The 54099-nt window shown below is 30.8% G+C and carries 85 protein-coding genes, 12 pseudogenes and 3 CRISPR repeat arrays (2 of these 100 running past the window's edge); of the genes and pseudogenes, 92 read left to right on the plus strand and 5 right to left on the minus strand.

What is annotated here, in order from left to right:
* The 56 genes and pseudogenes from PWK10_RS16245 to thrB form a co-directional block, all read left to right on the plus strand.
* Positions 1-14, plus strand: partial view of a hypothetical protein gene (locus PWK10_RS16245; protein WP_446715392.1) — the 3' end only. It extends 145 nt beyond the left edge of the window; only the last 14 of its 159 coding nucleotides appear in the window; its start codon lies beyond the left edge, outside the window; it ends in the stop codon at positions 12-14.
* Between the two features lie 1326 nt (positions 15-1340).
* Positions 1341-1511 carry a hypothetical protein gene (locus tag PWK10_RS16250; protein ID WP_274766747.1) on the plus strand — a complete coding sequence of 57 codons (171 nt, stop codon included), beginning with the start codon at positions 1341-1343 and terminating at the stop codon, positions 1509-1511.
* 5 nt (positions 1512-1516) lie between these two features.
* Complete coding sequence (locus tag PWK10_RS16255) at positions 1517-1654, plus strand: hypothetical protein (RefSeq protein WP_274766748.1); 138 nt, start codon at positions 1517-1519, stop codon at positions 1652-1654.
* Positions 1654-1905 carry a nucleotide exchange factor GrpE gene (locus PWK10_RS16260; protein WP_274766749.1) on the plus strand — a complete coding sequence of 84 codons (252 nt, stop codon included), beginning with the start codon at positions 1654-1656 and terminating at the stop codon, positions 1903-1905. The genes PWK10_RS16255 and PWK10_RS16260 overlap by 1 nt, the downstream gene beginning before the upstream one ends.
* Positions 1896-2036, plus strand: coding sequence for an Hsp70 family protein (locus tag PWK10_RS16265; protein WP_274766750.1), 141 nt, complete (start codon positions 1896-1898; stop codon positions 2034-2036). Before PWK10_RS16260 ends, PWK10_RS16265 begins: the two co-directional genes overlap by 10 nt.
* 53 nt (positions 2037-2089) lie before the next feature.
* On the plus strand, positions 2090-2581 hold the full coding sequence (locus PWK10_RS16270) for an Hsp70 family protein (RefSeq protein WP_274766751.1): 492 nt from the start codon (positions 2090-2092) through the stop codon (positions 2579-2581).
* Between the two features lie 55 nt (positions 2582-2636).
* Positions 2637-3374: pseudogene (locus PWK10_RS16275) on the plus strand (Hsp70 family protein); the annotation flags it as partial.
* A gap of 106 nt (positions 3375-3480) precedes the next feature.
* The gene (locus PWK10_RS16280) at positions 3481-3612 is read left to right on the plus strand and encodes a hypothetical protein (RefSeq protein WP_274766752.1); all 132 of its coding nucleotides are present in this window, start codon (positions 3481-3483) and stop codon (positions 3610-3612) included.
* 15 nt (positions 3613-3627) lie between these two features.
* Complete coding sequence (locus tag PWK10_RS16285) at positions 3628-3795, plus strand: hypothetical protein (protein ID WP_274766753.1); 168 nt, start codon at positions 3628-3630, stop codon at positions 3793-3795.
* Positions 3796-3913: 118 nt separating this feature from the next.
* Complete coding sequence (locus PWK10_RS16290) at positions 3914-4252, plus strand: hypothetical protein (protein ID WP_274766754.1); 339 nt, start codon at positions 3914-3916, stop codon at positions 4250-4252.
* Between the two features lie 20 nt (positions 4253-4272).
* Positions 4273-4746: a hypothetical protein gene (locus tag PWK10_RS16295; RefSeq protein WP_274766756.1), complete on the plus strand. Its 474-nt coding sequence runs from the start codon at positions 4273-4275 to the stop codon at positions 4744-4746.
* Between the two features lie 294 nt (positions 4747-5040).
* Positions 5041-5850: direct repeats of the CRISPR family, unit length 37 nt; unit sequence GTAGAAATGACCTTGACCTGATTGAAGGGATTATCAC.
* Positions 5851-5953: 103 nt separating this feature from the next.
* Positions 5954-6741: pseudogene (gene cas1, locus PWK10_RS16300) on the plus strand (CRISPR-associated endonuclease Cas1).
* A gap of 106 nt (positions 6742-6847) precedes the next feature.
* Complete coding sequence (cas2, locus tag PWK10_RS16305) at positions 6848-7000, plus strand: CRISPR-associated endonuclease Cas2 (RefSeq protein ID WP_274766757.1); 153 nt, start codon at positions 6848-6850, stop codon at positions 6998-7000.
* A gap of 157 nt (positions 7001-7157) precedes the next feature.
* Positions 7158-7400: a hypothetical protein gene (locus tag PWK10_RS16310; protein ID WP_274766758.1), complete on the plus strand. Its 243-nt coding sequence runs from the start codon at positions 7158-7160 to the stop codon at positions 7398-7400.
* 14 nt (positions 7401-7414) lie between these two features.
* Entirely contained in the window at positions 7415-7978 is a 564-nt protein-coding gene (locus tag PWK10_RS16315) for a reverse transcriptase domain-containing protein (RefSeq protein ID WP_274766759.1), read from the plus strand.
* 26 nt (positions 7979-8004) lie between these two features.
* The gene (locus tag PWK10_RS16320) at positions 8005-8217 is read left to right on the plus strand and encodes a hypothetical protein (RefSeq protein WP_274766760.1); all 213 of its coding nucleotides are present in this window, start codon (positions 8005-8007) and stop codon (positions 8215-8217) included.
* A 154-nt stretch (positions 8218-8371) separates the two neighbouring features.
* Positions 8372-8878 (plus strand): TOTE conflict system archaeo-eukaryotic primase domain-containing protein, encoded by a 507-nt coding sequence (locus PWK10_RS16325; protein ID WP_446715393.1) that lies wholly within the window; start codon positions 8372-8374, stop codon positions 8876-8878.
* Positions 8879-8973: 95 nt separating this feature from the next.
* Entirely contained in the window at positions 8974-9294 is a 321-nt protein-coding gene (locus PWK10_RS16330; protein WP_274766762.1) for a hypothetical protein, read from the plus strand.
* 253 nt (positions 9295-9547) lie between these two features.
* Positions 9548-10351: direct repeats of the CRISPR family, unit length 37 nt; unit sequence GTAGAAATGACCTTGACCTGATTGAAGGGATTATCAC.
* A 508-nt stretch (positions 10352-10859) separates the two neighbouring features.
* A pseudogene (locus tag PWK10_RS20180) lies at positions 10860-10955 on the plus strand (hypothetical protein); the annotation flags it as partial.
* Positions 10956-11021: 66 nt separating this feature from the next.
* Entirely contained in the window at positions 11022-11369 is a 348-nt protein-coding gene (locus PWK10_RS16335) for a hypothetical protein (RefSeq protein ID WP_274766763.1), read from the plus strand.
* A gap of 5 nt (positions 11370-11374) precedes the next feature.
* A complete protein-coding gene (locus tag PWK10_RS16340) occupies positions 11375-11902 on the plus strand; it encodes a hypothetical protein (RefSeq protein ID WP_274766764.1) in 528 nt (175 codons plus the stop codon).
* 162 nt (positions 11903-12064) lie between these two features.
* Entirely contained in the window at positions 12065-12214 is a 150-nt protein-coding gene (locus tag PWK10_RS16345; protein ID WP_274766765.1) for a hypothetical protein, read from the plus strand.
* Positions 12199-12870 carry a hypothetical protein gene (locus PWK10_RS16350; protein ID WP_274766766.1) on the plus strand — a complete coding sequence of 224 codons (672 nt, stop codon included), beginning with the start codon at positions 12199-12201 and terminating at the stop codon, positions 12868-12870. Before PWK10_RS16345 ends, PWK10_RS16350 begins: the two co-directional genes overlap by 16 nt.
* A gap of 181 nt (positions 12871-13051) precedes the next feature.
* Positions 13052-13505: pseudogene (locus tag PWK10_RS16360) on the plus strand (DUF1848 family protein).
* The gene (locus PWK10_RS16365) at positions 13502-13753 is read left to right on the plus strand and encodes a DUF1848 family protein (RefSeq protein WP_446715394.1); all 252 of its coding nucleotides are present in this window, start codon (positions 13502-13504) and stop codon (positions 13751-13753) included. Before PWK10_RS16360 ends, PWK10_RS16365 begins: the two are co-directional and overlap by 4 nt.
* A pseudogene (locus PWK10_RS20185) lies at positions 13744-13914 on the plus strand (hypothetical protein); the annotation flags it as partial. The gene PWK10_RS16365 and the pseudogene PWK10_RS20185, both read left to right, overlap by 10 nt.
* A gap of 85 nt (positions 13915-13999) precedes the next feature.
* On the plus strand, positions 14000-14290 hold the full coding sequence (locus PWK10_RS16370; RefSeq protein WP_274766770.1) for a DUF697 domain-containing protein: 291 nt from the start codon (positions 14000-14002) through the stop codon (positions 14288-14290).
* A 145-nt stretch (positions 14291-14435) separates the two neighbouring features.
* The gene (locus PWK10_RS16375) at positions 14436-14588 is read left to right on the plus strand and encodes a hypothetical protein (RefSeq protein WP_274766771.1); all 153 of its coding nucleotides are present in this window, start codon (positions 14436-14438) and stop codon (positions 14586-14588) included.
* Entirely contained in the window at positions 14576-15124 is a 549-nt protein-coding gene (locus PWK10_RS16380) for a hypothetical protein (protein ID WP_274766772.1), read from the plus strand. Before PWK10_RS16375 ends, PWK10_RS16380 begins: the two co-directional genes overlap by 13 nt.
* Positions 15125-15418: 294 nt before the next feature.
* A complete protein-coding gene (gene csx2, locus PWK10_RS16385; protein WP_446715395.1) occupies positions 15419-16609 on the plus strand; it encodes a TIGR02221 family CRISPR-associated protein in 1191 nt (396 codons plus the stop codon).
* Between the two features lie 263 nt (positions 16610-16872).
* Positions 16873-17565: a CRISPR direct-repeat array (repeat unit 30 nt; unit sequence GTTCTTAGCCTACCTATGAGGGATTGAAAC).
* 22 nt (positions 17566-17587) lie between these two features.
* Positions 17588-18363 (plus strand): annotated as a pseudogene (locus PWK10_RS16390) (ADP-ribosylglycohydrolase family protein).
* Between the two features lie 114 nt (positions 18364-18477).
* A complete protein-coding gene (locus PWK10_RS16395) occupies positions 18478-19020 on the plus strand; it encodes a hypothetical protein (protein WP_274766773.1) in 543 nt (180 codons plus the stop codon).
* Positions 19017-19175, plus strand: coding sequence for a hypothetical protein (locus PWK10_RS16400; protein WP_274766774.1), 159 nt, complete (start codon positions 19017-19019; stop codon positions 19173-19175). The genes PWK10_RS16395 and PWK10_RS16400 overlap by 4 nt, the downstream gene beginning before the upstream one ends.
* 41 nt (positions 19176-19216) lie before the next feature.
* Complete coding sequence (locus PWK10_RS16405) at positions 19217-19591, plus strand: hypothetical protein (RefSeq protein ID WP_274766775.1); 375 nt, start codon at positions 19217-19219, stop codon at positions 19589-19591.
* A gap of 33 nt (positions 19592-19624) precedes the next feature.
* On the plus strand, positions 19625-19795 hold the full coding sequence (locus PWK10_RS16410; protein WP_274766776.1) for a hypothetical protein: 171 nt from the start codon (positions 19625-19627) through the stop codon (positions 19793-19795).
* Between the two features lie 150 nt (positions 19796-19945).
* Positions 19946-20275: a hypothetical protein gene (locus PWK10_RS16415; protein WP_274766777.1), complete on the plus strand. Its 330-nt coding sequence runs from the start codon at positions 19946-19948 to the stop codon at positions 20273-20275.
* Positions 20276-20648: 373 nt separating this feature from the next.
* A pseudogene (locus PWK10_RS20190) lies at positions 20649-20920 on the plus strand (Cas10/Cmr2 second palm domain-containing protein); the annotation flags it as partial.
* A 6-nt stretch (positions 20921-20926) separates the two neighbouring features.
* On the plus strand, positions 20927-21079 hold the full coding sequence (locus tag PWK10_RS16425; protein WP_274766779.1) for a hypothetical protein: 153 nt from the start codon (positions 20927-20929) through the stop codon (positions 21077-21079).
* Between the two features lie 35 nt (positions 21080-21114).
* Complete coding sequence (locus PWK10_RS16430; RefSeq protein ID WP_274766780.1) at positions 21115-21348, plus strand: hypothetical protein; 234 nt, start codon at positions 21115-21117, stop codon at positions 21346-21348.
* Positions 21349-21430: 82 nt separating this feature from the next.
* Complete coding sequence (locus PWK10_RS16435; protein WP_274766781.1) at positions 21431-21865, plus strand: RAMP superfamily CRISPR-associated protein; 435 nt, start codon at positions 21431-21433, stop codon at positions 21863-21865.
* Positions 21866-21878: 13 nt separating this feature from the next.
* Positions 21879-22142, plus strand: coding sequence for a hypothetical protein (locus PWK10_RS16440; protein WP_274766782.1), 264 nt, complete (start codon positions 21879-21881; stop codon positions 22140-22142).
* A 32-nt stretch (positions 22143-22174) separates the two neighbouring features.
* The gene (locus PWK10_RS16445) at positions 22175-22957 is read left to right on the plus strand and encodes a hypothetical protein (protein WP_274766783.1); all 783 of its coding nucleotides are present in this window, start codon (positions 22175-22177) and stop codon (positions 22955-22957) included.
* 78 nt (positions 22958-23035) lie between these two features.
* Positions 23036-23344 (plus strand): hypothetical protein, encoded by a 309-nt coding sequence (locus PWK10_RS16450; RefSeq protein WP_274766784.1) that lies wholly within the window; start codon positions 23036-23038, stop codon positions 23342-23344.
* Between the two features lie 181 nt (positions 23345-23525).
* Positions 23526-24122: a type III CRISPR-associated RAMP protein Csx7 gene (csx7, locus tag PWK10_RS16455; protein ID WP_274768341.1), complete on the plus strand. Its 597-nt coding sequence runs from the start codon at positions 23526-23528 to the stop codon at positions 24120-24122.
* Entirely contained in the window at positions 24115-24906 is a 792-nt protein-coding gene (csx7, locus tag PWK10_RS16460; protein WP_274766785.1) for a type III CRISPR-associated RAMP protein Csx7, read from the plus strand. The genes csx7 (PWK10_RS16455) and csx7 (PWK10_RS16460) overlap by 8 nt, the downstream gene beginning before the upstream one ends.
* On the plus strand, positions 24890-25054 hold the full coding sequence (locus PWK10_RS16465) for a hypothetical protein (RefSeq protein WP_274766786.1): 165 nt from the start codon (positions 24890-24892) through the stop codon (positions 25052-25054). Before csx7 (PWK10_RS16460) ends, PWK10_RS16465 begins: the two co-directional genes overlap by 17 nt.
* Positions 25055-25089: 35 nt before the next feature.
* Positions 25090-25479, plus strand: coding sequence for an RAMP superfamily CRISPR-associated protein (locus PWK10_RS16470; RefSeq protein ID WP_274768342.1), 390 nt, complete (start codon positions 25090-25092; stop codon positions 25477-25479).
* Positions 25401-25757, plus strand: a complete 357-nt coding sequence (locus tag PWK10_RS16475; RefSeq protein WP_274766787.1) for a hypothetical protein — start codon at positions 25401-25403, stop codon at positions 25755-25757. Before PWK10_RS16470 ends, PWK10_RS16475 begins: the two co-directional genes overlap by 79 nt.
* Before the next feature lie 180 nt (positions 25758-25937).
* The gene (locus PWK10_RS16480; protein ID WP_274766788.1) at positions 25938-26132 is read left to right on the plus strand and encodes a hypothetical protein; all 195 of its coding nucleotides are present in this window, start codon (positions 25938-25940) and stop codon (positions 26130-26132) included.
* Between the two features lie 537 nt (positions 26133-26669).
* Positions 26670-27665 carry a hypothetical protein gene (locus tag PWK10_RS16485; RefSeq protein WP_274766789.1) on the plus strand — a complete coding sequence of 332 codons (996 nt, stop codon included), beginning with the start codon at positions 26670-26672 and terminating at the stop codon, positions 27663-27665.
* A 26-nt stretch (positions 27666-27691) separates the two neighbouring features.
* The gene (locus tag PWK10_RS16490; RefSeq protein WP_274766790.1) at positions 27692-27850 is read left to right on the plus strand and encodes a tetratricopeptide repeat protein; all 159 of its coding nucleotides are present in this window, start codon (positions 27692-27694) and stop codon (positions 27848-27850) included.
* A gap of 37 nt (positions 27851-27887) precedes the next feature.
* Positions 27888-28100, plus strand: coding sequence for a hypothetical protein (locus tag PWK10_RS16495; protein ID WP_274766791.1), 213 nt, complete (start codon positions 27888-27890; stop codon positions 28098-28100).
* 5 nt (positions 28101-28105) lie between these two features.
* A complete protein-coding gene (locus tag PWK10_RS16500) occupies positions 28106-28381 on the plus strand; it encodes a hypothetical protein (RefSeq protein WP_274766792.1) in 276 nt (91 codons plus the stop codon).
* 127 nt (positions 28382-28508) lie between these two features.
* Complete coding sequence (locus PWK10_RS16505; protein ID WP_274766793.1) at positions 28509-28922, plus strand: hypothetical protein; 414 nt, start codon at positions 28509-28511, stop codon at positions 28920-28922.
* Positions 28923-29363: 441 nt separating this feature from the next.
* Positions 29364-30843, plus strand: a pseudogene (thrC, locus tag PWK10_RS16510) (threonine synthase).
* A gap of 1 nt (position 30844) precedes the next feature.
* Positions 30845-31726 (plus strand): homoserine kinase, encoded by an 882-nt coding sequence (gene thrB, locus PWK10_RS16515; protein ID WP_274766794.1) that lies wholly within the window; start codon positions 30845-30847, stop codon positions 31724-31726.
* A gap of 85 nt (positions 31727-31811) precedes the next feature.
* Here thrB and PWK10_RS16520 read toward each other — a convergent pair whose 3' ends face one another.
* A complete protein-coding gene (locus tag PWK10_RS16520) occupies positions 31812-32138 on the minus strand; it encodes a hypothetical protein (protein ID WP_274766795.1) in 327 nt (108 codons plus the stop codon).
* A gap of 180 nt (positions 32139-32318) precedes the next feature.
* On the opposite strand from PWK10_RS16520, the gene PWK10_RS16525 reads away from it, so the two are divergent.
* The 17 genes and pseudogenes from PWK10_RS16525 (at position 32319) to PWK10_RS16600 (ending at position 42742) form a co-directional block, all read left to right on the plus strand.
* Complete coding sequence (locus tag PWK10_RS16525) at positions 32319-32921, plus strand: TetR/AcrR family transcriptional regulator (protein ID WP_274766796.1); 603 nt, start codon at positions 32319-32321, stop codon at positions 32919-32921.
* 5 nt (positions 32922-32926) lie between these two features.
* On the plus strand, positions 32927-35035 hold the full coding sequence (locus tag PWK10_RS16530; RefSeq protein WP_274766797.1) for an efflux RND transporter permease subunit: 2109 nt from the start codon (positions 32927-32929) through the stop codon (positions 35033-35035).
* Between the two features lie 2 nt (positions 35036-35037).
* Entirely contained in the window at positions 35038-35172 is a 135-nt protein-coding gene (locus PWK10_RS16535) for a hypothetical protein (RefSeq protein WP_274766798.1), read from the plus strand.
* Positions 35173-35264: 92 nt separating this feature from the next.
* Positions 35265-35393 carry a hypothetical protein gene (locus PWK10_RS16540; RefSeq protein WP_274766799.1) on the plus strand — a complete coding sequence of 43 codons (129 nt, stop codon included), beginning with the start codon at positions 35265-35267 and terminating at the stop codon, positions 35391-35393.
* Between the two features lie 347 nt (positions 35394-35740).
* On the plus strand, positions 35741-36499 hold the full coding sequence (locus PWK10_RS16545; RefSeq protein WP_274766800.1) for a hypothetical protein: 759 nt from the start codon (positions 35741-35743) through the stop codon (positions 36497-36499).
* A gap of 122 nt (positions 36500-36621) precedes the next feature.
* Complete coding sequence (locus PWK10_RS16550; RefSeq protein WP_274766801.1) at positions 36622-37194, plus strand: hypothetical protein; 573 nt, start codon at positions 36622-36624, stop codon at positions 37192-37194.
* A gap of 109 nt (positions 37195-37303) precedes the next feature.
* Positions 37304-37777 carry an ECF transporter S component gene (locus PWK10_RS16555; RefSeq protein ID WP_342455560.1) on the plus strand — a complete coding sequence of 158 codons (474 nt, stop codon included), beginning with the start codon at positions 37304-37306 and terminating at the stop codon, positions 37775-37777.
* A complete protein-coding gene (locus PWK10_RS19040; protein ID WP_342455561.1) occupies positions 37756-37902 on the plus strand; it encodes a hypothetical protein in 147 nt (48 codons plus the stop codon). The genes PWK10_RS16555 and PWK10_RS19040 overlap by 22 nt, the downstream gene beginning before the upstream one ends.
* A 63-nt stretch (positions 37903-37965) precedes the next feature.
* A complete protein-coding gene (locus PWK10_RS16560) occupies positions 37966-38295 on the plus strand; it encodes a CbiQ family ECF transporter T component (RefSeq protein ID WP_274766802.1) in 330 nt (109 codons plus the stop codon).
* 41 nt (positions 38296-38336) lie between these two features.
* Positions 38337-38639 carry an energy-coupling factor transporter transmembrane component T gene (locus PWK10_RS16565; protein WP_274768343.1) on the plus strand — a complete coding sequence of 101 codons (303 nt, stop codon included), beginning with the start codon at positions 38337-38339 and terminating at the stop codon, positions 38637-38639.
* 85 nt (positions 38640-38724) lie between these two features.
* The gene (locus tag PWK10_RS16570; protein WP_274766803.1) at positions 38725-38925 is read left to right on the plus strand and encodes an ATP-binding cassette domain-containing protein; all 201 of its coding nucleotides are present in this window, start codon (positions 38725-38727) and stop codon (positions 38923-38925) included.
* A gap of 41 nt (positions 38926-38966) precedes the next feature.
* On the plus strand, positions 38967-39311 hold the full coding sequence (locus PWK10_RS16575) for an energy-coupling factor ABC transporter ATP-binding protein (RefSeq protein WP_274768344.1): 345 nt from the start codon (positions 38967-38969) through the stop codon (positions 39309-39311).
* 8 nt (positions 39312-39319) lie between these two features.
* Positions 39320-39574, plus strand: a complete 255-nt coding sequence (locus PWK10_RS16580) for a hypothetical protein (protein ID WP_274766804.1) — start codon at positions 39320-39322, stop codon at positions 39572-39574.
* Positions 39558-40352, plus strand: a complete 795-nt coding sequence (locus PWK10_RS16585; protein ID WP_274766806.1) for an energy-coupling factor ABC transporter ATP-binding protein — start codon at positions 39558-39560, stop codon at positions 40350-40352. The genes PWK10_RS16580 and PWK10_RS16585 overlap by 17 nt, the downstream gene beginning before the upstream one ends.
* Before the next feature lie 123 nt (positions 40353-40475).
* Positions 40476-40847, plus strand: a complete 372-nt coding sequence (locus PWK10_RS16590; protein WP_274766807.1) for a hypothetical protein — start codon at positions 40476-40478, stop codon at positions 40845-40847.
* A 351-nt stretch (positions 40848-41198) separates the two neighbouring features.
* On the plus strand, positions 41199-41345 hold the full coding sequence (locus PWK10_RS16595) for a hypothetical protein (protein WP_274766808.1): 147 nt from the start codon (positions 41199-41201) through the stop codon (positions 41343-41345).
* Between the two features lie 24 nt (positions 41346-41369).
* Positions 41370-42742 (plus strand): annotated as a pseudogene (locus PWK10_RS16600) (DNA recombination protein RmuC).
* Positions 42743-42796: 54 nt separating this feature from the next.
* Here PWK10_RS16600 and PWK10_RS16605 read toward each other — a convergent pair.
* Positions 42797-44113: a YjiH family protein gene (locus PWK10_RS16605; protein ID WP_274766809.1), complete on the minus strand. Its 1317-nt coding sequence runs from the start codon at positions 44111-44113 to the stop codon at positions 42797-42799.
* A 134-nt stretch (positions 44114-44247) separates the two neighbouring features.
* On the opposite strand from PWK10_RS16605, the gene PWK10_RS16610 reads away from it, so the two are divergent.
* The 11 genes and pseudogenes from PWK10_RS16610 (at position 44248) to PWK10_RS16655 (ending at position 48075) form a co-directional block, all read left to right on the plus strand.
* The gene (locus tag PWK10_RS16610; RefSeq protein WP_274766810.1) at positions 44248-44466 is read left to right on the plus strand and encodes an EamA family transporter; all 219 of its coding nucleotides are present in this window, start codon (positions 44248-44250) and stop codon (positions 44464-44466) included.
* Positions 44450-44809: a DMT family transporter gene (locus PWK10_RS16615; RefSeq protein WP_274766811.1), complete on the plus strand. Its 360-nt coding sequence runs from the start codon at positions 44450-44452 to the stop codon at positions 44807-44809. The genes PWK10_RS16610 and PWK10_RS16615 overlap by 17 nt, the downstream gene beginning before the upstream one ends.
* 199 nt (positions 44810-45008) lie before the next feature.
* On the plus strand, positions 45009-45125 hold the full coding sequence (locus PWK10_RS20195) for a hypothetical protein (RefSeq protein ID WP_446715396.1): 117 nt from the start codon (positions 45009-45011) through the stop codon (positions 45123-45125).
* 176 nt (positions 45126-45301) lie between these two features.
* A pseudogene (locus tag PWK10_RS16620) lies at positions 45302-45807 on the plus strand (TraX family protein).
* Between the two features lie 4 nt (positions 45808-45811).
* Positions 45812-46084, plus strand: coding sequence for a nucleotidyltransferase domain-containing protein (locus PWK10_RS16625; RefSeq protein ID WP_274766812.1), 273 nt, complete (start codon positions 45812-45814; stop codon positions 46082-46084).
* Positions 46085-46102: 18 nt separating this feature from the next.
* Entirely contained in the window at positions 46103-46384 is a 282-nt protein-coding gene (locus PWK10_RS16630; protein ID WP_274766814.1) for an HI0074 family nucleotidyltransferase substrate-binding subunit, read from the plus strand.
* Positions 46385-46428: 44 nt separating this feature from the next.
* Entirely contained in the window at positions 46429-46587 is a 159-nt protein-coding gene (locus PWK10_RS16635; protein ID WP_274766815.1) for a hypothetical protein, read from the plus strand.
* Positions 46588-46660: 73 nt separating this feature from the next.
* On the plus strand, positions 46661-46903 hold the full coding sequence (locus PWK10_RS16640; protein ID WP_274766816.1) for a hypothetical protein: 243 nt from the start codon (positions 46661-46663) through the stop codon (positions 46901-46903).
* A 113-nt stretch (positions 46904-47016) separates the two neighbouring features.
* On the plus strand, positions 47017-47241 hold the full coding sequence (locus PWK10_RS16645) for a DUF1659 domain-containing protein (protein WP_008907753.1): 225 nt from the start codon (positions 47017-47019) through the stop codon (positions 47239-47241).
* Between the two features lie 42 nt (positions 47242-47283).
* Positions 47284-47439 (plus strand): DUF2922 domain-containing protein, encoded by a 156-nt coding sequence (locus PWK10_RS16650; protein ID WP_274766817.1) that lies wholly within the window; start codon positions 47284-47286, stop codon positions 47437-47439.
* A gap of 288 nt (positions 47440-47727) precedes the next feature.
* Positions 47728-48075 (plus strand): hypothetical protein, encoded by a 348-nt coding sequence (locus tag PWK10_RS16655; RefSeq protein ID WP_274766818.1) that lies wholly within the window; start codon positions 47728-47730, stop codon positions 48073-48075.
* 383 nt (positions 48076-48458) lie between these two features.
* On the opposite strand, the gene PWK10_RS16660 is transcribed toward PWK10_RS16655, so the two are convergent.
* From PWK10_RS16660 to PWK10_RS16670, 3 genes are all read right to left on the minus strand, one after another.
* On the minus strand, positions 48459-48680 hold the full coding sequence (locus PWK10_RS16660; protein ID WP_274766819.1) for a hypothetical protein: 222 nt from the start codon (positions 48678-48680) through the stop codon (positions 48459-48461).
* Positions 48681-49098: 418 nt separating this feature from the next.
* A complete protein-coding gene (locus PWK10_RS16665; protein ID WP_274766820.1) occupies positions 49099-49407 on the minus strand; it encodes an SLC13 family permease in 309 nt (102 codons plus the stop codon).
* Positions 49407-49547, minus strand: a complete 141-nt coding sequence (locus PWK10_RS16670; protein WP_274766821.1) for a hypothetical protein — start codon at positions 49545-49547, stop codon at positions 49407-49409. Before PWK10_RS16670 ends, PWK10_RS16665 begins: the two co-directional genes overlap by 1 nt.
* Positions 49548-49760: 213 nt before the next feature.
* On the opposite strand from PWK10_RS16670, the pseudogene tnpB reads away from it, so the two are divergent.
* The 8 genes and pseudogenes from tnpB to PWK10_RS16715 all read left to right on the plus strand — a co-directional run.
* A pseudogene (tnpB, locus tag PWK10_RS19045) lies at positions 49761-50861 on the plus strand (IS200/IS605 family element RNA-guided endonuclease TnpB).
* A gap of 237 nt (positions 50862-51098) precedes the next feature.
* The gene (locus tag PWK10_RS20200; protein ID WP_446715397.1) at positions 51099-51242 is read left to right on the plus strand and encodes a helix-turn-helix domain-containing protein; all 144 of its coding nucleotides are present in this window, start codon (positions 51099-51101) and stop codon (positions 51240-51242) included.
* 20 nt (positions 51243-51262) lie between these two features.
* Entirely contained in the window at positions 51263-51670 is a 408-nt protein-coding gene (locus PWK10_RS16690; RefSeq protein ID WP_274766824.1) for a hypothetical protein, read from the plus strand.
* Positions 51671-51703: 33 nt separating this feature from the next.
* On the plus strand, positions 51704-52195 hold the full coding sequence (locus PWK10_RS16695) for an HlyD family secretion protein (RefSeq protein WP_274766825.1): 492 nt from the start codon (positions 51704-51706) through the stop codon (positions 52193-52195).
* Positions 52186-52590 carry an HlyD family secretion protein gene (locus PWK10_RS16700; protein ID WP_274766826.1) on the plus strand — a complete coding sequence of 135 codons (405 nt, stop codon included), beginning with the start codon at positions 52186-52188 and terminating at the stop codon, positions 52588-52590. The genes PWK10_RS16695 and PWK10_RS16700 overlap by 10 nt, the downstream gene beginning before the upstream one ends.
* Positions 52587-52766 (plus strand): hypothetical protein, encoded by a 180-nt coding sequence (locus PWK10_RS16705; RefSeq protein WP_274766827.1) that lies wholly within the window; start codon positions 52587-52589, stop codon positions 52764-52766. The genes PWK10_RS16700 and PWK10_RS16705 overlap by 4 nt, the downstream gene beginning before the upstream one ends.
* A 10-nt stretch (positions 52767-52776) precedes the next feature.
* Positions 52777-53612: pseudogene (locus tag PWK10_RS16710) on the plus strand (ABC transporter ATP-binding protein).
* A gap of 32 nt (positions 53613-53644) precedes the next feature.
* A protein-coding gene (locus tag PWK10_RS16715; RefSeq protein WP_274766828.1) for an ABC transporter permease crosses the window boundary here: on the plus strand, positions 53645-54099 show its 5' portion. The gene runs 451 nt beyond the window's last position; 455 of the gene's 906 nt are visible here — the first part of the coding sequence; its start codon is at positions 53645-53647; its stop codon lies beyond the right edge, outside the window.

Raw genomic sequence — 54099 nt, forward strand, 5'->3', positions numbered from 1 at the left:
AAGGGGAAAATTAATCCCCTCTTTTCTTAATAATCATTAAGTTCAAATAAAAAACTAGACTTATACTTTTCACGTAAGCAGGGATTGTTTTTTATTTGATTGCACTCCAACTGATATTTATTATGGTCAAGCCATATTTTAAATATTTTTATTCCATCAATATCATTGTCCCAAAGAGCTCTGAAACAATATTTGCCATTCGACGAACCCTTATATAAATTAGGGTAATTAAATCCATAATTATTATTGTGAAATAACACACCAATTAAAGCGGAGCTATTGTCTTTGCCTTTACTATATGAATTTATTTTTTTACCATTTCTAATATTTGAGAATAAATAAAATGTTTTGCTTCAGGATTTTGAGAGATAAGATTTTGCACTTCTTTAGTTACAAATTTTTTGTTTGTAAATAATCTTCAAGAAGAAATATGCCAAAAGCATTTAATGCTACATATGTGGTGTTATTTATATCTACTTTTTCAAAGAAAAACGAGTTGTTTTCAATAAAATCTTTTTCTTTGTTATTTAGTTCATTTATGTCAACCTGTAAATTATTATTAATTTTTTTATTAATTCTAAATGAGTAAGCAGTGCTTCGATGTCTATTTTTATTGGAATAGGAGGTATTTTCATTAGGACGGTAGCATCTTCATATATGTATCCTGTAGAATAACCAAAAAAGATCCAGCAGCATATCCAAGATATGTAATGAGCTTATATCCTCCTATAGGAGCAAAAAAGTGTCTATTGTGTTGTATTTTAATAATTCGGATGATATTTCTTGCATAAAGTTACCTAATGCTCTATTTAGTTTAATTTTATCATTTACATCTACATAATCGATTTTTATTAGTTTAACATTTGCATCATAAAGCTTTTCAAAAATTTTCTTGTTGATTTCAGCTGCTTTTTACCGCTTATAGTGTCAGTATGTAATATTGTTATATTTGGCTTATCTTGTAATTCGTTTTGCTTTTGAAGTGCATACAAGATTGAAAATTCAGCACTTACTTTGTTAGGGTTATTTTCAATTCCCTTTATAATATTATTTATATTTATCTTTTCAAGTATATGTTTTTTGTTAATTCTGGATACAACTCGTGTATTATGTTATTTTTATTAAATAATGAGATTCCACCTGTCATAATTATATTTTTATATTTTATTTTCATGCTAATCACCTTTTTATTAATGTAATTTTAAACAATATATTACCATAACAAGTAAATATATACAATTATATAAAAATTATATATTAGTGCAAAAATATGAATATAACAAGTTATATAATAAACTTGCATCGCTTTGGTGCAAGTTTATTTTTTAGGAGGTGGGAATTTGAATCTTTTGAATGAAATAAAGAAAATAAAAAATATTGACCTTGAGGGAATCGATGAAGAATTGGAGACTATCGATGAAGAAGTATTAATAGGAATAGAAAACAAAAACATAATTGAAAGGGCTGTAAAAAGAGCCTTCAGGGAATCGAATGGATATCCCAGGAATTAGAGAGCTTGTCTAAAAACATTGAAAAGCTAAAGGAAAATGAAATAAACTTATTAAAAGCCGTTATATATATTTATGACTACATCGATGGAATAATAATGGCCTTAATTAAGAGCGGAAAAATTGATGAAAAAACATATACTTAATGGACAAGGCTGCAGAAATACTTAACAAATTTGAAAGCGAATTGAAAAAGGCAGGGGTGATTGTGGAAAAAAGTGAATATAAAAAGTTTGACACCTATCTGCATGAGATAATTGCAACGGAAAAGAATGATGAATGGGAGGAAGGAACTATTCTTCATGTTATCAAGAAAGGTTTTATTTATAACGGCAAAATTTTAAGAAAAGCAAAGGTTATAACATCAAGTAAAGGAGATGATATAAAATGGCCATAATTGGAATAGATTTAGGAACATCCACCTGCGAAATTGCTTATTTTAAGGATGGTAAGCCGCAAATAATTTTAAACGACAAGGGTGAAAGGATAACCCCTCCTATGTTGGGATTGACACCAATGGCGATATAGTTGTTGGCCAGGATGCAAAGGACCAATTTATAGGGAGACGACAGTTTACAACCATGGAATTTAAAAGACTTATGGGGACAAATGAGAAGATTAGATTAGGGGATAAACTTTACTTTCCAGAAGAAATATCTGCCATAATGCTTAAATATTTAAAGGAATGTGCAGAAAAATATTTAAAAGAGGAAGTTACCGAAGCTGTAATTACTGTTCCTGCAAATTTTAACAATACCCAAAGGGAAGCTACTTTAAATGCCGCTAAACTTGCTGGGCTTAAGGTTGAAAGACTCATTAATGAGCCAACAGCAGCTGCCCTTGCCTTCGGACTTAAAAATATTGATAAAAATTTAAAGGTTTTAGTTTTTGATTTTGGCGGTGGCACATTAGATGTTACTGTTCTTGAAATATTCGATGGGGTTATAGATGTAATGTCAAGCTATGGGGATCCATTTCTTGGAGGAAAAGACTTTGATGAGAGACTATGCGAATTTATAATACAAGAGATGAAAAGGCGAATTAATTTTCATGTAGCACAGGATGATTTTTGACTATGTCTAAAATTAAAGCTGCAGCAGAAGAGGCTAAAAGAACCTTTCCTTTGATAAGGAGGCCTTAATTGTTATCGAAAACGTATATAGCAATGGAAATATTATTGACTTTAAGATAAAGATTTCGAGGGAAGAGTTTGAAGAAATGGTTTTTGACTTAGTTGGAAGGGCAGGATACATCATAGATAAGGCGTTGGAGGATAAGGATTTAAGTTATGATGATATAGATTTAGTGCTTATGGTTGGTGGAACTACAAGAATACCCCTTGTTAGAAAATATGTAAAGGAAAAATTAAATAAGGACATAAAGACCGAAATAAACCCAGATGAGGCGGTGGCACTAGGTGCAGCCATTCAGGCAGCAATTATGTCAGGTAAAATGGATGAAGAAAAGGGTTTAATGATAACGGATATTTGTCCATACAATTTAGGAGTAGCAAGCGTTGCAGAGATAAATGGTCAGCTTTTTGCGGATGTATTTTCAAAGATAATTGAAAGAAATACTACTATTCCAACGTCTAAATCAAAGGAGTTTTATACCCTTTATGATAATCAAACTGAAGTAGAAATAAAGGCCTATCAAACGCTTGATAATGATTGCTTGTTCGTTGATGATGCAACCTTTATTGGAAGTTTTCATTTAAGCGGTATACCGGAGAATAAAGCTGGTAAAGAAGCTATATTAGTTGAGTTTTCCTATGATTTGAATGGGAATATAAAAATCACTGCTACGATAAAAAGCAATGGAATATCGAAGGATTTAGAGATAAAAATCAAAGCAGCCTATCTTTAGATCAAGTTATTGAAAAGATGGATGCCATTGATGATTCATGGAAAAAATCTAGATTAGCTTCAAAATATAAAATAACAATCGAAACAGCTGAAAAAAGATAAAACAAATGGATGATATTAAGTTGAAAAATGAACTTTTCGATTTGGTTGTTAAACTAAAAGAATATATAAAAAATGAAGATGAAGAAAATGCAGATTTAATTGACGGAAGGATTTTGGACTTTATTTTAGATATCTAAAACGGAGGGTTTAAAGTGTTACAAAGTATCATAAATAAAGGCTTTTATTATGCCAAAAAGGGAGATTTGAAAAGGGCTCAAAGAATTTTTGATTTTATCATAAAAACAAGGGAATATACTCCTGAAGTATTGCATGCTTCAGGAGTGATACTTTGTATTATGGTGAATTTAAAAAGGCATTAAAATTATTAAAATTCAATGCAAAAACAACCTTTATCAACCCTCTAAAGAGATAGTAGAAAATATTGAAGAAATTAAAAAATATGTAGAAGATTTTAATAAGGCTTTAAACGAATTCAAAATGAACTCATTTAATAAGGTAATAGATTTGTTGGAGAACTATAGACAAAGAGGATTTTTAACTTATGATGCACAAAAGCTTCTCACGTTGGCCTATTATAAGCAAAAGAGGATAGATGATTGTAAAAAGCTGTTAAAGGAGATAGATGAAATATATCCCTTTAATGATTTCACTAAAGAAGTATATAAAGAACTAAATGGACTTTATTATAACGCTAAAAAGTTTTATGAAAAGGCTGTATTGTGTTTGTTATTAATCGTGATGCTTGGTCCGATGTATTTTATTGGCTTTAGAAATAAAGAAGTGAATAAACCGAAAAAATACATGCTTATCATGTAAATGACAAGTTTTATGAACTTTTGAAAAACTACTTAGAAGGGGATTATTGTGGGTTTGAAAAAACAAAAGGAAAAACGGATTTAAGGGGATTTAATGAAAAGGAACTGTTGATTTTTAATCTAATTCAGAAGCAATATGAACAAATTGATTTAAGTTACTTTTACAATCAGGGGTTGAAAGCGTTTAGGAAGAAAGATTATAAAAGAGCATCAGAGTATTTTGAAATTGCAAATAAGATTCAAAGTGATAGTTACTTAAAAGAGCATATATTGTTCTTCTTAGCTTCTTCTTATAAATATTTCGATAAAGAAAAAGCCATTTGTTACTACAATGAATATATAAACAAATATATTGACGGATGTTATAGAGCAGAAACTTTATATACATTAACGTTAATATCAACTGATAAAGCTGAAGCCTTTAGATATGCTTTGCAGATTGAGAAGGAATATAAAGATACGATTTATTATAATTCAAAAATAAAAAGATTTTGAGGGAATATAACTAAAAATTGAAAAGACATGTTTTTGTTAGTAATATATGGAATTTGTTAAAATTATTTGTTATAATAAATCTAGGCAAAAGTAATCAAAAACCCCCAATCACTTTTTATACATAGGGGTTTTTGAAAACCACTACATCGCAGAAAAATCAAAGCTTGGGAGGCAATTTTTTCAATATACAATCTGTGTATAAAACTTATTTTAACAGCTAAAAAAGCGATTTTAAATAGGTTTTCAAAAACCACATTCTCAGGCTAGATTTTTCAATGCCTCCCAAGGGATGCCGTAGAAATGACCTTGACCTGATTGAAGGGATTATCACAGGATAGCATCTTCACCCCTTTCATGTAAAGATTAACAAAGTAGAAATGACCTTGACCTGATTGAAGGGATTATCACATTCTCGAGACAGTCCCTAGCCCTGCAAATAACTCCTAACCGTAGAAATGACCTTGACCTGATTGAAGGGATTATCACTGCCCATTCTGTGTTGTCCTGGTTGTCGTTGGCTTACCAGATGCGTAGAAATGACCTTGACCTGATTGAAGGGATTATCACTAAATACTGTGAACCAAATTGATTTATCCATTCAATCAGTAGAAATGACCTTGACCTGATTGAAGGGATTATCACTAGGATCATAGCCTTCTTTTTAGCTGCAAATATTTTATTTGCGTAGAAATGACCTTGACCTGATTGAAGGGATTATCACTCAAATTTGTTCTTTTGTTGTTCTATATAAATTTTCTTTAGTAGAAATGACCTTGACCTGATTGAAGGGATTATCACACCAGATATGTATGTGACTAGTCGTCGTTGTTGTCGTGCCAAGTAGAAATGACCTTGACCTGATTGAAGGGATTATCACAAGTTCATTTAATATTCTTTTTGCAATATATTCTTTTGGTAGAAATGACCTTGACCTGATTGAAGGGATTATCACATTAAATCGAGATATTTCTTGTTTTGAATTAAGTAAACTAAGTAGAAATGACCTTGACCTGATTGAAGGGATTATCACCTCCTAATAGGAGAGAACTTCAAGGCTATTTCTGGATGTAGAAATGACCTTGACCTGATTGAAGGGATTGAGCAGCTTTTGCTGCTATTTTTTGTGCAAAAAATATGAATGTGCAAAATTATAAAATTGACCTAGAGGAGGTGAAAGTTTGGAGGATCTTTATGTTGTTGAGCAGGGGTGTGTTATAAAAAATTTGATGAACAATTTTTGGTAACAAAGGGCGGGATCAAAATATTTTCTGTTCCTACTTACAAGGTGGACAAAATATTATTGTTCGGCAATCAACAAATAACATCTCAAGCTCTTGCTTTAGCCTTTGAAAACAATATTGATGTTTTATTTTTATCGACAAAAGGGAGACTAAAGGGAAAAGTATACCCCAATATATCAAAAATGTTTATTTAAGATTTGCACAGTATGAGTGTTGGCGTGATAAAGAAAGAAGATTAAAATTAGCAAAGATATTTATAAAAGGGAAAATTGTTAATCAACAAAATTTATTAAAGCGATATAAAATCTATGATGAAAGATTGGAAGGATTAATGTTAAATGTTGAAAGAGCAAAAGATAATGAAGAACTATTAGGTATAGAAGGATTAGCAAGCAAATATTATTTTGAAGATTTAAAGAATATAATTCCCAAGGATTATAACTTTGATGGCAGAAACAGAAGACCACCTAAGGATGAAGTGAATAGCTTATTGAGTTTAACATATACGATGGTTCTTAATGAAATAATTTCTCAGGTTGAAAGAAATGGCTTAGATAGCTATGTTGGCTTTTTACATAGTATAAAATATGGTAGACAATCTTTGCCATTAGATTTACTTGAAGAATTTAGACAGTATTTTTGTGATCTATTTGTTATTAAACTTTTAAACAGAAAAGAGATAACAAAATTAGACTTTTATTTTGATGAGGATGGTGTTTTCCTTAAAGAGAATTCATTAAAAAATACATATTAAAATTTAATAATGAAATGGAAAAGGTAAAACCTTTAATAAAAAATCAAATTAGTCTTCTTAAAAATTATTTTATACGAGGTGAAGAATATATGCCTGTGGTGTTAAAATGATTAAAGGGATCATATCCTATGATATTAGTATAGATAGGTATAGAAACAAATTAAGCAGGATACTATCCAACTATTGCACAAGAATACAATATAGCGTTTATCAATTTGAACTTGATGAAAAGATATATAAAGATATGCTCAAAAAATAGAAGCCTTTTATAGAAATTACTTAAGATATGCCTATACATCGGCAAATATAGATGACATTACAAGAAGTATTTATATATTTTTATTATGTGAAGGGTGCTTTAATAGGAAAATCGTTTTTGATAAAAGAGTCAAAAATTCTAATAGGGAAATGATAATATGAAAAAGTATATGATAAAGAACAAAAATAAATTCCGCGAGGTAGTAGTTTATGAAGATGATGAACTTAGATTAAGAAAAGAATTAAAAGAAAAGTTAGAAAAATATTTTATCTTTCCACCTTGCGTATTTTCATTTATTAAAGGCAGATCTGCTAAAGATGCAATAATATTAGCCAAGGAATATATAAATCAATACGATTATTTTTTCAAATGTGACATAAAGGATTTTTTCCTTCAATAAATATAGAAAAACTTTTGAATTTACTTAGAAAAAGGGTAAATGATGTTAAATTTTTTAAAGAATTAGAAAAATTAATAATCGAAGATAACAAAATAGCTGATTTTAAAGGATTACCTTTAGGAAGCCCCTTAAGTCCTATTCTATCTAATGTTTATCTTGAAGAATTTGATAATTATTTTTATAAAAATAAAAAAATACGATATCTAAGGTTTTGTGACGACATGATATTTTTTAGCAATGCTAATATACACGATGAAATTGTTAACAAACTAAAAGAATTAGGTCTAAACTTAAATGAAACAAAAACTATTTTAGGTGCTAAGGGAGATAGTGTAAAGTTTTTGGGAATTATAATAAATTTTAAAAAGGTAAGGGTAGATGATGATAAAATGAGGGAACTTGCAAGCAAAAACCTAAATATTCCAGGTTATTATAATAATTTAATTGATAATAACGATTTAATTGCTTTGTTAGATGCAGTAAAAAATAAAGATGAAGAAAAGTTTATTTCGGTGTTAAGTGAACTTAACAAAGAATTATTAAATGATAATGTGATAGAAAGATTAAAGAAAAAATAGAAGTTCAGCTTGGTGAAAAACATAAATTGGCTTTTCAATATATACTTTTTAATAACAAGGATGAAATTATAGAAAAATTAGTAGAAGAAAACAAATTTTATTTAATTGAGGAATTTGAAGAACTCATAAGGCAAATAGAAAACAAAAACAAGTATATAAGAGAATTTATTAAACTGTTTTCAGGGAGAAAGAGCGTATATTTTGTAACTAAAAATGGTAATAAAGATTACCAAAAATAAACGGAGAGATAGATGATGCATTAGTAAAGAAACATTTTAATGGACTAATAACTCTTGCTGTAAGATTAGACTGCGAAAATGGAACTAGCAATAAGCTTGTTTTTGATATTGACTGTATAAATGATGTGCAAAAGCTTTTAATGTTGCTAAAGAAATAAAAAGGGAATTGATGCATAAGGGATACGAATCATATATCGAATTTAGCGGTAAAAAGGGTTATCATGTTTGGACTTTCTTTAAAGAAACTATAAAAATAAATTTATTAGAAAAAATAGCAAAAGAGGTATTAGAAAATGTGAATTATAAGGATGTGAATATTGAAATAAAACCTAAAGAAAATATTATAGTTGATACAGAAAATGTAATTAAATTGCCGTTAGGATTGCACCCTGAAACTTGTAAAAGGACGGAATTTTTAGAAATTAGCAGCCTTAAAGATATAAAATTAAATGAATATTATAGTTATGCCGATGACAATGTTTTCTTTGAAAATTTAAGGCAAAATTACAATGAAGCTTATAAAATAGCGGTAAATTGTAAAGTAATAAAATATTTGCTGGAAAACGGTATAAGAAAAAAGCATTTGACTCATTTTGAAAGGCTTTTACTTTTATATGTATTTAATTACATAGAAAAAGGGAAGGACTTTATCCATTTTTGATGAGCCAAATGGATAATTATAGTTTTAACATCACAGAGAAATTTATTAACAAAGCACCCGAAAGGCCAATATCTTGTAAGAAAATCAGGGAATATATGAAGGATAATGATATAATATCAGAATGCTGCTGTAAATTTGAAATACCAGAGGGTGTTTATTCAAGCCCAATTCTTTATTCTGATAATGCAGAGTTTTTTAAAACATCTGTTGAACTTTCTATAAAAGAAGTAGTTGATGAAGTATTAAAATTAAAATCCCAAAGGGAAGAATTAGACAAAAAGATAACTCATTTAGAGAGAAAGCTAAATGTTTTGTTTAATATTTTAGGCAAAGACGAAGTAAATATTGATATTGGAAAATTAAAAAGAATAAGAGAAAATGAAGAAAGTAAATGGATTATTGATATAAAATTTTGAATAATGTGGAATTTTAGACGAGATATTGTTATAATTATACATAGGAAAATCAATCAAAAACCCCCAATCACTTTTTATACATAGGGGTTTTTGAAAACCTCTACATCGCAGAAAAATCAAAGTTTAAGAGGTAATTTTTTTAATATACAATCCATGTATAAAACTTATTTTAACAGCTAAAAAAGCGATTTTAAATAGGTTTTCAAAAACCACATTCTCAGGCTAGATTTTTCAATACCTCACAAGGGGTGCCGTAGAAATGACCTTGACCTGATTGAAGGGATTATCACAATCTAAAGTCGTCTATCATGGCTTCAAATGGTTGTCCGTTTGGTAGAAATGACCTTGACCTGATTGAAGGGATTATCACCTGATGTTGCTATTGCAACATCAATGTTGTCCCATGTTTGTAGAAATGACCTTGACCTGATTGAAGGGATTATCACGAGCCACCATGCTTTCCATTGCGGAGACAGCCTCCTCAACGTAGAAATGACCTTGACCTGATTGAAGGGATTATCACCACAACCGCTGCTGTGTCAGCATGTCCAATGGCTGATATAAAGCGTAGAAATGACCTTGACCTGATTGAAGGGATTATCACTGCTCACCTGTCTTAGCAATTTACGCATGGGCTAACCTGAAGTAGAAATGACCTTGACCTGATTGAAGGGATTATCACCCTTCTTTCTATAATATCTATAACAGCTTTTATTATTGGGGGTAGAAATGACCTTGACCTGATTGAAGGGATTATCACCTGCGGAGACAAATCCCCTTGAAAGTTCTTCTTGAAGTAGAAATGACCTTGACCTGATTGAAGGGATTATCACACCTTCACTTGACGCGCCATAGACGCAGTTTGGCCTAGTAGAAATGACCTTGACCTGATTGAAGGGATTATCACTCTATCATCAAGCGCCGGCTTAAACAAAATCGTCTTAGTAGAAATGACCTTGACCTGATTGAAGGGATTATCACCTTCATTGGCATTATGGCCATGTTTTCACCTCCTTTAATGTAGAAATGACCTTGACCTGATTGAAGGGATTAATAGAATTGTTCGATTATGCAGAAAAATATGAATGGGTAATGTTTTATAATTGGATCAAGAAGAGAGGTGATTTACTGGAGAAGGGCATTTGTGGGGAAAGTCAATTTGACTTTATGTGCGAATTTTTCGCACATAACATAAGGCTTTTTAATGCCTTATGTTAAGGTAGCAATCTTTGGTTGCTACCTGGCTGAACTTTTAGTTCAGCATAAAGGCTTGAGCATAGCCTTTGCATTAAGAAAGGAGAGATAATTATGATCATTTAAAATACAGTGCTAGGCAATGGTGCTTAGCATACCAGCTTATAGGCTGGAGCCAATAGGTATCAAACCTATTGGCATTTTTGTTTTTAAATAAAAAATCTATACAATGATGCAAAAAATATGAATTTATAAATGCTTATAATTAATTTTGTGATAAGTTTTGGTTGTGAGGTGTTATAAATGAAGGATTATTATCAAATTTTAGGTATACAACAAAATGCCACCCAAGATGAGATAAAAAGGCTTATTTTAAAAAAGTTAGAATCCACTCGCCGGAAAAGGATCCTGAAAATTTCAAGTTAATAAGGGAAGCATACGAAGTTTTATCCAATGAAAAGCTTCGAAGGGCTTATGATACAAGTGGATATCAAGAGGAAGCTAAAAAGAAAATTGAGGAAGCAATTAAACTTATGGATGAAAATGAATTTGAAAGGGCATCAGTTATTTTACAAAAATTAATGGATGGTGATGTTCGCTTTGCTATATGCTATGTATTGATGGCTTCATGCTATGTAAGGTTAAACTGGCTTGATAAGGCAATAGATATTCTTGAAGATGCTCTACAGGATGATTGCTTAGATGTAGTAGAACAAATTGATATAGCTTTTATACTCATAAATATATTGATTAACTATAGGATGACACACCGAGATGTGAATGTTGTAGATTATATAGCTAACATATACTACGAGGCTGATGAATATGTTAATTCCAAAATTATATCCTTTATCAATGAATCTAATGAGACAAAAACATAAGGGCTATGTATTATTATATATGGCTATATAATTATTTAAATGAAGAAAATGATGAAGATGAAGATGAGATAATGAAGTATGAAGAAACTGCGTGGGATTATGTTGATATTTTAAGGGATTTAGACAGCCTATACAGGGATAGAAAATTAGATATAGAATTTAAAGATCTTCTTATCTATTTACACGAATATAGACTTATGGCAGAAGAACAAGATAGTAGAAATGTATTTAATAATATAGTTGTCAAATTATATGGTATTGGTGTCGGAAGGATAACAAGAAATATAGAAATTCTTAAGACTTATTATAATGACGTATATGAAAAATACAGTAAAGAATTGAATACTATATTGGCTACAATAAAAGGAATTAAAGAAAAGGAAGAGCAAAATCAACAATCCTTTAAAAGTAATTATCAATACAATCAAACCGAACCGACAGTTAAACAACAAACACAAAATAAAAATGATGATGGATACGGAGGGTGCTTATTTCTAATATTATTGCTAATATTTTTCTTGTTTCACTGTTAATTTAAAGCTCTATGTTATTGACAATAAATATAACAATTGTTAAAATATAGATGTAACAAAATATAAATTAAAAGCACTCTCCTATAGATTTTGAAATTTAAAGTGGGTTTACGCTATAAGTGTGCCCATTTTTAGAAAATAATCTATAGGAGGTTTTGTTTTATGAAGGTAAGATTCCAATTGCTCTCATGGCAAAATGTTAAAAGCGATGTCATCTCAGTTTTCAATCTTAGAAAGGCAGAGGTTGAGATTTTGGAGAGTTTAATTTCCAAAAAGATGATGAAAAAATCCTTGCTATGGTTGACAGATTAAGCAGAAAGAAAAATTTACAATGTAGCATCGATAACACTATAAAGGCAGTTCTTAAGGAGAAGATGACATATCTTAGCGGCACCAAGAATTTCAATAGCTATGATAAAGTTAATCAAAAAATTTTTCAAATACCGATAAATCCCCTTTATCTTGACAAAAACTCAATAGGGCTAAAAAGCTATAGGGTATTTATAGATTTTCTAACAAGATTAAGTAGCATAGATAGCACCACTGCACTGGATGAAATAATCGATGCTTTGGAATTAAAATCTGAACGCAAGGGATTAGACAACGTTAATTTAGAGCTAAAATCAATAATCCTTAGCAAAAGCAGCGTTTATTCATATTCAGGGGATAAAAAGATACTTAATCTAATTGAATACTTATCAAGAATACAAAACAGCGGATTAATAAAGGAAATTGAAAAAATATTATTCTGCAACAAAGGGAAGGTTGAATTTGTAGATAAATATGCAGAAAGATATGTAAACAAGATATTTATAGAAACAAGAAGAGCAGAGTTTGAAGCATACAAGGTGTCAAAGGAAGCTCTAATAAGAGCAGCATGTGTTCACTATGTTTACAACATATTATGCAGCATATGCTATAAGGCAGCAGTTAAAAGCGCTGTAATTATAGTAAACCAAGGCGCTTAAAGCCTTAGTTTACATCATATATGCATTAGTGTTTATAGATACTCATTATTGATTTTAAATTAAATTTTATTAAGATATAATAAAGTTAAGTTAATTGAATTGCTTATTTGAGGAGTGAAATATTATGATAATTAGCGCCAGCAGAAGGACGGATATTCCTGCCTTTTATTCAGAATGGTTTATGGAAAGAATCAGAAGGGGTTATGCAACATTTGTTAACCCCTTTAATGCAAATCAAATAAACAAGGTATCCCTTAAAAGGGAGGATGTCGACGTTATAGTTTTTGGACAAAAATCCAAAACCTTTAATGAAGCATTTGGATGAGATCGATAGATTAGGATATAAATATTATTTTCAATATACACTAAACAACTATTCAAAGGTTTTTGAACCTAATTTACCTCCTTTTGAAGAAAGAATAAAAACTTTTAAAGAGCTATCCGATAGGATAGGAAAAGAAAAGGTAATATTAAGGTATGATCCGATTATATTATCTGATATCACTCCATTTGAATTTCACTTGAATAGCTTTAGTAGGATAGTCAAGGATTTATCAGGATATACCAATAGGGTAGTTATAAGTATCTTTGACGATTATAGAGGGGCATCGAGAAGGTTAAAAAGGCAGGAATAAATGTATTTGAAAATCCTTTTAATCATCCAGAGTTTAGGGAATTTATTAAATCTTTGGCGAGTTTAGCAAAGGCTCATGATATGGAAATTTATAGCTGTGCAGAGGTTGTAGACCTTGAAGAAGAAGGGGTTTTACATGGCAAATGTGTAGATGACGAATATATTAAAAAGGTGTTTAACATAGATGTTACAAAAAGAAGGATACGGGACAAAGAAAGGAATGTGGCTGCGTTGCAAGTAAAGATATAGGAGTTTTTGACACCTGCCCCCATAAGTGCATCTATTGCTATGCAAATATGTCCGAAGCTTTGGTGGATAAGAAAAGAAGGGAGCATGATCCTAATTCCCCATCTCTTGTTGGATGGCATGATGTAAAAGAAAAGGAAGATTATGAGCAAAAAGTTTTTTGATCTTTTGTGATTTTTGCTTTAAGGAGTGGTTTTTGAATATTGATGAAGTTCTAGAAAGGATAAACGATGAGATAAAAAGGAATACTTGGAGGATAAAAGGGTCGAAAGGGTTATAAAGTTTTGTTCTGCTCTATGTGCAGGAATAGCTCTTCAACCTATTCCTATCGCTGATTTTCCTATATTAACAACCATCGAAGTTGCCATGGTTATGAAGATAGGGAATATAAGAGGATTTCAAATTTCAAGGGATAGAGCATTAGATATATTAAAGGAGATTTTAGGTGTTGTAGGACTTGGATATTTAGCAAAGTCGGGAATAATATTTGCCTATAAAACCTTCATTCCCTTCTTAGGAGGATTTTTACCATTCCGTTAGTATATGGTGCTTGTTATGCTATAGGAAAGGTTGCGGACTTTTATTTTGTCCAAAAAGATCGGGAAATCCTATAAATAAAAAACAACTTCAAGTTATATACAAAAGAGAATTGGAGGAGGGAAAAGGATAGGGAGTGAATTAAAAAATGAAAACAAAGATAAGTAACTTATCAAAACATATAAAAAATATTTACGGCAAAGTAAAGGATGATCACCTTAAGCCAATTTTTATATCCTTATTAAAATCAAAGGATGATTTTCAATATACCTTTGATACAAAGGACCTTTGGAAGCTATAAGGAGGGCTTATCCTGATCTTAAGGATTCATCAGTAGAAGATATTGGGAGGTATATAAACAGCTTAGACGATGCACAGCTTAAGGGGTTTATAAACAACCTAAAGGGGGTTTATCATGAGATAAAATTTGTTGAATTTGAAAATAAAGATAAAGACCACTACTTTGCAAAGCTTTTTACTGAAACAAATCACCCAGGTTCTGATGTTATTCTTTACAATACAAAAACAGGAGAAGTTGAATATCTTCAACTTAAGGCGACGGATGATATAAACTATATAAAAGAAGCAATGGTAAAATATCCTGATATAAGAATTGCTTCAACTAAAGAAGTGGCAGAAAGGCTACATATAGATACTACTGGTATGTCAAATGAAGAAATAACCAAAACAGTTAAAAGGGAAATAGAAAGAATAAAAGATTATGGGGATAAAGATTTAACAGATTATATTCCCAAAGGCTTGTTTTGGTATACGTTGTTTCAGATATATCCTTTGTTTTTAGATTATAAAAACAAAAAATATCCTTTGAAGAATTAAAAAATAGTTTAAAAACTATTTTAGGGTATAGGCTTACCAATTTTTTAATCTTTAGCATATTACTTAGTATTCCCTTTGTTTCCAATATAACAATGCTTTTTTAATCTATAGCCTTCTTAAAGAAGGTTACGATATTTTTAAAAATTAATAAAATATATTCACAAATATACAAATATTTGGTAATATCGAGTTTAGGGGTGGTTTTATGGGTAAAAAGTTTATTAGCATTCTTGGAACAAACGATTACCAAGAAACCATATATAACTTGGGGATTTTACATTTAAAACATCATATATTCAGGAATTTTTAACAAGGTATTTTTGTAAGGATTGGGATAAGGAAGATAAGGTGATTATATTTTTAACGGAGGATGCAAGAAAATTAAATTGGAATAACGAGCTAATATCAACAAGAAGATTAAAGACCAAATTAGAATCTTTAAAGGATGAAGGATATGGCTTTACAATTTTGGACAAAGATATACCAGAAGGAAAGAATGAAGAGGAAATATGGCAGATTTTTAGATGCATATTCGATGAAATAGAAGAAGGGGACGAGGTAATATTTGATATAACCCACGGATTTAGATCTTTACCAATGCTTGCTCTAACTGTTTTAAACTATGCAAAGGTTGTTAAGGATATAAAAATATTAGGAATATATTATGGGGCATTTGAACTTAACAAAAACAGGGATTCGGAATTTATAGTGCCTGTTTTTGATCTTACTAATTTCGATTCAATACTTGAATGGTCCTATGCAGTTAATGCATTTTTGAAATACGGCAATGCAAAGCATATAAGCGATGTTGCAAATATAAGCTTAAGGGAAAAGTTGATTCAAAGGGATCCTGATGCAATAGCAGTAAGGAATTTTGCTAATTCATTAAACAATTTCACAAGCGCGATTTTAACTTGTAGAGGAAAATTCATAGAAGGTTTTGGAGCGGAAAAGTCAATTTATTCAGCATATCAAAATATGAAAAACAATTTGATGGATGTTAAGGATAGATGCTCAAAGGGACCTTTACAAATGCTACTTCCTTTATTTGATAAAATAGAGAAAAGGACAAAGAACTTTGACTCGCGGGACAATTTACACATAGGCATTGCAACTGTTGGATGGTGCATAGAAAATGATTTGATTGAACAAGCTTATACTGCATTAGATGAAGCTGCTATTACATATGTTTGCCAAAGATTTGGATTGGATGAAACTAATTCTATTCACAGAGAGGAGATAGTTGCAAAAGCTCTTAATATAAAGGCTTTAAATAGACCAAGGGACACTTGGAAGATTGATAAGGAGTATGAAGAAAAGATAGCCGAATTGGTCGATAAAATCGATAAAGATTTTGCAGATTTTTATCAAAGTATAAAGGGAATAAGAAATGATTTAAACCATTTTGGATATACTGACAATGTAAAAAAGATTAGCGATTTTAAGAGGGAGATTAAAAATTTATATGATAATTTTAAAAAATAATATCAGATAAATAGGCCCTTTGGGGCTTTTGTTTTTAACTGAATTTCCTGTGGTTTTCGTTTTTATGATTATGCCTTTACAAAGTTTGTATTTTTCATAGTTAGGAGGATTTTTGAATTTGTCGTCGACCTCCAATCCTGCAAAAAGTGCTGGGGATCGACGACAAAAGAAAATGAGCATTCTCAAGGGTTTGAAGATTTTGTTAACAAAAAATTCAAAATTGACAAAATTTTCAAACCCAGTTATAATAAGCATTGAACGGGGTTCTTAGCCTACCTATGAGGGATTGAAACATAGTTAATCCTTCCATATTTTACACCTCCTTCAAAAGGTTCTTAGCCTACCTATGAGGGATTGAAACATTGAAGCAGCATTAAATCCTGAGAATAAAAATTTGGTTCTTAGCCTACCTATGAGGGATTGAAACTTGTTTTTCTAAATATGCTCCTTCAAATTGTATAAATGTTCTTAGCCTACCTATGAGGGATTGAAACTCGATTTCAAGAAACGAACTTTACGGGCTTTTGCGTTCTTAGCCTACCTATGAGGGATTGAAACTATCAATCATGGATAAAAGAAAATTGGCTATTTTAAGGTTCTTAGCCTACCTATGAGGGATTGAAACTACCAAATTTACATGATGTGCCATTTGGAAGTATTGGTTCTTAGCCTACCTATGAGGGATTGAAACCTAAATGTTGAGCATAAACTTTTTTGTCCTTTCGGTTCTTAGCCTACCTATGAGGGATTGAAACCTTTCTCTTCTCCTTTTCATCGATAATTTTCCCTAGTTCTTAGCCTACCTATGAGGGATTGAAACTTGCTTGAAGAACCTAATCCATTTATGACAATGCAAATGTTCTTAGCCTACCTATGAGGGATTGAAACCCCTCTATAAGTTGTCCACCACATTCGCAAGTGTTTTCGTTCTTAGCCTACCTATGAGGGATTTTTTATTTTTTAAGAGGAGATGGTTTTGTGCTGGGAGCTATTATTGGTGATATTGTAGGTTCGAGATTTGAATTCCATAATAAGAAGACAAAGGACTTTAAGCTTTTTAATCAATATTCGCATTTTACAGATGATACTGTTCTAACAGTTGCTACTATGGATGCATTATTAAATAAAAAGCCCTTCGATGTTACATATAAGGAATGGTTTAGAAAATATCCCGATGCGGGTTATGGAAGTAAATTTATAAGTTGGGGATTATCAGATGGATTTAAACCTTATAACAGCTTTGGAAATGGTTCAGCTATGAGAGTTAGTCCAGTAGGATTTTATTATGACAGTGAAGAAGATGTCTTAAAAATGGCTCAAGAAAGTGCAAAAGTTACCCATAACCATCCTGAAGGAATTAAAGGAGCTCAGGCTACAGCTTTGGCTATATTTTTGGCAAGAAAAGGTGCAACAAAGGAAAAAATTAAAGAGGAAATAGAAAAAGATTTAATTATTATTTGGATGAACCTTTAGATAGCCTTAGAACATGGTATAGGTTTGATGTTAGCTGTCAAGGGTCAGTTCCTCAGGCTATAAGGGCATTTCTTGAATCTGAAGATTTTGAAGATGCTATAAGAAATGCAATTTCAATAGGAGGAGATAGCGATACTATTGCTTGCATAACAGGAGGAATAGCAGAGGCATATTACGGTTCTATATCTGAAGATTTAAAGATGGAGGCTTATAAAAGGCTTGGCAGTGATATGATCAACACAATAGAGAGCTTTTATAACTTATTAAATGGTGCAAAATAATATGAATTATATTTTGTTTAAAATATATTTTAGTTAAAATTTAGATATTTTAGAAGGATTTTTGGTTATTATGTAGAAAAATAAATATATGGATAAAATTGGGTGGTGGTTTTTATGGGGAAGATAATCTTTTCTACTGTAGGGACATCTATTTTTACAAATATTATGAAAGAAGATAAAAATTTTCAAGAGCTTTATAGAAGTTATACTCAAAATGATGAAAAAGAAGAAAAGATAAAAAGTTATGTTTGGAGCATCATTAAAAGTCAACAAGATAAAGATAAGATATCTGCTGAAATAAAGAGCTTAAATAAAATAGGAGTAGCAGATGATGATATCCTATACTTCATAGTTACAGATACAAGGGAATCAAGGCTTGCAGGAGACATACTTTCTGAATACTTCGAAGTTACATTTAATGCAACATCTAAAGTCTTATCTATTACAAATCTTGTGGTAAACGATTCGGTAAAGTTCGAACGGGAAGGAATCAAAAATCTCATCGAAAAAATTCTTGAAATCATCGAACAAAATCCCTATGCAGAAATAATATTTAATCCAACTGGAGGATACAAAGGTGTTGTCCCATATTTGACTATTTTAGGCATGATTTACAACAAAAAATTGCCTACATATTTGAAAACACCGATAATTTGATAGAACTTCCTCCAATACCTTTAGAATTCAATTATGATTTGATAAAAGAAAATGAAGAAAGATTTGATCGACTATGTAAAGAAGGTGCTTTAAAGGAGGAAGAGTTTTTTCAAGGAATTGATTTTGCAATAAGGGAGATTTTAATTCATTATTAATACATGATGGTGGGTATGTAACGCTGTCAGGGATTGGGTTAATGTTATATAGAAAATATAGAGCGGTTAATGATAAGGAATTCATTTATTTATCAAAGCAGGCTATGAAATTCTTAAATCGTATTTCGGATAGAACAGATAGAGAAAAAATATTATCACTTCTTAAAAAATTATTGAAGGAAGATATAAGAAATAATTATATCCACACTAATTTTGATACTTCTATTACGGATTGTAAGGTGTTTAAGATGCCTGCTACAAGTGAAAGAATATTTTATTATCTTAAAGGAGAAATTCCATGGGTATGTGAAATTGTCCCTGACCATGATGAGTATATGAGGGAACTTGGTAATAAGGGAATATTTAAGTCAAATTATACATGTTTTGAAAAACTTTATTTTGAAGACGATGATTGATTAAATATTTGCTTTTTAGGAGGTAGAAATAATATGGCTTTTTATCCTGCAAAGATTGATGATTCGTATAAAAGGATAAATGATTTTTCGGATTTAAAAAATATTTATTATCATCTTAAAAGTTACGAAGACGTAGTATGGAACGAAAAGAATATAAAGAGAATAAGCCTTCTGTTGCCGATGCGGCTAAGATATATGTTTTAATTTCTTATTTAAAGACGATGGATAAATCAAATTTTGATAGAAAAAGGCTTATATGAGCTTTTTCTCAGATGAAGCGGATGATATAAAAAATTTATTATAGACGGCTTAAATGGCATCCAAAGTCAGCTTTTTAAAGATATAAAAATCGATGTGATCAAAGGTTCTATATATAAGATAAAGAAATATTTCTTAGAGAATAAAAAGATAAAAGATATAAGAGGGGCAAGTGAAATAATAGAGTATCTTAACATAGATGTTACTTTAAATATTGTAGGTGAAAAATTTATAGAGGAATGCGTAATTTATGCAGGAGGAGGCAATGTATATATTGTTTTACCTGAAGGTAAAGGCAAGGATGTTTGTAAAAGGCTTGAAGAAGAGTATACCAATATTGCTCTTACTGCTATGAATGCCTTTGAATGGGAAACTACCGATTTGAACACATTTTTTATGATTATAAAAGAATATCGGGAGAATTAAACAGAAAGTTGGAATGGAGAAAAAAATAAAAATTTATCCTATAAATCCTGATAGCCAACTAGAGGAGCTAAATATAAACGGCAATAAGATTAGTCTTAAGGCAAATACTTTAAGGGAAAATGGTGTGGTATGTGATCTTTGTGCAATAAGAGATGCTAAATATTTAATAAGTTCGCCTGATGGACAAGTTCCTGTATGTCCTTCATGCTTAAGAAAAAATAGAGTTGGTAAGGATAAGAGTAATTTTGCAAATGAGTTTAAAAGCTTTACAAACAAAGAGGCTAAATCGGTTAAGACTTTGGAAGATTTAAAAGACGATAGAGGATATGTTGCAGTTATTTATGGTGATGGAAACAACATGGGTAATTATGTTATGAATATAAATAATCCTTTTGAGATGATGTATTTTAGCAGGACATTGGACTACATAACAAAAAAGTCAGTTTATGAATCCTTTGCAGAAGTTATGAAGGATGATATAAGGTTTGAAATAATTGCTCTAGGTGGGGATGACATATTTGTTATAGTGCCTGCTGTTTATGCTCTTGAGGTTTCAAAAAAATAATAGAAAAATTTGATGGAAGCTTTAAAAATAATATAACAATGTCTATTGGAGTTTGCATTGCAAAATTCAATACCCCTATAGGGAATATGTCTGATATCGCACAAAATTTGCTTAAGAATGCAAAGAAAAAGGCTAAAAATTTAAAAAATCCTGCAGGAACCGTTGATATTAAGATATTAGAGGGAAACAGCTTTATAGATTTTGATTATATCAAGGAAGGATTATTCCCTGCCACGTAAATGAGCTTGCAAGTTATTATGAAGCAATAAGAAAAATGAAGGAGAAAAGCATTCAAAAGAGCCAGTTGTATAAACTAAGGTATGCTTCTGAGACTATGGAAAGGGAAGAATTTGAACTATTTTATCTATATCAAAATGCCAGAACAATAAAGGAATTAAACAAAATCGTGACTGAAATGTTTAGAGGGAGAACCTTTACAGGTTTAGTTAATGGAGTATATTCACCATGGGCTGATATTTGTATGTTATGGGATTATGTAAGGTGGTGATTGGTATGGTTAAGAAGGTTTATGAGATTGTGATTGAAATAAAGACTCCTTTTATCATTTCTTCAGGTAACATAGAAGGGAAATGATAGATAAAGCAACCGTAAAAATGAATAACAAGCCCTTTATCCCAGGTTCAACTTTAAAAGGTAAGGTTAGGGATAATCTTTTGATGATTCTTAAAAGTAAATTAAATGAAGACAAGGCAGAAGAATTGGTTAGTAGACTCTTTGGAAGTAAAGGCTATTGTCCTTCAAAAATTTATTTCACTGATCTACTTCCCGAAGAAGAAAAAGGAACTAATGTTAGATATGGAGTTGCTATAGACAGATTTAGAAAAGTATCGAAGGATAAAGCGTTATATTCCTTTGAGACCGCAGATATTGGAATATATAAGGGTAAAGTTGAGGCCTATATTGATGAAGAAATAGATTTGGAAGAACTTATTATGGCCTTCAAAATGATTGATTTTATTGGAGGCTCAAAAGTAGGGGATGCGGAAGATGTAAAGTGGATATAAGGGAGGTGAAGGCATGAGAATTATTGCTGAATTTTTATCGCCTTTGTTAGTCGGGACTAAAAAGCTCTCGAGCAATTACATAGAAGGGGCAGATTACATTGCAGGGGATGTTATGCGGGCAGCTTTTGCAAGAACGATTTTAAACAATTGTAAAGAATTTAAGAATGATATTGTTGAAGTTGAAGGCCAGCAAAAAGAAATTGGGTTTATTTTAGAAATGGAAATGGATGCAAAAACTGTGATTTTTTATCCGTTTGCAAAAAGTTTAAAGATATAAAGTTTTCATTTTTCTATCCAACTGGAACTGATGTGCTTCCATTGACAGCGATGAAATGCAAAAATAATGATGAACATAGGTTTGTAGATGTTTTGACGGATGAAGCCAAATGCAAATTATGTCCAGAGGGAAATAATAGGGTTGAGTTTATATCCGGGCTTGTAAGGGATAACAAAATATTTAGGCCCTATAAAAAGGTTTTTACAAGGACTGCAATTAATACCTATACAAAAACAGCAAAGGAAGGAAATTTGTTTTCTTTGATTCCTATTGTTGCAACGAAAAGGGTTAATGATTCTTTAGAATGTAAATTTGAAGGCTATATTGATGGCATTACAAAGGAAGAGCTAAAGCTATTTGAAAATATAAGGGTTGGAAGTTATATATCTTCGGGTTTTGGAATGGCAAAGCTTTCAATAGGTGAAGAAAAGGAAAAGGATAATAAGGAAAATGTAAAAATGAAAATTAAAAGGTTTAATGAAAGGTATAAAAATAAAAAAGAAGATAAAACTTATTTTGCATTAAAGTTAGTTTCGGACTGTAAGCTGGATTTTGAAATAAATGATAAATATTATTCAACGGAGGAATATAAAAATTTGTGGAAGGATCTATTAAATATTGGCAGCGATTACGATATAGATGTGGCGTATTTAGAAACTATAAATTATAGAGGTTATGACACATCTCAAAATAAAGAAGACAAAAGGGAAAGGGCAATTATACATGTTTTAAAGGGAAGTGTTTTTGTTTTGAAGACTAATAATGATTTAGACAAAATTTATGATGATTTTTTCAAAAATCCATTTTTGGTTTAGAAAACAATAACGGTTTTGGCAAATATGAGGTTTATTGTGGAGGTGTAAGGTGATGGAAAAAAGCAAATTCTTCAGAAGGTGGAAGAAGTAAGAAAGACAAATTTTTTAAATAATAAAGATATTGGAAGTACAAATATTAAAAGCTTATCGGCGATGGTTTTAAATGCTGATTGTTATGAGGAGATAGAGCTTTTTATAAAGTATAAGACCGGTAAGGGAAATGGATGGGAAAAAACTTTGCCAAATTCAAAGCAAAAATTTGGAGATTTTATAATAAATAAAATTAGAGAAATAAAAAATGTATCAAAGGATGACAAGGAAGCCATTAAAAATATAAGTCTTTTCTTTGGATATTTGTATTGGTTAAAAAGAGGGTTAGAGGGTTAAGAAAAAGAATAATAACTCAAAAAGGGGATGATTAGATGTTGCACGATAAATTTGTGAATAAATATATAGTTACAGGGATTTTGGTAAATAACACTCCTTTACATATCGGAGGAGGGAGGATGAGTTTACCCCCAATGCTGTTGACAACAGCGTTGTAAGATATAAAAATGGTGAACCTTATATACCGGGAAGTTCCCTTAAGGGAGTTTTAAGGTCTTATATAGAAAGGATTTTAAACAGCGGATATGACGAAAGGTTTAGTTCTTGTTTTATTGTAAATGAGGAATGTTTAAGCGATAAAAAATTGGAAGCACTTAAAAAGGATTCAAAGAATGAAAAGGATTTTGCAGAAAAAATCTATGATAATATGTGCACAGTATGTAAAATATTTGGTTCTAAGTATTTTGCATCTAAAATTCATATAAGCGATGCGGTCCCAATTGAAAAAATTTATACAGGTAAAAGGGATGGCGTTGCAATCGATAGGGATACATTAACAGCAGCGGATGGGAAAAAATATGATTTTGAATATGTATCACCCGGTTCAAAATTTAACTTTTATATGACGATAGACAATTTAGAAGAAGCGTATGAGGATATTTTAAAGTTAATTATAAACCTTTTAGCAAAGGGTGAGATTAAAATAGGCGGAAAAACTTCAGCAGGACTTGGGGATGTTCAGCTTAAGGATTATAAGGTTTATAAAATAACGGATAAAAATTTAAAGAAATATCTTTTAAACGGACCTTCTGAGGAAATGAGGTGGCAAAATGTTTAAAAAGATATATAATGAAGCGATTATAACTTATACTTTAAAGACTAAAAGTCCTCTTTTTATAAGGTCAGGCAAGGAGGAAGGATTAGATCCTACTAAAGAGGATAATACTTTCATAACTGTTCATAAAGATGGACAAGTAATTCCATTTATGCCTGGAACTAGTATTAAGGGAGTTTTTAGGTCGAGGGCAGAAAAATTACTGCCTAATAGCTGTAACTTGTTTTCAGGAGCTTGTTTAAACCAAAGTGACATGAAAAATAAGAATGGAAACGAAAGGTATAAATTAAGCTGTCCTGCCTGCAAAATGTTTGGTTCTACGGCTTTGAAAAGCAGGGTGTTATTTTCGGATGCTTATCCTGTTGGAAAATACTTTATAGGTTCAAGGACTTCGGTTGCTATAGAAAGGATATCTGGTGCGGCAAAACAAGGAGCTTTATTTAACATGGAATATGTAGAGGATGCGGAGTTTAAAGGGGAAATAAGGCTGCAAAACTTTTTTAAATGGCATATAAAAACACTTGTTGAGGTGTTTAAGGATATTAATAATGGCTTTGTAACTTTTGGAGGATTAACTTCAAAGGGATTTGGACGTATGGAAGTTAAGGAATTTAACATTAAATTAAGGTATTATAATAAAGGATTATCAAACAATAATTATGCGGATAAAGGATTTTATATAGAAAGAGAAATAAATAGTTTAGATGAATTGGATGGACTTTTAAGGAATATCCAGTTAAATGATAATGAATTAAGAAAGGGCGATTTGAATGAGCAAGCCATATAGTTTTGTTCCCTTTTTGGATTATAAGCCGTATAACGAAGATGGAAACTTAGAGGGTATAATAAAATTAAAAATTAAGGTTTTGACCCCGGTTCATATATCTTCGGGTAAAATAGATGAACATAATGGAAAGATTTACAAAAATTTTTAAGGATAAACGGTGAGGTTACTATTCCGGGAAGCAGTATAAAGGGATGTGTAAGAAGCATAGCAGAAGCAATATCCTATAGCTGTTATCAACCGGGTAAACAGGTTCGATATAATAAATTACCAGATGGTAAGACAAATGATCGTTTGAAGGATTGTATAATATGCAAGACATTTGGAAGTATGGGCAGGAAAAGCAAAGTAATATTTAGTGATTTTAAAATGACAAAAGGGAGTATGGATATCATTGGATTGCCTAATTTATATGCACCTCATATTGAAGAAAAGTTATATTTGTTAAACGGAAAATATAAAGGATATAAATTTTATTATCATGGAATTTCATCAATTTGCGAAAAAGGCACAATATTTTTGAATTTGCAAAGGAAGGCGCTGAATTTGAAGGAGAGGTTTATTATAATGGTTTAACTCAAAAGCAATTAAAGCTACTTTGTTATTCTTTAGGACTTAACGGCGATATTCAACCTAAAATAGGATACGGGAAACCTGCATATTATGGGAGTGTTAAATTTTTGGTCAGAGACTCCGATGAACAAGACAAATATAAAAAATATGCCAATCAATACTATAATGAATCCGATGCTAATATTAGAAAAAACATAGATAGGCTGAAGACTATATTAAGTTATAACAATGCTAAAAGAGTTTCAGATTGGACACAGAATGGTAACATAAGAACTTATTAAGGTTGGTGGTTGGATGGATAAGAAAAAATTATTAAAGGAAGCAGAATCCATGGTGAGTTTCACCCAAAGAAAGCAATATTCTAATTTTTTGACCATATATTAAATCTTATAGAAATAGCAGAAAACAGCTCAGAAGATGAAACAGAAAGAAAACAGAAATTTTTGAAGCTGCTAAGTCTTTTGAAGGATGACAAAAATATATCTATTTTAGGTGGAGGGAAGCAGGTAAAACAAGGTTTGAAGGATTTTATTGAAAATCATATTATGGTAAGGAAATATAGTGATTATCAAATAGCAAATCCAAGGTTACAAAATTTAAGCTTGACTGAATTAAAATATGTGTTTGGATGGGCAAGAAGACTTGCAGGCAAATAAAAGTCGCCATTTGGCGACTTTTATTCTTCTTGTAAATAGTGCAAAAAATATGAATATTATTTTTAGTATGATATAATTGAAACTTTATTTGAGGAAGTGAAGATTTATGTATTTAATATTAAAAGTTCCCCATTTCATGACTTAAAATCAGGCCAATTTTATTTAAATCAAAAAATACAGAGATTGTGTTATCTAAATTTCCAGGGATTCAAAAATTAGCAGCCAAAGATATTAAACGTGCTTTTGCCTTTTATAATGGTAAAAATATGGATAGCAAGGTATATTCCATTATTGTTAACAATATCGCTATTTCTACAAACGGGATAAGTATAAGATATAATATTGTGTTAAAAAATGAAGAATATTTTAACTCTACTTTATTTTCTAAATCACTATATTATTACTTAATAAGCGAAGGTAAAATAAAAAAGAAGAATTTATGCCTAATATTATTTTACTTGATAATAATGGCTGGCTAGCTGTTTTAAATAATATGAATAAAAATGATTTGAAAAAGATGAAGATGATATAGGAAGTATGTTTGCTCAAAATAATTGGGAAGGAATATATAACAAATTTAAGCCAATTGAAAATATAGATAGAAGCAAATATTGGAATAATCATGAAATTTTATCTATGATAGGGTTTGCTATATCAAAATTATCATACTTAAGTGATGCTGATAAGGAGTGTTTAAATAATATAAAAAAGAAGGAAAAAATACTTAAAGAAAAGAAAAAGTTAAGGGAAGAAGCTGAATTTATATTTAAAAGGTGTATTGAAATTGATAAGGAGAATAAGGCGAGATATTTGTCTAACATAGCTTATATTAATTATCATTATTTACAAGATGCTATTAATAATAGAAAGTTTAAATTAGAATCAACCGAGGATCTTCTTACTTATTTTAATAAAGCTGAAAGATATTTTAAAGATGCATTAAAACTTGATGATACAAGAATTAAAGAGTGGTATAGATTAGGATACCTTATGCTAGAATGCTATGGGAAAATTGTGGTAGATACTGATGAAGTCTTTAAAAGACAAATGGAAGGTATAGACTATTTGAGAAAAGTTATAAATTTATGGAGAGAACTATCGGAAGATGAGAAGAAAAGATGTAAATATGAATATATAAATTCGCTATACAATATATCCAAATTTTATCAAGAAGCTTTAAAATCTTTCTGGAGTAATGTTAAAAGGAGATTACAAGGTAATTTGTTAAACACAAATTTGTTTTCTAAAAACCATATCGATCCTAAACAAGGACTATGTTATGCAAAAGAGTATTTAGAAGAATGTTTTAAGGATCAATATGAACAAGATATAAATGAAGTTATAGATAAAATTACTCATGAAGATATAATGAAGACATATGATAATTGGAAAATTGAAGCGATTGATTTGCTATATAGATTAGGGCTTTTGTATTTTATGATTTATTGGTATTTGATAGACATAAATTGTAAAGATATAGATAAGCTGAATTCATATATAAATAAATCCAAAAATGTTATGAATTATCATTGAAATTAAATTGGAAAGAAAATAAATCTATGCAAAGGGATTTTATAGAAGAAAGGTTTGCTAGGCTTTATATAACTATTGGTCAATATGACAAGGCTATAAATTTGTTAGAAAAATATAGGGATAAATACAAAGATAAGGAATCAAAAATATATTTTAGACACATTAGATTTGGCTGTATATCTTAATATAAGAAAAAGAGTGGTATAAAAGGGGTGGGGATAGATGATATTATTAGACGATAAAATACATGTTGAAAAGGATGACCTTAGAAGAATATTTTACATTAAGGATGAAGATAAGGAAGTTCCTTTTTATATACAAAATGCAATTGTTGATTTGATTTTTGAAGAAGGTGGCTTTAAAAGAAAATACAATGATCTTAATGACTTGGAGTTAATAGAAGATAAATTTATTAAAAGGTTATTAATATTATAGATAATTTGTATAAGGTTCCTTCTAAAACCGATTATTCTGATAAGTATATAACGTATATTTGGTATTATTTGCCTAATAATATGTATAAAGTTTGGCAGCCTCTTGTTGATTTGCTTATAGTTGGAGAATTGAAAAATAAAATAAAGGTATTGGATGTTGGAACAGGTCCTGCTACTCTGCCTTTAGGGATTATTGAATTTTATAAAATAATTGCTGAGAATTTAAAAGATAAGGAATTTGTTATTTGTTTTCATTTAATTGATTCGCAAAAAAATTCATAGATTACGCTAATTATTTAATAAGTAAGGTTTTATTGCCTAAAAATTTAAGAGTTCAAGTTAATAGTTTAGTAGCAAATGTAAAGGATGATTCTATAATAAAAAAGATTTTAAATATGATATTATCAGCATGAGCAATTTCATAAACCATTTTGAGCATGAAAAAGATTTTGATGCCTTTAAATTATTAAAAAATTTAAGGGATAATTTAAACGACGATGGATCCTTAATTATCATTGAACCAGGTAGCGAGTTTGAATGTATAAGTTTTAAAAAAATCAGAAACAAATTAGTTAATGAAGGAATATATAATATTTTCTCACCTTGCATTCCTATATGGGAAGATAGAGATAAAATAAATTGTGCATGCTTTTCTACTTATATAATGGAAGTTAAAAAGCCTGAATTAATCGAATTTTTACTTTCAAAAGGACTTAAAAAGTTTAAAAATAGAGAACATGTGGCATATAATTATACAGTTTTAAGAAAGGATGGTCTATATAAATATCGCATTGAGAGGAATAAACAGAGTTTTTTACAATAAAGGAGATATTCGAACATCAAGAAAAAGAATTTCGAGCAAATATTAAAGGTATAGTAAAGAAAAAATCTAATAAGAATTTAAGTTTTTGTATATGTGATGGAACGATGCCGAATAAAGATTATTGGATTAAAATAGATGAAAGTGCTTTAAATGATACAAAAGAAGCTATTAAAAAATTAAATATGGGAGAAAAGATAAGTATAAAAAATTGAAGGTTATTAAGAAAAAGAATAATGTTAATATGATCTTAGATATCAATTCAAAGTTACAACTATTCTATTGATGGGGACGGTTCTTAATAATTTTAAAAATTTGACAAATATGTGGATGAACTACAAGTTATTGAAGTTGTTTATAAAAATAAAAAGCCTATTAAAGCCTATTTAGGCTTTTTATTTTTGTGTTATAATTTTAAGAAAATTATAAAAATGGAGGGTTATGATGGAGTATAAAAGCACGCGGGGAATATAAGGTTAACGTCTACAAAAGCTTTAATTCAGGGATTATCTGATGATGGAGGATTGTTTGTTCCTGTTGAGTTTCCTAAGTTAGAATGGAATTTTAAAGAACTTATGAATAAAAAATATAACGAACTTGCATTTTATATTCTTAAAAATTATTTTAATGACTTTGATGAAAACACACTTTTAAATTGTATAACTAAGGCCTATGATGATAAGTTTGATACAAAAGAAATAGCTCCTTTAGTAAAGAAGGATAAGTTTTATTTTCTCGAACTATTCCATGGACCAACCCTTGCCTTTAAGGATATGGCTTTATCGTTGTTCCCATACCTTTTAAAAGAAGCAAAATTAAAAGAAAATATTAAAAAGGAGATAGTAATTCTAACAGCAACATCTGGGGATACAGGAAAGGCTGCCCTTGAGGCCTTTAGGGATATAGAGGGGATTAAGATAATAGTTTTTTATCCTTCTAAAGGGGTTAGCAACATTCAAAGATTGCAGATGACAACTCAAGAGGGAGAAAATACATTTGTTTTTGGAATAAACGGCAATTTCGATGATGCCCAAAGGGCTGTAAAGGAGATTTTTTCGGATGTTCACTTCAATGAAGAAATCGATAAAAGGGGTTATGCTTTATCCTCTGCAAATTCAATAAACATAGGAAGGCTTTTCCCACAGATAGTATATTATTTTTATGCCTACTTAAAACTTTTAAAAATGGGGGAAATATCTGAAGGGGAATATGTAAATATAGTTGTTCCAACAGGAAACTTTGGTAACATACTTGCTGCCTATTATGCAAAAAGATGGGACTTAAGGTTAATAAACTAATATGTGCATCAAATAAAAATAATGTTCTTTATGATTTTTTAAGGAGTGGAGTATATGACATTAGAAGAAATTTTTATACAACAATATCTCCTTCCATGGACATTTTAGTATCCAGCAATCTAGAAAGATTTTTATATGATGCCTGTGGTGAGGATGAGGATATAATTAGAGCCCTAATGAGGGATTTAAAAGAATTTGGATGCTTTAAGCTTTCAGAAAAATATATGGATTCTTTAAAGGATTTTTATGCTAATTTTGCAGACGATAAGGAGACATGCTCTGAAATAAGGTGGGCCTTTTTAAATCTTAGATATCTTATTGATCCTCATACTGCTGTTGCATTAAACGTTTATAAAAAGTATCTAAAGGATACCGATGACGATACAAAGACAATTATAGCTTCAACTGCAAGTCCATATAAATTCGTAGCATCTGTTTATAAAGCCATTACTTTAAAAGAGCCTTATGGTGATGAATTTATGCTTGCTGATGAATTGTCAAAGCTTACAAAAACATCTATTCCAAAACAAATAGTTGAGCTTAATAATAAAAGGGTTTTGCATAACAAGGTTATTGATAAAGGGGAAATTTATGATGTGATAAAGGATATACTTAAGGGGGATTAATATGGTTAAAGTAAGGGTTCCGGCTACAACTGCCAATATAGGGCCAGGGTTTGGCTGTTTAGGAATAGCATTGGATCTTTATTGTTATATAGAAGTCGAAGAAATAGAAAAAGGACTAGTTATAGAGGGATGTGACGATAAATTTAAAGGCGAGGATAACTTAATTTATAAATCTATGAAAAGGATATTTGAAAGTGCATCATATTCACCAAGGGGAATTAAAATAAAAGTTGATAGTAAGATTCCTATATCAAGGGGTCTTGGAAGCAGTGCTGCTTGTATAATTGGAGGCCTTTTGGCGGCGAATGAACTTGTGGGACGTGTTTATTCAAAGGAGGAAATCCTAAATATTGCAACTCAAATAGAAGGACATCCTGACAATGTAACTCCTGCTTTGGTTGGAGGTATGACGGCAGCAATTTATGAAAGGGATAGGGTTTATTATAATAAAATCAAGGTTGCAGATAGATTTAAGTTTTATGCCTTAATTCCTCAATTTACAGTTTCAACGGAAAAGGCAAGAAAGGTTTTGCCCAAGGTTATAGATTATAAGGATGCAGTTTTTAACATAGGTAGGGTTTCCCTTCTTATAACTTCCTTTATTGAGGGAAATGATAATATAAAAATAGCCTGTAGAGACAAAATACATGAGGATTATAGAAAGGAGCTTATAAGGGGCTTTGATACTATAAAAGAGAAATGTTTAGATTTAGGCAGCCTTGCAGTTTTTATAAGCGGTTCTGGATCTACTCTTATGGCTGTAGTTGATAAGGAAAATACGGATTTTAAAGCAAAAATAGAAAAGGATATATATAATTTTGAAGGAAGCTGGATAGTTAAGGAAGTAAATATAGATTATGAAGGGGCTAAAATAATAAAATAGGGCAGGTTGCCCTATTTTTGTTTTACAATATAAAGGGTATCAAACTCTAAAAAGTTAGGATAAATTTCTAATAGTTCATCAAGGATTATTTCTTTTTGGGAAAGCTATTTAAAAATTCATCAAAATCCTGTTTGTTTCCAAGAAGGACCTCAACATCCTCGTCATCGCTGTTTATAACTATAAATTTAAAATCTTTTTCTATGTTTTGTAGGACGTTTTTTACGTTGTCTATTCTGCTAAAGGAGCTAATAACTATATCGCAGGCACAATGTCCGTTGCTTATGTGATATAAAAAACCATCGTCTATTTCAACTTCCCCTGTTATATCCGTTACATATAAATTGTCCACTTCATTTTGCCTTAAAACATCCTCCGGCAATCTATTTTTGTCCTTGCAAACATAAAGTAGCACATAACATCACCTTCCCTTTTTATTTAATTATACCATAAGTTAACAATTAGTTCATAAAAATTTAATAAAACAAAATTGACTATTAGTCATTTCAGGAGTATATTAATATTGTCGAACAAATGACTAATAGTCAATTTATTTTGGGAAAAATATAAATAAAAAACAATTGGAGGATATTGTATGGTTGATACAAAAGATATTTCAAGCAAGAAAAAACTAAAGCAAATAAAACTTTTCGAATCGGCCTTTAACCTTTTCTTAAACAAAGGCTTTAACGAAACAGCAATAGATGACATAGTAAAGGATGCTGGTGTGGCAAAGGGAACATTTTATCTTTACTTTAAAGATAAATACGACATTTTAGACAGGCTCATTCTTTCAAAAAGCTGCATGGTAATTAGGGAAGCATTGGAGAAAACAAAGGAAAAACAAGAGGATGATTTTATAGAGAATATGATAAACTTTATAGATTACATCATCGAATACTTTAAGAATAACAAAAGGTTATTAAAGCTTATTTACAAAAATTTATCCTGGGGACTTTTTAGAAAGGCATTGGCAAGACCTGAGGAATATGAAGAGATGAATAATTTAAAGAACATAATAATAGAAAACTTTAAAAATAAAGGCTTTACTGAGGATGAGATTGAAAGAAATATTTTTATGATTATGGAGCTTGTAAGTTCCGTTACCTATAGTTGCCTAATTTTAAATGAACCTGAAGATATAAATAATATGAAACCATACCTTTTTAATGTTGTCCGTAAAATATTAACAAAATAAAGGAGATGGTGGACTTGAAAAGATTAGGACGCTGGATTGCAAAACATCGTATTCCTACATTGATCATCGCAGTATTTCTTTTAATTCCTTCTTTTATTGGTTTTGTAAATACGAAGGTAAATTATGATATTTTAACCTATCTTCCTAAAAATTTAGATACCATGAAGGGACAGGAAATACTTGAGAAAAATTTTAACAATGCAGCAACAGCTATGCTTATAGTTGAAAATATGCAGACGAAGGATGTTTTAAAATTAAAGGACAAGATTGAAAAGGTTAAGGGTGTGGAAAGGGTTATATGGATAAGCGATATTTTGGATTCAACAGTTCCTAAAGAATTTTTGCCTGAAGATATTAAGGAGGTTTTTTATAGGGGAAATTCAACTTTGCTTTTTATCCAATTTAACGAGCCAGCATCAAGCTTAACTACCATGAAGGCAATAGAAAGTATAAGGTCGATAGCAGACAAGGATTGCTTTCTTGCAGGCGTAGCAGCGATAATCAAAGATACTAAAGATCTTGCAGATAAAGAAACTCCAATTTATGTTCTTTTGGCAGTTATTCTTACCCTTTTAGTTTTGGCCCTTGCAATGGAATCTTATATAATACCAATAATATTTATTTTAAGCATAGGTTTTGCTGTTATTTATAACCTTGGAACAAACATTTTCCTAGGTCAAATATCCTATATTACAAAGGCATTAGCGGCAGTTTTACAGCTTGGAGTTACTATGGATTATTCAATATTCTTACTTCATAGATATGAAGAGGAAAAAAGAGAATTTGAAGATAAATCAGAGGCTATGGCTGAAGCGATTGCTTCTACCTTCTCGGCTATAACAGGAAGTTCCTTAACAACTATTGCAGGTTTTTTAGCTTTAACTGTTATGAGCCTTGGAATAGGTAAAGATATGGGAATAGTTATGGCAAAGGGTGTATTTATAGGGGTTTTAACGACGGTTACTGTTCTTCCTGCTATGATATTGACCTTTGATAAGCAGATTCATAAATATCAACACAAGGTATTACTCCCTGAATTTAATAGGACTGCTAGTTTAGTAACGAGATATTATAAAGTTTTTGCAATATTAGCTATATTAGTATTTATCCCAGCCTTTATAGGTCAGGCCAGCACAAATGTTTATTATAACTTAGATGAATCTTTACCGAAGGATTTAAAATCAGTGGTTGCAACTAATAAATTAAAAAATGAATACAATATGACAACAACCCATATGATCCTTATTAAAGATAAAATTCCTGCATATAAAGTTAGGAACATGGTAAAGGAAATTGAAAGGGTCGATGGGGTTGAAAAGGTGATAGCCTATGATAAGTTTGTAGGGAATAGAATTCCTGAAAAATTTTTACCGGAGGATATAAGAAGCTTTGCTTCAAAGAATGGGTATAAGCTTATTATAGTAACTTCAAAGTATAAGGCGGCATCTAATGAAGAAAACATGCAAATAGATAGAATAAATTCAATAGTAAAAAGCTATGATAAAACAGGTTTAGTTGCAGGTGAAGGACCCCTAACAAAGGACCTTATAGAACTGGCTGACAAAGATTTTAAAAAGGCAAGTTGGGTTTCTATAATTGCAATATTTGGAATAATTATGTTTGTATTTACTTCATTATCCCTTCCAATAATATTGGTTCTTTGCATAGAGCTGGCAATATTCATAAATATGGCAATCCCATTCTTTATGGGACAGACGATACCATTTGTAGCATCAATAGTAATCGGCTGTATTCAACTTGGAGCTACGGTGGACTATGCGATACTTTTATCAACAAGATTTAGAGAGGAAATTAGGGAAGGGCTTAATAAGTTTGATGCCATGAGGATTGCAGTTCAATCTTCGGGTAGATCAATCCTTACAAGTGCTCTATCATTTTTCTCTGCTACTATTGGTGTTGGATTAATTGCTAAGATGGACATGATTCAAACTCTTTGTAAAATGCTTGCAAGAGGAGCTCTAATTAGTATGGTTGTAATAATATTTATCCTTCCTTCTATTTTAATTATTAGTGAAGGAATTATCTCAGCTACCAGCAAAAACTGGGATAAAAAACCATCATTAAAACTTAAGCTCGCAAAGGAGAGTGAATGACGATGAAGAATTTTAAAAAATTATTAGCATCTATATTAGCTTTAATGGTTGTATTTACTAATATAGGTTATGCAGCAGTTAAAAAGATGAATCGGTTTATGTTGTTTTATCTTCAAAGGGAGAAACAAAGGATGTAATAGTTAGTGACTGGATTCATTCGGATGATATAAATGTTGAAATAAAGGATAGGTCAATATTAAATAATATTGTCAACGTTAAAGGGGATGAAGTGCCTAAAAAGGAAGGTGAAACTTTAATTTGGACTTTACAAAATAATGACCTATTCTACCAAGGAACTACTAATAAGAAGTTGCCAATAGAAGTTAATATAGACTATTATCTAGATGGAAAAAAGTAGAGCCTAAAGATCTTGCAGGGAAAAGTGGTAGAGTAAAAATAGAATTAAATTTTAAAAACAACGATGAGCATGAAGTTAAAATAGACGGAGATTATAAAAAGTATTTACGCCCTTTACAGTAGTTGCAGTTGTTAATCTACCCCTTGATAATTTTAAAAATGTAAAGGTATCTTCAGGGAGGTCTTTTCAGATGGTAATAACCAAGTAGTAACCTTTATAAGCTTTCCAGGACTTAAAGAGAGCTTAAACTTAAAGAGTAATTTATTAGATATTGACGATAAATTAATTATTGAAGCAGATGCAAAAAGTTTAGATTATCTCCAATAATGATTACAGCAACGCCTAAGATGGTAAATATCGATAAAATAGAGGGAGCAAACGATATTAATGAGCTTATAGACGGAATTAAAAAGATAAAGGAAGCAACAGAAAAGCTAAACGCTGGTTCAAAAAGACTCTCAGAAGGTTCTAAAGAGCTTTATAATAATATGAATAAGTTAACAGACGGTCTTGATAAGCTTTCTTCAGCTTCAAAGGATGTTAAGGACGGAATTCAAAGTATAGCAATTGGTGCTAAAGGTGCCTACGATGGTTCATTAAAATTAAATGAAGGTTTGAGCAAGTTAAAGGATGGGTTAGGAAATATAGAAGGTAACTTAAATGGTTTTGCAGACGGAACAGTATCTTATGCCGATAATGCTAAAAAGTTTGCAGATGGTGCTGTAAAGTTTTCAGAGGGAGCATCGATGCTTTCGGAAAATACAAAGGCATTAGAAAATGGGCTTGAGGATATAGTCAAGGCAACAGAGGAGATAAAAAATGGGGAAAATAGGATAGTTGAAGGTTTAGGCAAAAGCTTAGAGGTTATAAAAAAGTTAAAGGAATCTAAAGAAAAAGAAAATTCCTATTATGAACTTTTAATAAAAGGGATAGACTCCTTAAAAGGTTTAGTTTCCTTATTATCAAATATCCCAGGTGCAGAAGGTATAGCTGATAAGTTAAATGCTGGATTAGAGGAACAAAGAAATTATCTTCAAGCTATGTTAAAGTCGGGACAAGATTATGTTTTAGCCCTTGATGAGCTTCAAAGGGGATTTATGAAATAAAAACAGGGACAGAAAACTTAAATAATTCCCTCAAAGCCTTAAATGAAGGACAAAAGAAGGCATTATATGGTGCGAAGGCCCTTTCATCAGCTGGAGATACATTAAAGGATTATGCAATTGAGATGCAGAAGGGAAGTTTAGGACTAAAGGATGGGGCCGAAAAATTACAAAAGGGTTCAGAAAATTTAGCTGGAGGCCTAAAGCAAATAGTTCCATCTGTAGCTGCCCTTTATGAAGGTTCTAACAACCTTAAAGGTGGTCTAGATGAATTAAGTAAAGGCTCTAATAAGTTATATAGTGGTTATGATGAATTTTCAAAAGGTATAGATTCGGCTAAAGAAGGAAGTATAAAATTAACGGAAGGTGCCAAGAAACTTTCTGATGGATTAGAAGAATTCGATAAAAACTTTACTAAATACAAAGAAGAAGGAATATACAAGATGGATTCAGAAGTTAGCAGCAAGTTTGGTGATATAAATGAAATATTAAAGAGGAAGGATGAAGTTGTAAGGCTTTCTAAAAACTATGGCACCTTCTCAGGCCTTTCAAGGGACATGGAGGGAAGCGTGAAGTTTATAATGAGAACCGAAGAAATAAAATATGACGAAGTTGAAGAAGTTTCACAAACAAAGGTTATAAAAGAAAACAAGAACATCTTTGAAAGATTAATCGATTATTTAAAGAAAATGTTTTAATATATACTACCCCTTCGTGATTTAAGACAGTAATAAAAATTGTCGATATGTTTATAAAGACAAAATTAAGACCTTTGTAGTATAATAAAATCACGAAAGGGGATTTTTTATGAGTAAAAAGCTTTGGTCCTTTAAGTTTTCAACGGCATCATTGGTTTTAATTCCTGCAGCAGTTGGTATTAACTACATAGGAAAGCTTTTTGCAGGGCTTCTTAAGCTGCCTTTGTGGCTAGATTCAATTGGAACGATGCTTGCAAGCATGCTGGCAGGGCCAATAATCGGTGCCTTAAGCGGTGCAATCAACAACATAATCTATGGACTTACAATGGATCCTATTTCCTTTGTTTATGCAATAACAAGTATAGCAATAGGTATAACTGTAGGCATATTGATGTATAGGGGACTTATAAAAAATATTTATCTTGCAATTTTATCGGGAATAATAGTTGCTCTTGTTGCAGCCATCGTTTCAACACCAATAAACATAGCCTTCTGGGGAGGACAAACAGGTAATATTTGGGGAGATGCCCTATTTGCATCCCTTATGGCTAAAAATTTCCAATGTGGCTTGCCTCCTTCTTAGATGAGTTTGTTGTTGACCTTCCAGATAAGGTGGCATCTTTAGTAATAAGCTTTTTAATATATAAAGGGCTTCCAAAGAGCCTTATAAACCTTTACAGCAGCGATGATGAAATTGAAAGGCTTTAATTTTTAGAGAATATATTTGCCTTGGCAAATATATTCTCTAATTTATGTTAGGAAGGTGCTAAAATGAGGATGATGAGCTTATATAAAGATAAAGATACTATAATCCATAAAATCGATCCATTAAACAAAATACTATATATATTAGCATCAATTTTAATTACGATGCTAATTTCTGATTTTAAGATTTTAACCTTAACTTTAGTATTTTCCTTCTTGCTTCTTGCAATAGGGAAGGTTATAAAAAATGTATTTCCTATAATAAGCTTTAGTTTAATTGTTTTGATAACAATAGTTATAATCCAGGGACTTTTTAATCCTAATAATAAAATTCCTTTATTTAATATAGGTCAATTTGTTTTTTATAAAGAAGGAATCATTTATTCTTTTTATTAATCCTTAGAGTCTTAAACATATTATGTGCCTTTTCCCTTCTTATTCTTACTACAAAACCATCCGATTTAATTGAAAACCTGGTAAGAAGAGGATTATCTCCTAAGCTTGGTTATGTTTTAGCCTCCGTCCTTCAGATAATTCCTCAAATGTTATCGACAATGGATACCATTTTAGACGCACAAAGGTCTAGGGGGCTTGAGACGGAAGGAAAATTAATAAAAAGACTAAAGGCCTTTATTCCACTCATTGGTCCTGCCGTTATGAATTCTTTAATTTCAACAAGGGAAAGGGCTATGGCCCTTGAAATGAGGGGATTTAATTCAAATATCAAGAAGACCTTTTAAATGAACATAATGAAACTTCTATGGATAAATTGATAAGATATCTAATTATTGCTTTAATCATTTTTACTATAGTTTGGAGGTTAGTATGGCTAAAATAGTTGTTGAAGGTTTAAAGTATAGATATCCTTTATCGAAAAAATTGGCTTTAAACGATATTTCTTTTGAAATAAATGAAGGGGAATTTATTGGAATTATAGGTGCCAATGGAGCTGGGAAATCAACCTTTGCCAGGCTCTCACAGGTATCGTCCCTTTATTTTTTAAAGGAGCCTATGGCGGAAGGGTAATTATAGATGATGTCGAAGTTGCAAAATCTAACTTAAGTGAAATATCCTTAAAGATAGGTATGGTTTTTCAAAATCCATTTACTCAAATAACAGGCTCTAAACTTACTGTATATGAAGAAGTTGCCTTTGGGCTTGAAAATATGGGCCTTGAAAGGGAAGAGATGAAAAGAAGAATTGATGATGCTCTTATGCTTTTGGATCTATATAGGCACAAGGATAAAAATCCCTTTGATTTATCAGGAGGGCAGATGCAAAGGCTAGCTATTGCAAGCATAATTGCAATGCAGCCTAAGATAATTGTTTTAGATGAGCCAACATCTCAGCTTGATCCGCAAGGTTCAAATGAAGTTTTTAAGGCAGTTTCCGACCTTAAAAGAAGGGGATAACCGTAATCATGGTTGAACACAAGGTTGAGAAGCTTTCTGAATATGCCGATAGAATAATGCTTCTTCACGATGGAAGACTAATCGATTTTGACACTCCATCAAAGATCTTTTCGAGGGATGATTTAAAGGATTATGGAGTTGTAGAGCCTGTTTTTACAAGGTATTGCAAAAAGATAGGCTTAAAGGATGAAAGGGGATTATATCCTGTTACTTTAGATGAAGCTGTTAATTTGGTGGTGAAAAAACGTGAACATAGTAGTTAAGGATTTATATTTTTACTATAAAGAAGGAGAAGATGTTTTAAAGGGGATAAACCTAGAGTTTGATTATAGATCAACTGCAATTATAGGTCAAAACGGTGCAGGAAAGACGACCTTTGTAAAGCTTTTAAAGGGTCTTTTAAAGCCTAAAAAGGGTGATATATTTATAAAGGGATTAAACACAAAGGAAACCACAGTTGCTAAATTAGCATCTATAATAGGCCTTGTTTTTCAAAATCCAAATGATCAGATTTTTAAGAATAAGGTTTTAGATGAGGTTATGTTTGGGCCATTGAATATTGGACAAGATAAGAATTTAGCCTTTGAAAATGCTAAAAAGGCCCTTGAACTTGTTGGACTTTTACAAAAGGCTGATGAAAACCCATACGACCTTACCCTTTCTGAAAGAAAGCTAATTAGCATTGCATCAATTTTAGCGATGGATACGGATATTATAATTTTAGATGAGCCAACTATTGCACAGGATTTTATATCAAGGGAAAAGATTAAAAATATAATAAAAAAGTTAAAGGAAGAAGGAAAGCTTGTTATTACCATAACCCACGACATGGATTTTGTTGCAGAAACCTTTGAAAGGACGATAGTATTCAACCAGGGACAAGTTCTTCTTGATGGCCCAACTAAAGAAGTTTTTTCAAAAGAAGACATTTTAAAAACAGCTCATCTAGAACCTCCGTATATAACGCAGCTTTTTAAAAGATTGGGATTTAGCGAGACTGTTTTGAATTTAGAAGAGGCTTTGAACTATAAAATTTTATAAGACAATGGGGATGTGACTTCCGTCTAGAATGGACGGAAGTTTTTTATATGGAAATAATTAACTAAATAATATATAATTTGTATTAGGTAATATTTTCAAAACAATATTAATTGGGGTGATGCTATGAAGTTGAAAAAATTATTAATTTTTCTTATGGTAGCTATTTTAACTTTTACATCTTCCTATGGGGTATTGGCTGCGACTAAGACTACAAAGACTACCAAACAAACCCAAAAGAAAACAATAGTTAAGCCAACAAATACAAAAAGTTCCACTTCAAGTGTTCTTTTAAAAAGGCAAGAGACTGAGTTGAAGAATAAGATTAATACTTACAAAATTAAAACAAATGATATTAAAGCTTTAATTGAAAAGGTAAAGGAAAAAGTGACAATATTAGATGAGAAGGTTGAAGAATTTAATCCTTTACTTGATATTTATGCAGAGACTTTTGAAGTTGATGAGGAAAGCTTAAAAAGCTTTCTGAAGATGAGATAATAGATGTTATTGAAAGGGTATTAGATATGAACGATGATGGGATTATTACAAAAGATGATTTAAAGGAAGCATTAAAAGGGAATTCATTATAGACGATAACATCGATTTTGATAAAGATGATATTATTTCAAGGGAAGAAATAGTTAAAGGATTTAAAGAAGGGATTCTTTTGGCAGAATGTGATATATTTGAAGCAAGTAGGAAGATAGCAGAGGAACACAATAAGATAAGAAATATTATCTATAGCGAGAATGAAAATTTAAAAAAGATTTAGATGAGATTTTAAAGTATGTTGAGGAAATTGATTTAAATTATATAACGAATTATACTTCAAATAAACAATTTACAGCAATGGCTTTAGATAAGAGAATAAAAGCTATCGATACAGAAATTTCAAAATTAAATTCTATAATATTAAAACTAAATAATTTAACAATGATTTTAGAAGAGCACATTGAGAAGATAAATACATTAATAGAAGAATATTCAATAAAATAATTTCCGCCGATTTAGGCGGAATTTTTGTATAAAAGAAGGATTTGTTACAAATATGTAGAATTTTTAATTGGGGGTGGTTTTGTGCAAACTTTAATGGTAGTTTTATTATCTTTAATTTTGCTAATTCAAATTATTGCTTTTTTAAAAAGGGTAGCACAAATATAGATCTTAATCAGTTTAAAGTAATGTTTGATAATCTTCAAAACAAATTAGAAGGAACGTTTAGGGATGAGATGAGCAAGAATAGGGAGGAAAATAATAAATTATCCTTCCAAAACAGGCAGGAGATGTCTCAAAACATCAAAAATATGTCGGATACAATAAATCAGCAGATAAATAGCATTTCAAACCTTCAAAAGGACCAATTGAATTTAGTTGTTAAGCAGCTTTTAGAGCTTTTAAAGACAAATTCAGAGGGTCTTGAAAGGATAAGACAATCGGTTGAGAATAAGCTTCAGCAAATACAAGAGGACAATAACAAAAAGCTAGAAGAAATGAGGGCGACGGTCGATGAAAAACTTCACAATACATTGGAAAGAAGACTTGGGGAGTCCTTTAAAAACATAAGCGAAAGGTTAGAAGCCCTTTATAAGCAGCTTGGGGAGATGCAGAGCTTAAACAGCGGTATAAACGATTTAAAAAGAGCCCTTACAAATGTTAAAACAAGGGGTATATGGGGTGAAATACAGCTTGCCAATATAATTGAGGAGATTTTTACAAGGGATCAGTATGATGTTAATGTTGCAACTAAAAGGGAAGCAGGGATGTAGTTGAATTTGCCATTAAGCTTCCTTCAAAGGATGATACTAAAAAGTATATTTATCTTCCAATAGATGCAAAATTTCCGCAGGAGGATTATCAAAGGCTTTTAGATGCTCAGGATTTAGGGGATAAGGAAGCCGTTGATGCTGCAAGAAAACAGCTTGAGACAAGGATAAAGGGGAGGCAAAGTCTATATTCGAAAAATACATAGATCCACCTAACACAACGGATTTTGCTATTATGTTTCTTCCAACCGAAAGCTTATTTGCGGAGGTTGTAAGAAATACGGGGCTTATAGAAACACTTCAAAGGGAATATAAGGTTATAATAACAGGACCAACTACTATAACTGCCCTTTTAAATAGCCTCCAAATGGGCTTTAGAACCCTTGCAATAGAAAAAGGTCCAGCGAAGTTTGGCAAATATTAGGGGCAATAAAAACTGAGTTTGGTAAGTTTGCAGAAATACTTGAAAAAACCCAAAAGAAGCTTCAAGAGGCAAGTAATAGCATAGAAAACGCAACCAAAAAGACAAGGACAATAGAAAGAAAATTAAAGAAGGTGGAGGAGTTACCAATTGAAGAAAGTCAAAAGTTAATTGAAATTGATTTGGAAGATGAAGAGGAAACGGCATAAATAAAAGCACTTTATAGGATATTTATAATCATCCTATAAAGTGCTTTTATCTTTCTAAAAAATAATAAATGCAATTGGTGAAACTATTATTAAGGTCAAAACAGTTCTTTCAAACCAAATCACGAGTATTTCAGGTATTGTAATTGGTATTTCGGTTGATAAAATGCATGGTATTGAAGCCGAGAAGAATAAAATTGCTGATATTGAAACAACGCCAATTATGAATTTTGTTATTAGTGGTGCATTAGCAGCTAACAAAGCTGGTAAGAACATTTCTGCGATTTCGACGCTGCAGGCCTTTGCTGCAAGCATAGGCTCTGGAATTCTAAGTAGTAATGTAAATGGGTAGAAAATATAACCTAGTATATCAAAAACAGGTGTATATTTAGCAAGCACAAGTCCAATAAGGCCGATCGACATTATAGTAGGTAAAATATTTAAAGTCATTCTAAAACCATCTCTTAAATTGATATAAATATTTTCAAAAATTCCAGGTGCATTTGATGCAGCTTTTATAGCTTCGTCAAAAGCATTTTTTAATAAATTATTCTTATAATCTGGCTCAGGATCTCCTTTCCCATTTATATAGCTATCATCCTTATTCTTAAGCGGATAAAGCCTTGCAGTTATTGCCGTAACTATAAAAGTTACAACTAACGTAATCCAGAAAAATTTATTCCAATGTTCCATAAGTCCTAATGTTTTTGCAACTATAATCATAAAAGTTGTTGATACTGTCGAAAATCCAGTAGCAATAATTGCTGCTTCTTTTATAGTATATTTTCCTTCCTTAAATACCTTGTTTGTTATTAGAAGTGCTATAGAATAACTACCAACAAAAGAAGCAACGGCATCTACTGCTGATCTTCCTGGTGTTTTCCATATAGGGCGCATAATTGGTCTCATTATAACTCCTACAAATTCTAAAAGACCATATCCAACAAGGAAAGCCAAGAAAACAGATCCGATTGGGACAATAATACCAACTGGTATTACAAGTTTGTTGTATAAGAATGGTCCCATGTCAGCTTCAAATAACCATTTTGGTCCAACTTTAATATAAATGAGCAAACCTACAATAAAACCTATAACTTTTAAAATTGAAAAAGTTAAGGTTAGCTTATCTTTGTTCCATGTCTTACGATAAAATGGCATTAATGCACCTAAGAAAAGAACAATTAAAGCATAGAAAGAGGCAAGAGCTGGTAAATTGTTTCTGATGTAAGTTACTATGTGGTCAAGAGGTATGGTTGTGCTTTTGTTAATTGTAATACTAACAAAAAACATGAAGATACCAATAAAGCTGAAGATTAGAAATTTTAATAGGGACGTTGTTCTGTTTTCTGTTTTGAGATTAATGTTGCTTTGCATAATACCCCTCCCATTTATTAACTATATTATTATAATATTACATCAAGAGCGTCTAAATTTCGTCTAATTTTATTATATAGATAATATTTAGTTGTTAAGTTATAATTTTATTAGAGTTTTATGACGGGTGGGGGATGAAGCGTGAAAAAGTAATTTTAAGCATTTTATTTTCGGCCTTTGTTTTTAGTAGTATTGAGGTTTCAGGAAAATTAATTTCTGGACAGCTTAATGCCTTTCAAGTAACCTTTGTAAGGTTTTTGATAGGTGCTTTATTACTTTTTCCTTTTGCCATAAGGGATATTAAAAGGAAAAAATTAGTTTTAAAAAAGACGATTTTTGTTTCTGTTGCTTGAGGGATCCCTTTGTATTCCTATATCAATGGCTCTTTTGCAGCTTTCGGTTTATTTTACTAAGGCGTCAACTGCAGCCGTCATGATGAGCACAAACCCTATTTTTATGGTTATTTTTTCATATTTTATATTGGGAGAAAGGATAAACAAAAGAACAATAGGTGCTATAATAATAAGCTTTATTGGGGTTTTATTTATATTTAATCCCCTTAAAATTAGCTATGATATTAAAGGAATGCTTATTGCACTTTTAGCAGCAGTAACCTTTTCTTTATACAGCGTCCTTAGTAAGAAAAGAATATCCATATACGGTGGATATATATTCAATTTTTTAGCTTTATACTAGGGGATATAGTTTTACTTATTTTACTTCTTATGTTTAAAGTTCCAATACTTCAAGGCATAAATTCAAAGAACATCTTAGTTTTAATTTACATGGGGATATTTATAACAGGATTAGGATATATATTCTACCTTTATGCCATTCAAAAACTAGTGCTGCGATATCATCCTTTGTATTCTTTATCAAACCAGCCCTTGCCCCTATTCTTTCTGTTCTTATGCTTGGTGAAAAAATATCGTTTAATGTTTTATTGGGGATAATGTTTATAATTTTAGGAACGGTTTTTGCCTTTGGGGATAAATTGAGAATTAAAAATTAATTTGAGGGGATCCTTTATGAATGCTACCTTTTTAAAGATTTTAGCCATAATTTTTATGCTCATTGACCATATTGGTGCTTTTTGTTTCCGAATGTTTTAATTTTTAGACTTATAGGAAGACTTGCTTTTCCCATATTTGCCTTTTTATTGCCGAAGGATATAAGAAAACTAGTGATTTGACATCGTATTTTGGCAGGCTGTTTGCTTTTGCTTTAATATCACAACTTCCCTTTTCAATGGCAACGGGGAGTAAAACATACCTTAATATTTTCTTTACCCTTGCATTAGGACTATATGCAATTTATATTTATGATAAAAGGAATGATTTGAGGTTAGTATATTTAATAGCTGTTCTTGCTCAATATGCAAATACCGATTATGGCTTTTTGGGGTTATGCTTATTTTTATTTTCCATAAATATAGGGATAACTTTAAAGAGATTGTTAAATGGTTTTTTATATTAACAATAGCTTTTCAAGTTATGATAGATGTTAATTTAGCTTCATTAGGGTTTAAAGAAATGATTGCCCATGCAGGATTTTATCAATTCTTATGGATGGGCTCATTAGTATTTTTAAAACAATATAATGGAGAAAAGGGAAGAGGGCTTAAATATTTATTCTACCTATTCTATCCCTTCCATCTTGCTATAATTGCGATTATAAGAAACTACTTGAGGTGAAAATATGAATGAATTTGGAATTTCAAATGAATTATTCAATGATATAATAGGAATACTCAGTAAAAGAGATAGTATTAAGTTGGCGATGATTTTTGGTTCAAGAGCTAGGGGAGATTATAAGAATAATTCTGATATTGATATCTGTGTTTTTGGTGATATTACACCGATTGAATTCAACTTAATTATTGATGAATTGAAGGAACTCAATACTCCTTTGGATTTTGATGTTGTTAATTTTGAAAAAATTAAGAAGGAGGAATTGAAAAAAATATATTAAAAGATGGAGTGATGATTTATGAAAGAAAGAATAATACACAAATATGAGGATTATAAAAATGCTCTTAATAGACTTATTGAGGCTTTAAATTTTGAAGAAGTAAAAGACATTATAATCGATGGAATTATACAAAGATTTGAGTTTACATTTGAATTGAGCTGGAAATTGATGAAGGAATTTTTAGAACATGAAGGAATTGAGGCTAACAGCCCAAGGAGTGTTATAAGAGAGGCTTTTAAAACAGGACTTGTTGATAATAATGTATATGTTAATATAATATCTAGAAAACAACAAGAGTAAATTTAAATAGAACAAATATAATGAATAATTTTGGAGGTATGAATATGGAATATAATCCAATATATAATTTATATATTTTAATCATATCATTTACTATATATTTTACAGGGAAAAAGGCAATTAACGATATATTAAAGGACAAGCAAGAATTAAAACTTTTAATAAAAGAAGCTATTAAGGAAGGAATGAAAGAAATATATTGACGATATCTAAATACTAAATAAGATAAGTTAAATTTTTAGATGATTAAGTAATAAAACTGGGAGGATTATTTTTATGAATAAAATTATAAAAGGATTAATAAGTGTATTCGAAGCATTATTATATAACTTTCCAGGATTTGTTATAATGGTAATAACATTTTATATTATTTTTAAATTATCAGTAAAAAATGCAATAAAAGAAACGATAAAAGAAATAGTCAAAGAAATTAGGAATGAGAATATAGAAGAGACAATAAAAGAAACGATAAAAGAGACAATAAAGGAAATAAAAAGCGATAATGGGGAGTTTAAATAATTTTGTATAAATAAATTAACACTTCTTTCTTTAAAGAATAGGGACGGTTCTTAATTTTTGATTGTATAAAAATTAAGAACCGTCCCTATTTATTTGTTAAGGAGGTGAGAGAGATGGCAGTTACAGCAGTAAAGGTTACTTCAAATGTTGTTTTTAGGGTAAAGCTTGGGGTTGACCAAAACGGCAATGACATCGAAAGGGCTGTAACACTAAGAAGGGTAAAACCAACTGCAGCTGATCAGGACGTTTTTGATGTTGTTGCAGCCATTGAAACATTACTTGAAGGACCAATTCAAAATGTTGTAAGACAAGACGTATCACAGCTTATTAATGCTTAATGGGGATGGCCTTTTTAATGCTTAAAGAAGGGAGGGATTTTGATGAAGACTTTACAGATGGTTTTTCAAAATACAGCAGGTAGGAATGTTTCAATAAACATCCCTTATGTTAAGGATGGAATAACGACAGAGGAAATAAGAAATTTAATGCAGCTCATATTAGCAAAAACATATTTGATTCAACAGGCGGAAATTTAGTTTCGATAATGGGGGCAAGCGTGATTTCAAGGGATGTTACTGATTATGCCGTAAGATAAGGGTGATAATATGGATGGTATTTTAAACCAGATAGCCAATTTAGGCTTTTTAATACTTTTTACAATTTACTTCCTTATAAGGATTGAATATAAATCAGAGAAATTACAGGATAAAAGAGAACTATTGAAGACAATTAAAAGATTTAAAATTAATAAATTAAATAAAAGATAGGTGAAAATTAAACTCATCTTTTGTCTAAGACTAAAATATTAAAAAGGAGGCGTTGGAATGCCTAAAATAGGAGATATAACTGCGCTTAAAGGTTCAATAACAGCACAACAAGCATCTGAAGCAATTTATAGAATAGATGAAGCATTAAAGATGATTAACACCCCTTCAGTAGTTAATAATGTTTTTGGATTTTTGACGAGTTTTTATAACGATCCTGTATCACCGGTATTGAGTTTAGGAAGTGCTATATTAAGTTTTGGAATGTCAGCAGTAATATCAGATCTCAATACACAAAGAAATTTCTATGTAAGTATATTACAAATGTATGCAGACAATCTTAATCTAATAGGAATACAGATTAAACAAAGGTATATCTATAGAAAATGTTTAGATGAATTCGGATGATATTTATATGGAACTCCAGAAATCATTGCGTTCCACTATCCTGGTGGATGGGAATACGTATAACAAAGCAAAGAGCAGAGATATTATTGAAAAACTAAAATATAGTATAGAACTAATATAACTTGTAAATAATTCTAAATAAATTAAAAACATCCTTCTGGGTAATAGTAATAGTTAAATATACCACCAGAATAAAGTTTTTTAATGTTATGTAAAAAATAAGAAATATATAGATTTATAAAAGAAAATAATCTTAAAATTGTTTTTGACATTTACAATATACTAAACGAACTTTTAAAGAAATTAGAACTTTTAAAAAAGTTTGATCAAATAATGTTAAGCTTATAAAGGGAGCCAGAGCTATCTTAGCTCCCTTTAAATTATTAACCAAAAATAATTCCGAATATTATCAGTGCTGAAAAATTGTATAATGAGAATCTTATAAGGTATATTTTCTTTTGTGCTTTATAATTTTCAGTATAAAATTTATATGAAATTACGCTGGCAAGGGAGGCGATTAACGTTCCCATACCTCCTATATCAACTCCAAGAAGTAGTTCCTTATAATTGTTTGTAAATCCAGATAAGAAAATGGCACAGGGCACATTGCTTATAAATTGACTAAGAACTATTGAGGATATATACGTGGCTTTTGGTCTGTTTAAAACTTTACCTAATATATTTTTTATAATTTCAAAATGCGAAAGATTGCCTATGAATATAAAGAAGAAAACAAAGGTTAAAAGAAGGGCATAATCTACTTCTTTAAAAAGGGTTTTATCTAATACTAAAGTAATAAATATAGTTATAGTAAAGGCTATTTTGTAGTCTAAGTAGTTGAAAATTGAAAGAAGGATTAAAATAAAAAGTAGTATAAATATAAAGGTTCTCTTTTTATCCTTTATTTCAACTTCTTCAATATGAAAATCAATTTTTTGTTTGGGATTATAAAGTTAATTAAAATTAAAGATACAAGCCCTAAAAGGACAAAGGGAAGCATAATTTTTATAAATTCATAAAGATTTATATTATACTTAGAATACAAAAAAGATTTTGCGGATTTCCCATTGGTGTTAAGCTGCTTCCTATATTTGCGGCAAGTGTTTGAAAAATTATCACTTCAAGCGGATTTATGCTGGATTTTCTTGCGATGATCAGCGTCAATGGCACAAAGGTTATAAGGGCAACATCGTTCGTTACCAACGTGGAAAAGAAAAATGTTATAAGTATCAGCATTAAAGATACAATTCTTTCGTTGTTAAACCTATCTAAAATTTTTATAGATATCATTTCTAAAAGTTTTAGCTTTTCAAAGGCCTCCACAACTATCATTAAGTTAAAAGAGAAATCAAAACCTTAAAATCTATGTATTCTATTTTAGGAAGGCTAATAAATGAGGTTATTATGGCAAGTATAAAGGATATCAAAAGAACTATATCTTCCTTTGCTTTGTTTATAAACTGATTTATCAATTTTAATCCCCCTTGTAATATAATCCATAATGATTATATATTATATTATACCTTTTTCCAATATTGATTAAGAAAGCGTCCACACACTCGTGACTTTAGCCATGAGTAAGGACGCTCTAATAATAACATCTATTATTTGTGTATCATAACTTATATTAGTTAAAAGTTTGTTTTGTGTAACAACATATGTTACAATAACTATGAGGTGAAAGTATGGAAAAAACTTTTAAATTTAGGCTTTATCCTAATAAACAACAAATAGAGCTCATAAATAAAACCTTTGGTTGTGTTAGGTTTGTATATAACTACTACCTTGCTAAAAGAGAAGAAATATATAAAACTCAAGGTATAACATTTAATTATAAAGATTGCTCTGCTGATTTAACAAAACTAAAACAAATTAATATATGGCTAAAAGAAGCAGATAAGTTTGCACTTCAAAATTCGCTCAAAGACTTAGACAAAGCATTTAAGAATTTTTTGAAGGTAGAGCAAATTATCCAAAGTTTAAGTCAAAGAAATGTAAATACCAAAGCTATAGAACAACATTTACAAATAACAACATTGAAATTAAAGGAAACAAAATCAAACTACCTAAATTAGGCTGGGTAAAGTTTGTAAAATCAATGGAAGTAGAGGGTAAAATACTAAATGCAACTATAAGTAGAACTCCAACGGGGAAATATTTTGTTTCAATTTGTTGTAGTATAGAAAAAACTACAGAAAAGTCTAAAACTAACAAAGTAATCGGTATAGATTTAGGAGTAAAGCATTTTCTGATAGATAGTGAAGGCAACAAAATATCCAATCCTAAATATCTTATAAAGTTAGAAAAAGACTTATTAAGGAACAAAGGAAGCTTTCTAAAAAACAATTAGGTAGCAATAACTTTAAGAAACAAGCTAAGAAAGTAGCCAAAATACATGAGAAGATAAGAAACCAAAGGAAAGATTTTTGCAAAAGTTGTCCTCTAAAATTATAAACGAAAACCAAGTTATAATTTTGGAGGACTTAAAGGTTAAGAATATGTTAAGAAATAACAAACTATCAAAGTCCATATCAGATGTAGCATGGTCAAAATTTGTAAACATGCTTGAATATAAAGCATTATGGTATGGAAGAACAATAGTAAAAGTAGATATGTTTTATCCATCAAGTCAAATATGTAATGTATGTGGTTATAGAAATGAAGAAGTAAAAGACTTAAACGTAAGGGAGTGGGAATGTCCAATATGTAGGACAGTCCACGATAGAGATGTAAATGCAAGTAAAAATATATTAAAAGAAGGAAAGAGGATATTAGGCATAGCATAAGTAAAAACAGTAGGGTAGGGACTACCCGAATTAACGCCTGTGGAGATAGTAGGTTACGAGGTTGATGAAGCAGGAATCCTGCGACTTTAGTCGTGGGAGGTTCAATTTATGATATAAGAGTATTAACATATTAAGTGAGTGAATACTCACTTCTGGAGGTGATAATTTGACTGATAATAATATTAGGGAATTTGATGATGAAATTCCTGAAAAAAATTAAAAATACTTGAGGCTGCAATTAAGGTTTTTTCTGAGAAGGGATTTGAAGGAAGCAGGACAAGCGAAATAGCAAAAGAAGCCAATGTGGCGGAAGGGACAATATTTAAATATTTCAAAACAAAAAGGATATTCTGCTTAGTCTTCTTTTACCCCTTACGTTAAAATTCATAAAACCCTTTGCTATGAAATCAGCAGAGGAAATATTAAATAAAGGAAAAGATGAACCAGTTGATGAAGTTTTAAAAAATCTCTTGCTTGATAGATTGCATCTTGTTAAAAAGAATATGCCCCTTGTTAAAACGGTGGTTATAGAGTCCCTTTATCATGAAGAACTTTTAGTTCCCATTAAAGAAAAATTGGCCCCACAGGTTATAGAGCTTTTAGATGGGTATATAAATTACCATAAAGAAAAGGGAGACTTTAAAGATTATGATACGAGATTTATAACAAGAACAATAATGAGCATGCTTTTAGGATATGTGGTTTTATCTTCAGCTTTTCCTGAGTTTTTCTCTTTAGATGAGGAAGAAAAGGAAATAGAAAATATAGTTAACGTTTTGATAAATGGAATTAAAAATGGAGGGGTATGATATGAAAAAAGGATCATTCCAATAATTTTACTTTTGATTACTTTATCCTATTTTGGTTATAAAAAAGTTTTAAGCAAAACATCAAATGAAAACACATATTATGGAATTGTTGAGGCTGAAACTGTAAATGCATCTTTTGAAATTGCAGGAAGGATAAAGGAAATATTTGTTCAAGAAGGACAGGAAATTAAAGAAGGAGATAAATTAGCATCCCTTGATTCTAAGGAAGGTGAAATTAAATTCGAAATAGCAAACCTATCGAAAGAAGGTGCCTTGAACGAACTTGATAGAGTAAAGGAAGGAAGCAGAAGGGAAGAAATAGATATTCAAAAGGCTTTAGTTGAGCAGGCAAAATCCCAAGTAGAACAGGGACAGGCTCTTTTAAACCAAGCAAGAAACAATTTAAACATCGCTAAAATAAACTTAGATTATAAACGAAAAATATATGAAGATTATAAAGAATTATACGATAAAAATTCAATATCAAAGTTTGAACTTGATAATGCAAAAATCAATTGGATTTAGCCGAGAAAAATTATGTAAACGCTAAAGAACAGCTTAACTTTGCACAATCGCAGGTTGAATCTTTTAATGCTAATCTTAAAGCTCAGGAGGCAAAATTAAAGCTTTTAACAAGCGGTGCAACGGATAATATGATAAAGAGCGCAAGCATTGGTGCAGAGCAGGCAGAGAAAAATCTGGAGCTTTCTAAAATAAACATTGATAAATATACTTTAACATCTCCAATAGATGGAATAGTTGAAACTGTAAACTATAACAAAGGAGAATTCCTCCAAACTGGAAGCCCTATTGTTACAATACTTGATAAAAACAACATGTATGTAAAAATATTTGTTCCTGAAAAGGTTCTTCCCGATATTAAGCTTGGACAAAACGTTATTTTAAAAGCGACTTTATGAAGGATAAAAATATTAAAGGAGAAATAGTATATATCTCGCCTGAGGCTGAATTTACGCCCATGAATATCGTAACTAAAGAAGATAGAACAAAGCTTGTTTTTGCCGTTAAGGTTAAAATATTAGACCATTTAGATTCCGTAAAACCAGGTATGCTTTTGGATGTTTTACTAGATTGAAGGTGATGCTATGGAATACGCAATATCGGTTAAAAACCTTACAAAAAAGTTTGGCAATTTTACTGCAGTAGACAATCTTTCTTTTGATATACCAAAGGGAAAGATATTTGGTTTTTTAGGACCAAATGGTTCGGGAAAATCGACCACGATAAGGATGATCTGTGGCGTTATAACTCCAACATCAGGAAGCGGCAAGGTTCTTGGATATGATCTTATTAAGGAAGCGGAGAAGATAAAGCAAAATATAGGATACATGTCCCAAAAGTTTAGTTTGTATGAAGATTTAACTGTTGAGGAGAATCTTGATTTTTACGGCAGTATTTATCAAATTCCTAAAAGGGATTTAGAATTACGAAAAAAGAGCTAATAGAAATGGCTGGTTTAAAGGGAAAGGAAAATTCCCTTGCAGGGACACTGTCCGGTGGATGGAAGCAGAGGCTTGCACTTGGATGTGCTCTAATCCACAGACCTAATCTTCTAGTTCTTGATGAGCCTACAGCAGGGGTTGATCCTGTATCTAGAAGGGAGTTTTGGCATCTTGTAAGCAGATTAGTTAAAGAGGGAATAACCGCTCTTGTTACAACCCACTATATGGATGAAGCATCTATATGCGACATTATTGGATTTATTTATAACAGCAAACTTATAACTATTGATACGCCAGAGAATTTATACAAAACCCACGGCACAGAAAATCTTGAGGATATTTTTATTAAATACGTTAAAGAACTTTCAAACAAGGATGTTGTATCCTCCTTTAAGGAAATAAAGGCATCAAGAAATGGGGATGAAAAAATGAATTTTAAAAGGATGCTTACAATTACAAAAAAGAATTTATACATTTAAAAAGGGATAAGGCAAGCCTTGCAATAGCGATTATGATGCCTATAATGATGCTTATTTTGTTTGGATTTGCAGTAACATCCGATGTTAAAAACGTTAAACTTGTAGTATTCGATGGGGATAAAACAAAGGAAAGCAGGGCTTTAATTGAAAAGTTTGCAAACTCAAACTATTTTCAAGTAAGCGATATTGTAAATAACTACGATAAGGTGGAAGAATATATTGATAAAGGTGATGCAAAGGTTGGCCTTGCCATTCCTGATGGATTTGCAAGGGATGTAAGAAGGAAAGAGGCACCAAAGGTTCAAATACTCGTTGACGGTTCAGATCCTGCCATTGCAAGGACGGCAGCAGCCTACTCTATGATTATTGCCAACAACTATTCTTTGACTATTAGTGGAATAAAGTCAAGTCAGCCCTTTAAATTAGGCTTGATTGATGCAAGGGCAAGGGTTTTATATAATCCTATGCTGGAAAGTGCAAAGTTTAA

Source organism: Caloramator sp. Dgby_cultured_2 (genome assembly GCF_028872215.1).
In the GTDB taxonomy this organism is placed as follows: Bacteria; Bacillota; Clostridia; order Clostridiales; family Caloramatoraceae; genus Caloramator; species Caloramator australicus.

Bases quoted from the DNA above. Each gene is read 5' to 3' on its own strand.
- PWK10_RS16260 (WP_274766749.1), top strand. From the start codon at position 1,654: ATGGACAAGGCTGCAGAAATACTTAACAAATTTGAAAGCGAATTGAAA.
- PWK10_RS16265 (WP_274766750.1), top strand. From the start codon at position 1,896: ATGGCCATAATTGGAATAGATTTAGGAACATCCACCTGCGAAATTGCT.
- PWK10_RS16270 (WP_274766751.1), top strand. From the start codon at position 2,090: ATGGAATTTAAAAGACTTATGGGGACAAATGAGAAGATTAGATTAGGG.
- PWK10_RS16280 (WP_274766752.1), top strand. From the start codon at position 3,481: ATGGATGATATTAAGTTGAAAAATGAACTTTTCGATTTGGTTGTTAAA.
- PWK10_RS16290 (WP_274766754.1), top strand. From the start codon at position 3,914: ATGAACTCATTTAATAAGGTAATAGATTTGTTGGAGAACTATAGACAA.
- cas2 (WP_274766757.1), top strand. From the start codon at position 6,848: ATGATTAAAGGGATCATATCCTATGATATTAGTATAGATAGGTATAGA.
- PWK10_RS16310 (WP_274766758.1), top strand. From the start codon at position 7,158: ATGAAAAAGTATATGATAAAGAACAAAAATAAATTCCGCGAGGTAGTA.
- PWK10_RS16330 (WP_274766762.1), top strand. From the start codon at position 8,974: ATGAAGGATAATGATATAATATCAGAATGCTGCTGTAAATTTGAAATA.
- PWK10_RS16335 (WP_274766763.1), top strand. From the start codon at position 11,022: ATGGATGAAAATGAATTTGAAAGGGCATCAGTTATTTTACAAAAATTA.
- PWK10_RS16340 (WP_274766764.1), top strand. From the start codon at position 11,375: ATGTATTATTATATATGGCTATATAATTATTTAAATGAAGAAAATGAT.
- PWK10_RS16345 (WP_274766765.1), top strand. From the start codon at position 12,065: ATGAAGGTAAGATTCCAATTGCTCTCATGGCAAAATGTTAAAAGCGAT.
- PWK10_RS16350 (WP_274766766.1), top strand. From the start codon at position 12,199: ATGGTTGACAGATTAAGCAGAAAGAAAAATTTACAATGTAGCATCGAT.
- PWK10_RS16375 (WP_274766771.1), top strand. From the start codon at position 14,436: ATGAAAACAAAGATAAGTAACTTATCAAAACATATAAAAAATATTTAC.
- PWK10_RS16395 (WP_274766773.1), top strand. From the start codon at position 18,478: ATGGGGAAGATAATCTTTTCTACTGTAGGGACATCTATTTTTACAAAT.
- PWK10_RS16405 (WP_274766775.1), top strand. From the start codon at position 19,217: ATGTTATATAGAAAATATAGAGCGGTTAATGATAAGGAATTCATTTAT.
- PWK10_RS16410 (WP_274766776.1), top strand. From the start codon at position 19,625: ATGGCTTTTTATCCTGCAAAGATTGATGATTCGTATAAAAGGATAAAT.
- PWK10_RS16425 (WP_274766779.1), top strand. From the start codon at position 20,927: ATGTCTGATATCGCACAAAATTTGCTTAAGAATGCAAAGAAAAAGGCT.
- PWK10_RS16430 (WP_274766780.1), top strand. From the start codon at position 21,115: ATGAAGGAGAAAAGCATTCAAAAGAGCCAGTTGTATAAACTAAGGTAT.
- PWK10_RS16435 (WP_274766781.1), top strand. From the start codon at position 21,431: ATGATAGATAAAGCAACCGTAAAAATGAATAACAAGCCCTTTATCCCA.
- PWK10_RS16440 (WP_274766782.1), top strand. From the start codon at position 21,879: ATGAGAATTATTGCTGAATTTTTATCGCCTTTGTTAGTCGGGACTAAA.
- csx7 (WP_274766785.1), top strand. From the start codon at position 24,115: ATGTTTAAAAAGATATATAATGAAGCGATTATAACTTATACTTTAAAG.
- PWK10_RS16465 (WP_274766786.1), top strand. From the start codon at position 24,890: ATGAGCAAGCCATATAGTTTTGTTCCCTTTTTGGATTATAAGCCGTAT.
- PWK10_RS16485 (WP_274766789.1), top strand. From the start codon at position 26,670: ATGTTTGCTCAAAATAATTGGGAAGGAATATATAACAAATTTAAGCCA.
- PWK10_RS16490 (WP_274766790.1), top strand. From the start codon at position 27,692: ATGCAAAGGGATTTTATAGAAGAAAGGTTTGCTAGGCTTTATATAACT.
- PWK10_RS16495 (WP_274766791.1), top strand. From the start codon at position 27,888: ATGATATTATTAGACGATAAAATACATGTTGAAAAGGATGACCTTAGA.
- PWK10_RS16505 (WP_274766793.1), top strand. From the start codon at position 28,509: ATGAGCAATTTCATAAACCATTTTGAGCATGAAAAAGATTTTGATGCC.
- thrB (WP_274766794.1), top strand. From the start codon at position 30,845: ATGGTTAAAGTAAGGGTTCCGGCTACAACTGCCAATATAGGGCCAGGG.
- PWK10_RS16525 (WP_274766796.1), top strand. From the start codon at position 32,319: ATGGTTGATACAAAAGATATTTCAAGCAAGAAAAAACTAAAGCAAATA.
- PWK10_RS16530 (WP_274766797.1), top strand. From the start codon at position 32,927: ATGGTGGACTTGAAAAGATTAGGACGCTGGATTGCAAAACATCGTATT.
- PWK10_RS16535 (WP_274766798.1), top strand. From the start codon at position 35,038: ATGAAGAATTTTAAAAAATTATTAGCATCTATATTAGCTTTAATGGTT.
- PWK10_RS16545 (WP_274766800.1), top strand. From the start codon at position 35,741: ATGGTAAATATCGATAAAATAGAGGGAGCAAACGATATTAATGAGCTT.
- PWK10_RS16550 (WP_274766801.1), top strand. From the start codon at position 36,622: ATGCAGAAGGGAAGTTTAGGACTAAAGGATGGGGCCGAAAAATTACAA.
- PWK10_RS16555 (WP_342455560.1), top strand. From the start codon at position 37,304: ATGAGTAAAAAGCTTTGGTCCTTTAAGTTTTCAACGGCATCATTGGTT.
- PWK10_RS19040 (WP_342455561.1), top strand. From the start codon at position 37,756: ATGTGGCTTGCCTCCTTCTTAGATGAGTTTGTTGTTGACCTTCCAGAT.
- PWK10_RS16560 (WP_274766802.1), top strand. From the start codon at position 37,966: ATGAGGATGATGAGCTTATATAAAGATAAAGATACTATAATCCATAAA.
- PWK10_RS16570 (WP_274766803.1), top strand. From the start codon at position 38,725: ATGGCTAAAATAGTTGTTGAAGGTTTAAAGTATAGATATCCTTTATCG.
- PWK10_RS16580 (WP_274766804.1), top strand. From the start codon at position 39,320: ATGGTTGAACACAAGGTTGAGAAGCTTTCTGAATATGCCGATAGAATA.
- PWK10_RS16590 (WP_274766807.1), top strand. From the start codon at position 40,476: ATGAAGTTGAAAAAATTATTAATTTTTCTTATGGTAGCTATTTTAACT.
- PWK10_RS16595 (WP_274766808.1), top strand. From the start codon at position 41,199: ATGGCTTTAGATAAGAGAATAAAAGCTATCGATACAGAAATTTCAAAA.
- PWK10_RS16605 (WP_274766809.1), bottom strand. From the start codon at position 44,113: ATGCAAAGCAACATTAATCTCAAAACAGAAAACAGAACAACGTCCCTA.
- PWK10_RS16610 (WP_274766810.1), top strand. From the start codon at position 44,248: ATGAAGCGTGAAAAAGTAATTTTAAGCATTTTATTTTCGGCCTTTGTT.
- PWK10_RS16625 (WP_274766812.1), top strand. From the start codon at position 45,812: ATGAATGAATTTGGAATTTCAAATGAATTATTCAATGATATAATAGGA.
- PWK10_RS16630 (WP_274766814.1), top strand. From the start codon at position 46,103: ATGAAAGAAAGAATAATACACAAATATGAGGATTATAAAAATGCTCTT.
- PWK10_RS16635 (WP_274766815.1), top strand. From the start codon at position 46,429: ATGGAATATAATCCAATATATAATTTATATATTTTAATCATATCATTT.
- PWK10_RS16640 (WP_274766816.1), top strand. From the start codon at position 46,661: ATGAATAAAATTATAAAAGGATTAATAAGTGTATTCGAAGCATTATTA.
- PWK10_RS16645 (WP_008907753.1), top strand. From the start codon at position 47,017: ATGGCAGTTACAGCAGTAAAGGTTACTTCAAATGTTGTTTTTAGGGTA.
- PWK10_RS16650 (WP_274766817.1), top strand. From the start codon at position 47,284: ATGAAGACTTTACAGATGGTTTTTCAAAATACAGCAGGTAGGAATGTT.
- PWK10_RS16655 (WP_274766818.1), top strand. From the start codon at position 47,728: ATGCCTAAAATAGGAGATATAACTGCGCTTAAAGGTTCAATAACAGCA.
- PWK10_RS16665 (WP_274766820.1), bottom strand. From the start codon at position 49,407: ATGATAGTTGTGGAGGCCTTTGAAAAGCTAAAACTTTTAGAAATGATA.
- PWK10_RS16690 (WP_274766824.1), top strand. From the start codon at position 51,263: ATGAAATCAGCAGAGGAAATATTAAATAAAGGAAAAGATGAACCAGTT.
- PWK10_RS16705 (WP_274766827.1), top strand. From the start codon at position 52,587: ATGAAGGATAAAAATATTAAAGGAGAAATAGTATATATCTCGCCTGAG.